The organism is Duganella alba (assembly GCF_009674495.1).
Lineage (GTDB): Bacteria > Pseudomonadota > Gammaproteobacteria > Burkholderiales > Burkholderiaceae_D > Rugamonas > Rugamonas alba.
The window spans coordinates 171069-228739 of record NZ_WKJN01000005.1 but is presented as its reverse complement, the minus strand read 5'-3'; the positions used below and the strand labels follow the sequence as shown (position 1 = coordinate 228739).

The 57671-nt window shown below is 61.5% G+C and carries 51 protein-coding genes, 1 tRNA gene and 2 pseudogenes (2 of these 54 cut by a window edge); 22 read left to right on the top strand and 32 right to left on the bottom strand.

Annotation, left to right across the window (positions count from 1 at the left end; translation table 11 throughout):
* A protein-coding gene (locus GJ695_RS07160) for a LysR substrate-binding domain-containing protein (protein WP_154363295.1) crosses the window boundary here: on the bottom strand, positions 1-386 show its beginning. The gene continues 502 nt to the left of window position 1, outside the view; the window shows 386 of its 888 coding nt (coding positions 1-386); its start codon is at positions 384-386; its stop codon lies off the left edge, out of view.
* 77 nt (positions 387-463) lie between these two features.
* Between GJ695_RS07160 and GJ695_RS07155 the strand changes: the two genes are divergently transcribed.
* A complete protein-coding gene (locus tag GJ695_RS07155) occupies positions 464-865 on the top strand; it encodes a CidA/LrgA family protein (RefSeq protein ID WP_154363293.1) in 402 nt (133 codons plus the stop codon).
* Complete coding sequence (locus GJ695_RS07150; protein WP_154360397.1) at positions 862-1545, top strand: LrgB family protein; 684 nt, start codon at positions 862-864, stop codon at positions 1543-1545. The genes GJ695_RS07155 and GJ695_RS07150 overlap by 4 nt, the downstream gene beginning before the upstream one ends.
* On the opposite strand, the gene axe2C is transcribed toward GJ695_RS07150, so the two are convergent.
* The 3 genes from axe2C to GJ695_RS07135 all read right to left on the bottom strand — a co-directional run bounded on the left by axe2C (position 1532) and on the right by GJ695_RS07135 (position 5248).
* Entirely contained in the window at positions 1532-2575 is a 1044-nt protein-coding gene (gene axe2C / locus GJ695_RS07145) for a bifunctional acetylxylan esterase/glucomannan deacetylase AxeC2 (protein ID WP_229260361.1), read from the bottom strand. The genes GJ695_RS07150 and axe2C overlap by 14 nt on opposite strands.
* An 88-nt stretch (positions 2576-2663) precedes the next feature.
* Entirely contained in the window at positions 2664-3986 is a 1323-nt protein-coding gene (locus tag GJ695_RS07140) for a glycoside hydrolase 5 family protein (RefSeq protein WP_371866506.1), read from the bottom strand.
* Positions 3983-5248: a sugar MFS transporter gene (locus GJ695_RS07135; RefSeq protein WP_154363288.1), complete on the bottom strand. Its 1266-nt coding sequence runs from the start codon at positions 5246-5248 to the stop codon at positions 3983-3985. The genes GJ695_RS07140 and GJ695_RS07135 overlap by 4 nt, the downstream gene beginning before the upstream one ends.
* A gap of 264 nt (positions 5249-5512) precedes the next feature.
* Here GJ695_RS07135 and GJ695_RS07130 point away from each other — a divergent pair, with 264 nt between their 5' ends.
* The 13 genes and pseudogenes from GJ695_RS07130 (at position 5513) to GJ695_RS07075 (ending at position 21482) form a co-directional block, all read left to right on the top strand.
* Positions 5513-6541 (top strand): LacI family DNA-binding transcriptional regulator, encoded by a 1029-nt coding sequence (locus tag GJ695_RS07130; protein ID WP_154360400.1) that lies wholly within the window; start codon positions 5513-5515, stop codon positions 6539-6541.
* A 2-nt stretch (positions 6542-6543) separates the two neighbouring features.
* On the top strand, positions 6544-7755 hold the full coding sequence (locus GJ695_RS07125; protein ID WP_154363415.1) for an AGE family epimerase/isomerase: 1212 nt from the start codon (positions 6544-6546) through the stop codon (positions 7753-7755).
* 1 nt (position 7756) lies between these two features.
* Positions 7757-8656, top strand: coding sequence for a carbohydrate kinase family protein (locus GJ695_RS07120; protein WP_154363286.1), 900 nt, complete (start codon positions 7757-7759; stop codon positions 8654-8656).
* A gap of 158 nt (positions 8657-8814) precedes the next feature.
* The gene (locus GJ695_RS07115) at positions 8815-10920 is read left to right on the top strand and encodes a TonB-dependent siderophore receptor (protein WP_154363284.1); all 2106 of its coding nucleotides are present in this window, start codon (positions 8815-8817) and stop codon (positions 10918-10920) included.
* A gap of 3 nt (positions 10921-10923) precedes the next feature.
* On the top strand, positions 10924-12375 hold the full coding sequence (locus GJ695_RS07110) for a histidine-type phosphatase (protein WP_154363282.1): 1452 nt from the start codon (positions 10924-10926) through the stop codon (positions 12373-12375).
* Between the two features lie 132 nt (positions 12376-12507).
* A complete protein-coding gene (fdnG, locus tag GJ695_RS07105) occupies positions 12508-15579 on the top strand; it encodes a formate dehydrogenase-N subunit alpha (RefSeq protein ID WP_154363280.1) in 3072 nt (1023 codons plus the stop codon).
* Positions 15580-15598: 19 nt separating this feature from the next.
* A complete protein-coding gene (gene fdxH, locus GJ695_RS07100; RefSeq protein WP_154363278.1) occupies positions 15599-16513 on the top strand; it encodes a formate dehydrogenase subunit beta in 915 nt (304 codons plus the stop codon).
* A complete protein-coding gene (locus GJ695_RS07095; protein WP_154363276.1) occupies positions 16510-17163 on the top strand; it encodes a formate dehydrogenase subunit gamma in 654 nt (217 codons plus the stop codon). The genes fdxH and GJ695_RS07095 overlap by 4 nt, the downstream gene beginning before the upstream one ends.
* A 90-nt stretch (positions 17164-17253) precedes the next feature.
* Positions 17254-18255 (top strand): formate dehydrogenase accessory protein FdhE, encoded by a 1002-nt coding sequence (gene fdhE / locus GJ695_RS07090; protein ID WP_154363274.1) that lies wholly within the window; start codon positions 17254-17256, stop codon positions 18253-18255.
* The gene (gene selA / locus GJ695_RS07085) at positions 18252-19694 is read left to right on the top strand and encodes an L-seryl-tRNA(Sec) selenium transferase (RefSeq protein ID WP_154363272.1); all 1443 of its coding nucleotides are present in this window, start codon (positions 18252-18254) and stop codon (positions 19692-19694) included. Before fdhE ends, selA begins: the two co-directional genes overlap by 4 nt.
* Positions 19691-20638, top strand: a pseudogene (gene selB / locus GJ695_RS30625) (selenocysteine-specific translation elongation factor); the annotation flags it as partial. The gene selA and the pseudogene selB, both read left to right, overlap by 4 nt.
* A gap of 11 nt (positions 20639-20649) precedes the next feature.
* Positions 20650-21366: a SelB domain-containing protein gene (locus tag GJ695_RS30620; RefSeq protein WP_371866504.1), complete on the top strand. Its 717-nt coding sequence runs from the start codon at positions 20650-20652 to the stop codon at positions 21364-21366.
* A 20-nt stretch (positions 21367-21386) separates the two neighbouring features.
* A tRNA-Sec gene (locus GJ695_RS07075) sits at positions 21387-21482 on the top strand.
* Here the strand turns inward: GJ695_RS07075 and GJ695_RS07070 are convergent.
* Positions 21467-22180, bottom strand: coding sequence for an alpha/beta fold hydrolase (locus GJ695_RS07070; protein WP_154363270.1), 714 nt, complete (start codon positions 22178-22180; stop codon positions 21467-21469). The two genes, GJ695_RS07075 and GJ695_RS07070, sit on opposite strands and share 16 nt — an antisense overlap.
* A gap of 172 nt (positions 22181-22352) precedes the next feature.
* Here GJ695_RS07070 and GJ695_RS30460 point away from each other — a divergent pair, with 172 nt between their 5' ends.
* Together GJ695_RS30460 and GJ695_RS07060 are read left to right on the top strand one after the other, a co-directional pair.
* Positions 22353-24008, top strand: coding sequence for a methyl-accepting chemotaxis protein (locus GJ695_RS30460; protein WP_154363268.1), 1656 nt, complete (start codon positions 22353-22355; stop codon positions 24006-24008).
* Between the two features lie 116 nt (positions 24009-24124).
* Positions 24125-25522 (top strand): c-type cytochrome, encoded by a 1398-nt coding sequence (locus tag GJ695_RS07060; protein ID WP_229260360.1) that lies wholly within the window; start codon positions 24125-24127, stop codon positions 25520-25522.
* On the opposite strand, the gene GJ695_RS30010 is transcribed toward GJ695_RS07060, so the two are convergent.
* The 7 genes and pseudogenes from GJ695_RS30010 to rpsO form a co-directional block, all read right to left on the bottom strand.
* A complete protein-coding gene (locus tag GJ695_RS30010) occupies positions 25507-25650 on the bottom strand; it encodes a DUF29 family protein (RefSeq protein WP_229260358.1) in 144 nt (47 codons plus the stop codon). The two genes, GJ695_RS07060 and GJ695_RS30010, sit on opposite strands and share 16 nt — an antisense overlap.
* A gap of 64 nt (positions 25651-25714) precedes the next feature.
* Positions 25715-25765: pseudogene (locus tag GJ695_RS30615) on the bottom strand (hypothetical protein); the annotation flags it as partial.
* 537 nt (positions 25766-26302) lie between these two features.
* Complete coding sequence (locus GJ695_RS07050; protein WP_154363266.1) at positions 26303-26731, bottom strand: T6SS immunity protein Tdi1 domain-containing protein; 429 nt, start codon at positions 26729-26731, stop codon at positions 26303-26305.
* Between the two features lie 271 nt (positions 26732-27002).
* On the bottom strand, positions 27003-27407 hold the full coding sequence (gene vapC, locus GJ695_RS07045) for a type II toxin-antitoxin system VapC family toxin (RefSeq protein ID WP_154363264.1): 405 nt from the start codon (positions 27405-27407) through the stop codon (positions 27003-27005).
* Positions 27404-27598 (bottom strand): type II toxin-antitoxin system VapB family antitoxin, encoded by a 195-nt coding sequence (locus GJ695_RS07040; protein WP_154363262.1) that lies wholly within the window; start codon positions 27596-27598, stop codon positions 27404-27406. The genes vapC and GJ695_RS07040 overlap by 4 nt, the downstream gene beginning before the upstream one ends.
* 155 nt (positions 27599-27753) lie before the next feature.
* Positions 27754-29883 carry a polyribonucleotide nucleotidyltransferase gene (gene pnp, locus GJ695_RS07035; protein WP_154363260.1) on the bottom strand — a complete coding sequence of 710 codons (2130 nt, stop codon included), beginning with the start codon at positions 29881-29883 and terminating at the stop codon, positions 27754-27756.
* A 186-nt stretch (positions 29884-30069) separates the two neighbouring features.
* Positions 30070-30339: a 30S ribosomal protein S15 gene (gene rpsO, locus GJ695_RS07030; protein ID WP_008450438.1), complete on the bottom strand. Its 270-nt coding sequence runs from the start codon at positions 30337-30339 to the stop codon at positions 30070-30072.
* A gap of 146 nt (positions 30340-30485) precedes the next feature.
* Here rpsO and bamE point away from each other — a divergent pair, with 146 nt between their 5' ends.
* The 3 genes from bamE to GJ695_RS07015 all read left to right on the top strand — a co-directional run bounded on the left by bamE (position 30486) and on the right by GJ695_RS07015 (position 32981).
* Positions 30486-30971, top strand: coding sequence for an outer membrane protein assembly factor BamE domain-containing protein (gene bamE, locus GJ695_RS07025; protein ID WP_154363258.1), 486 nt, complete (start codon positions 30486-30488; stop codon positions 30969-30971).
* Between the two features lie 101 nt (positions 30972-31072).
* Positions 31073-31885, top strand: coding sequence for a hypothetical protein (locus GJ695_RS07020; RefSeq protein WP_154363255.1), 813 nt, complete (start codon positions 31073-31075; stop codon positions 31883-31885).
* A 49-nt stretch (positions 31886-31934) separates the two neighbouring features.
* Complete coding sequence (locus tag GJ695_RS07015) at positions 31935-32981, top strand: TonB family protein (RefSeq protein WP_166455062.1); 1047 nt, start codon at positions 31935-31937, stop codon at positions 32979-32981.
* On the opposite strand, the gene GJ695_RS07010 is transcribed toward GJ695_RS07015, so the two are convergent.
* The 12 genes from GJ695_RS07010 to GJ695_RS06955 form a co-directional block, all read right to left on the bottom strand.
* A complete protein-coding gene (locus GJ695_RS07010; protein ID WP_154363250.1) occupies positions 32982-33665 on the bottom strand; it encodes an ArsR/SmtB family transcription factor in 684 nt (227 codons plus the stop codon).
* A gap of 76 nt (positions 33666-33741) precedes the next feature.
* Positions 33742-34047 carry an NIPSNAP family protein gene (locus GJ695_RS07005; RefSeq protein ID WP_154363247.1) on the bottom strand — a complete coding sequence of 102 codons (306 nt, stop codon included), beginning with the start codon at positions 34045-34047 and terminating at the stop codon, positions 33742-33744.
* Positions 34048-34116: 69 nt separating this feature from the next.
* On the bottom strand, positions 34117-35040 hold the full coding sequence (locus GJ695_RS07000) for a sugar kinase (RefSeq protein WP_154363245.1): 924 nt from the start codon (positions 35038-35040) through the stop codon (positions 34117-34119).
* A complete protein-coding gene (locus tag GJ695_RS06995; protein WP_154363243.1) occupies positions 35037-36584 on the bottom strand; it encodes a 2-isopropylmalate synthase in 1548 nt (515 codons plus the stop codon). The genes GJ695_RS07000 and GJ695_RS06995 overlap by 4 nt, the downstream gene beginning before the upstream one ends.
* A gap of 67 nt (positions 36585-36651) precedes the next feature.
* Positions 36652-37524, bottom strand: a complete 873-nt coding sequence (pssA, locus tag GJ695_RS06990) for a CDP-diacylglycerol--serine O-phosphatidyltransferase (protein WP_154363241.1) — start codon at positions 37522-37524, stop codon at positions 36652-36654.
* 104 nt (positions 37525-37628) lie between these two features.
* On the bottom strand, positions 37629-38393 hold the full coding sequence (locus GJ695_RS06985; RefSeq protein WP_154363239.1) for an SIMPL domain-containing protein: 765 nt from the start codon (positions 38391-38393) through the stop codon (positions 37629-37631).
* Positions 38394-38449: 56 nt separating this feature from the next.
* A complete protein-coding gene (locus GJ695_RS06980; protein ID WP_154363237.1) occupies positions 38450-39208 on the bottom strand; it encodes an SIMPL domain-containing protein in 759 nt (252 codons plus the stop codon).
* Positions 39209-39303: 95 nt separating this feature from the next.
* Complete coding sequence (locus tag GJ695_RS06975) at positions 39304-41733, bottom strand: GH92 family glycosyl hydrolase (protein WP_154363236.1); 2430 nt, start codon at positions 41731-41733, stop codon at positions 39304-39306.
* 17 nt (positions 41734-41750) lie between these two features.
* Positions 41751-44420 (bottom strand): beta-mannosidase, encoded by a 2670-nt coding sequence (locus GJ695_RS06970; protein ID WP_229260357.1) that lies wholly within the window; start codon positions 44418-44420, stop codon positions 41751-41753.
* Positions 44384-45904 carry a tryptophan halogenase family protein gene (locus GJ695_RS06965; RefSeq protein ID WP_154363234.1) on the bottom strand — a complete coding sequence of 507 codons (1521 nt, stop codon included), beginning with the start codon at positions 45902-45904 and terminating at the stop codon, positions 44384-44386. The genes GJ695_RS06970 and GJ695_RS06965 overlap by 37 nt, the downstream gene beginning before the upstream one ends.
* A gap of 90 nt (positions 45905-45994) precedes the next feature.
* Positions 45995-49087, bottom strand: coding sequence for a TonB-dependent receptor (locus GJ695_RS06960; protein ID WP_229260356.1), 3093 nt, complete (start codon positions 49085-49087; stop codon positions 45995-45997).
* Positions 49088-49343: 256 nt separating this feature from the next.
* Positions 49344-50063 carry a carbohydrate-binding family 9-like protein gene (locus GJ695_RS06955; protein WP_208023372.1) on the bottom strand — a complete coding sequence of 240 codons (720 nt, stop codon included), beginning with the start codon at positions 50061-50063 and terminating at the stop codon, positions 49344-49346.
* 270 nt (positions 50064-50333) lie between these two features.
* On the opposite strand from GJ695_RS06955, the gene GJ695_RS06950 reads away from it, so the two are divergent.
* The gene (locus GJ695_RS06950; RefSeq protein ID WP_154363231.1) at positions 50334-50609 is read left to right on the top strand and encodes a BrnT family toxin; all 276 of its coding nucleotides are present in this window, start codon (positions 50334-50336) and stop codon (positions 50607-50609) included.
* The gene (locus GJ695_RS06945) at positions 50566-50856 is read left to right on the top strand and encodes a hypothetical protein (protein WP_154363229.1); all 291 of its coding nucleotides are present in this window, start codon (positions 50566-50568) and stop codon (positions 50854-50856) included. Before GJ695_RS06950 ends, GJ695_RS06945 begins: the two co-directional genes overlap by 44 nt.
* A 128-nt stretch (positions 50857-50984) precedes the next feature.
* On the opposite strand, the gene GJ695_RS06940 is transcribed toward GJ695_RS06945, so the two are convergent.
* The 8 genes from GJ695_RS06940 to GJ695_RS06905 form a co-directional block, all read right to left on the bottom strand.
* Positions 50985-53201: a tetratricopeptide repeat protein gene (locus GJ695_RS06940; protein ID WP_154363227.1), complete on the bottom strand. Its 2217-nt coding sequence runs from the start codon at positions 53199-53201 to the stop codon at positions 50985-50987.
* A gap of 277 nt (positions 53202-53478) precedes the next feature.
* Positions 53479-53886, bottom strand: coding sequence for a hypothetical protein (locus GJ695_RS06935; RefSeq protein WP_154363225.1), 408 nt, complete (start codon positions 53884-53886; stop codon positions 53479-53481).
* Positions 53887-53950: 64 nt separating this feature from the next.
* Positions 53951-54481 (bottom strand): hypothetical protein, encoded by a 531-nt coding sequence (locus GJ695_RS06930; RefSeq protein ID WP_154363223.1) that lies wholly within the window; start codon positions 54479-54481, stop codon positions 53951-53953.
* A gap of 64 nt (positions 54482-54545) precedes the next feature.
* Positions 54546-54965: a hypothetical protein gene (locus tag GJ695_RS06925; protein WP_154363221.1), complete on the bottom strand. Its 420-nt coding sequence runs from the start codon at positions 54963-54965 to the stop codon at positions 54546-54548.
* A gap of 201 nt (positions 54966-55166) precedes the next feature.
* Positions 55167-55886 (bottom strand): ankyrin repeat domain-containing protein, encoded by a 720-nt coding sequence (locus tag GJ695_RS06920; RefSeq protein ID WP_229260355.1) that lies wholly within the window; start codon positions 55884-55886, stop codon positions 55167-55169.
* A gap of 133 nt (positions 55887-56019) precedes the next feature.
* Positions 56020-57036 (bottom strand): ketol-acid reductoisomerase, encoded by a 1017-nt coding sequence (ilvC, locus tag GJ695_RS06915; RefSeq protein ID WP_154363219.1) that lies wholly within the window; start codon positions 57034-57036, stop codon positions 56020-56022.
* Positions 57037-57086: 50 nt separating this feature from the next.
* Entirely contained in the window at positions 57087-57578 is a 492-nt protein-coding gene (ilvN, locus tag GJ695_RS06910; RefSeq protein ID WP_110849007.1) for an acetolactate synthase small subunit, read from the bottom strand.
* A gap of 1 nt (position 57579) precedes the next feature.
* Positions 57580-57671, bottom strand: partial view of an acetolactate synthase 3 catalytic subunit gene (locus tag GJ695_RS06905; RefSeq protein WP_154363217.1) — the 3' portion only. It continues 1639 nt past the right edge of the window; 92 of the gene's 1731 nt are visible here — the last part of the coding sequence; the start codon falls outside the window, past its right edge; it ends in the stop codon at positions 57580-57582.

Below are 57671 nucleotides of genomic sequence, written 5' to 3'. Positions count from 1 at the left end.
TGCGAGCCGCCCTCGAACAGCTTGAGCTCGATCTGCGGATGGCGCTTGTGGTAGGCCGCCAGCAACGGCGCCAGCGGCGCGTGCGATTGCTGGGTGACGCCGAGGCGCAGGTCGCCGCGCCGCAGCTGCTGCAGGTCTTCCAGCTCGACGCCCATCTCCTCATGCATGGCCAGCAGCGCGCGGCCGCGTTGCAGCACCACGTTGCCGGCGTCGGTCAGCGTGAAGCGCTTGCCGACGCGCTCCAGCAGCGTCAGGTCCAGCGACAGCTCCAGCTGCTGGATCATCTTGCTGACGGTCGGCTGCGTCACGTGCAATTGCTCGGCCGCGCGGCTGAAGCTCTGCTGGTCGACCACGGCGACGAAATAGCGCAGTGCGCGGATATCCATTAACTATTCCAATCCAGAATGATTTTAATAATTTTAATTCATTTTATCTTTTATGCGTCGCGACCTAAAATGGCAACATGAAACGAATTGTCTACACACTGGCGCAGGTTCTGGGGCTGATCGCGGCGTGGTACGCCGCCGACCGCTTTTCAGCCTGGGTTGGTCTGCCCTTCTCCGGCGGCGTGGTCGGCCTGATCATCATGGTCGTGCTGCTGCAAAGCGGCGTGCTGCGTCCTGCCGCCATCGAGCATGGCGCGGACTGGCTGCTGTCGAACATGCTGCTGTTTTTTATTCCGCTGGTGGTGTCGGTAGTGCAGTTCACCGGGTTGCTGGAACAGGATGGCCTGCGTCTGTTCGCCGCCATCGGCATCGGCTTTATCTGCGTGATGCTGGCCACCGCCTTCACGGTGGAATGGGTGTGCCGCTTTGAACGCGGCCGCAAGCTGCGCCGCTTGCGCGACGCCCGGGCGGCAGCATGAAACCGCTGCTGTTCCTGCTGCTGACGCTAGTCCTGTTCTACGCCAACGTGGCCTTGCACAAGCGCTATCCGCGCATCTGGCTGACGCCGGCCATCGCCACGTCGGCGGTGCTGATCGCGGTGGTGCAGCTGTCGTCCACGCCCTTCCCTGTCTACTTTGGCGACACGCGCTGGCTGTCGTGGCTGCTCGGCCCGGCGACGGTGGCGTTTGCGCTGCCGATCTACCAGTACCGGGAGCTGGTGAAGGAACACTGGCTGGCGCTGTCGCTGGGCAGCGTGGCCGGCATCGTCGCCTCGCTGGGCAGCACGCTGCTGCTGGACCGCCTGCTTGGCCTGCACGGCAGCATGGCACAAAGCCTGCTGGCACGCTCCGTGTCGACGCCGTTTGCGCTGGAAGCCACGCGCCACCTGGGCGGTTCGGCGCAGTTGACCGGCGTGTTTGTGATCATCACCGGCCTGTTCGGCATCCTGCTGGGACAAGTGCTGCTGGCGCGCCTGCCGCTGCGCATGCGTATCGCGCGCGGTGCGCCGTATGGCGCGGCGGCCCACGGCTTCGGCTTGAGCAAGGCGCGCTCCATCGGCCCGCAGGAAGGCGCAGTCGCCAGCCTGACCATGATCTTCAGCGGTGTGCTGATGGTGCTGCTGGCGCCTTTGTTAGGCCACATCCTTACCAGCGCATGACCGCGCGCACCTGCGGCAGCAGGTCGTTGACGATGCTGATGTTCTGTTCCCTGGTCGGATGGCCGTCGGTGGCGTCGCCGGGATAGCCGGTGGACGCGATGGCGTGCACGCGCTGGTCGTCTACGCGGCGCACCGTCTCGGCGATATAGCTGCGTAGCGCCACCTGCTTTTCATCGCGCAGGATGCCGCCTTCGGTCAGCATGATCTGTGCTTGCGGATGGTCTTTCAGCAGCGTGCGCACCAGCGACACATAAGCCTGCACGTACTGCTCGCGCTCCGGTATGCCAAGCGTCATGTCGTTGGTGCCGATGGCGACCAGGATCGCGTCCGGACGATACTCGCGCTGGTCCCATTTCACGGCGTCGCTCAGCGTGGGAATGGTCATGCCGTAGAACTCGGCCAGATTCAGTTCATTCGTTTTGCCGTCGTATGTGCGAATCAGGCCACGGCCGCCGTAGCACACCAGCTGCACCTGCGAGTTGAGCTGCTGCGCCATCAGCATGCCGTAGGAGGCGCGCGGATCACTCCATGCCGGCGTGCTCTTCTCGCCGGCCACGCGGTCTATCGACGCGCCGCAGGTGACGGAATCGCCCAGCAACAGCAGCTTGCGGGCCGGCAGTTGCGGCGCCGCGCTCCATTTACCATCGGTATCGAAGGCCAGCAGCGTGGCGATGCCTTGCCAGGTTTCGGTGCGGTTGACGATTTGCGCCGTGTGTTTGCCCGGCGCCAGTCCTTGCGCCAGCACCAGCGTTTGCGCGCCTTTGTCGAGATGCAGTTTGCGCGCGGCGCCGTCCACGATCACGTCCAGGTAGTTTTGTTCGCCGCTGGCCTGCACGCTGGCGCTCAACCACGTGCCCTCGAAGTTCAGGAAGAAGCTCACGCCGGGATAGCTGAATCGCACGCCGCCGTCCGGCCGCACTTCCATCCGCCCCATGCGCGCCACATGCGGATCGGCGGCGGCAATCTGCGGGGTAGCAGCCCGCCCCTCGAACTTCTGCGCACGAACGTTGACGCCCAAGACCAGCAGCAACAGCAGTAAAACACTCTTCCACCACGAACGAAAGGGTCTGACCCCGCACGGGGTCAGACCCTGGCCGCAGCGATGTGCGGGTTTCACATCACCGCCTGATCGCATGCAAACGATCCGCATACTCCTTAATCAGCAGCAGCGAAGTCACATCGGAATCGAACACCGAATACAGCCCCTGCTCTTCCTGCGGCGGATCACCGACGAAGTCATTCCCCGGCTTCCACCAATAATCCGCATTGGCCGCGCGCCCCGCGCCGCCCCACGCCCAGAAATTAAAGCCCGCAATCGGATCACCCTTCTCCGCGCGGGTGGCAATGATCTCAAACACCTCCCGATAAAAGCGGTCGCGAATCCTGGTCGTAGCCTTGATGCTGAACGACGGCCCATCCCGATCCAATCCAAACTCTTCCAGCACAATCGGCTTGCCCAGCTTCGCAGCCAGCTCGATATGCGAATTCAGATAATCGCGGCTCTTGGCAATGGCGTTATCCCAGGTGCCGACAGGATTATTGGAATCAAACCAGCTCCAGTTCTTCGGCCATAAATGATAGGTCAGATAATCGATATTCCTGGTGCGATGCGCATCGAGATACAGCTGCGCATCCTGCGCCGAACCAGCCAGGCCTTCGCTGCCGCTGCTGACCAGATGATTCTTGTCCAGACTATGAATGTAGCCCGCCACCTCATCAACCCACTTGACGTAGACAGCCTTCTCTTCCGCCGTCGCCTTGCCGTTGCCCGGACGCGGCTCGTTGGCCAGCTGCCACGACAGGATGTGCGTATCCTCGGTATACGGCTTGCCGGTGATGGTGTTGACGCGCTTGACGATCTTCGCAATGACATTGCGATACTCCACCTGTGCGGCGGCGTTGCGGTAAAAACCCGCCGTCTTCCGCATATAGGTGTCGTAGTCCCTGGTCACGTTCGGGTCCAGCGCCGGCGTGCCTTCGAACCAGTTCAGATACTGCGTCATGCCGCCCGACCACTGCCAGAAGTTGTTCAGGTAAAGCACCACGGTCATATCGCGCTTGGCCACTTCCGCCATCAGGAAATCCAGCCCGGCCAGCAGATTTTCATCGTACTGCCCTGGCGCGCTGGTGGTGGCCGGACTGACGGCGCTCTTCATCTCCGTCTTTTCGGACACCGCCAGCACGCGCAGGTTGTTGATGCCGATGGCCTTCATGTTATCCAGCTCTTTCAGCAAGCGTGCGCGCTCGCCCACGCCGCTGGCCGCGCCCAGGTAGCCGCCGTACCAGAAATTGGCGCCGGCGATGTAGTAAGCCTGTCCCTTGCGCGCAAAGTGCGTCTTCTTGACGGTGACGAAATCGCCGCTGGCGGCGGGCGCCGCCCCCACCATGCCGCAGGTGCCGATCATCAGCGCGGCGGCGCAGAATTTGTAGAGCTGTTTCACGCCGCACTCCTGTACATACCTGCGTATTTGACGCCGAAGTAGAGGATAAAGGTGTAGCAGGCCGCCGGCACGAAGAACGACCATTGCAGACCGATGGTATCCGCCAGCAGGCCTTGCGCGAACGGCACCAGCGCGCCGCCCACGATCGCCATGCACAGGATGCCGGAACCCTGGCCGGTCTGCTTGCCCAGCTTGTGCAGCGCCATGCTGAAGATGGTCGGGAACATGATGGAGTTGAACAGGCCCACGGCAATGATCGACCACATGGCCAGCTGGCCGCTGCCGAAGATCGCCAGCAGGATCAGGATGATGGAAGCGGACGAGTTGAACGCCAGCGCCTTGCCAGGGCTGACGTAGCGCATGACCACAAAGCCGATGAAGCGGCCGACCATGGCGCCGCCCCAGTAGTAGCTGACATAGTGCGCGGCCGAACTGGCCGGCAGGCTGGCGACATTGGCCTCGCCCAGGAAGTTGATCAGGAAGCTGCCGATGCTGACCTCACCGCCCACGTAGAGGAAGATGCCGATGGCGCCCAGCAGCAGATGGCGATGCGCCAGCACGCTGGTTTCGACCGACGACACCACGCCGTCGTCCTCGGTGTGGCTGATTTTCGGCAGGCGCACAATGGCGAACAGCACGGCCAGCGCCAGCAGCGCGGCGGCCAGGGCCAGGTATGGCCCCTGCACCGCAGCGGCCTCCTCGGCCTTGCTGCGCACCAGGCCGGCGATGGCAGGCGCGCCTTCGGACAGGATCAGGAAACCGCCCAGCGCCGGCGCAATCGTCGTACCCAGCGAGTTGAAAGCCTGCGTCAGCGTCAAACGGCTGGACGCGGTGGCCGGCGCGCCGAGCACGGTCACATACGGATTGGCCGCCACCTGCAGGATGGTGATGCCGCTGGCCAGCACGAAGAACGCCAGCAGGAACAGCGCATAGCCGCTGGTCGACGCCGGGAAGAACAGCGCGCAGCCGGCGGCGGCCAGCACCAGGCCACTCACCGCGCCGCGCTGGTAGCCGATGCGGCGGATCAGCATCCCGGCCGGCAGCGACACGATGAAGTAGGCGCCGAAGAAGCAGAACTGCACCAGCATCGCCTGCACATAATTGAGCGTATAAATCGATTTAAGATGCGGAATCAGCACGTCGTTTAGCGACGTCAGCAATCCCCACATGAAGAACAACAGGGTGATGATGATCAGCGGGACGGTATTGCCGCTTGCGGTATGGTCGTGCGGGCGCAAAGTTGCGGGTGCAACGTGTTCCATCGATGTCTCCTCGTATGGTTTTTATCTTAATAATTCTGCATGCCGGCTGCGACAGGGTCAAACAACAAGCGTTTTTTGGGCCTAGTTTAGCAATCTTCACTAAACAAGCAGGAAGCGGCGCGACACGGCGCTGGCGGCCGCCAGATCGCCCCGGCCCTGCGTGTTTAGTAAATTACGCTAAACTCCAAGCGAAATTTGATGTGTCGTTTGACCGTCAATAGACGCTTATGCAAGACTTCATTCACACCGGAGGAGACACCAATAATGGGCACCAACATCACGATCAGGGATATCGCCCGGGTCGCTGGCGTATCGGCGGGAACGATTTCACGCGCACTGAAAAATGAACCCGGCCTGACCGAAGCAACCCGCCAGATGGTGCTGGAAACGGCACGCGGTCTGGGTTACGATTTTTGCAAGCTGCGTCAAAAGCGGCTGCGCCGCCTGACCTTCCTGCTGCATCGCCAGCACAATACCGCATCCAGCAGCCCGTTCTACTCGCCGGTGCTGCACGGCGCGGAGGAGGCCTGCCGCAAGCAGGGCATTGTGCTGTCGTTCATGGCGGTGGGACCGGCCGACGGCCTGATCGACCAGATCCGCATGCACGCGCCGGACGGCATTGTCTGCGCCGGCTTCTTCGAACCTGAAACCCTGAGCGCCCTGCGCTCGACCGGCAAGCAGTTGGTGCTGATCGACATGAAGCTGCGCGGCTACAGCTCCGTCAATCCGGACAATATGATGGGCGGCTACATGGCCACCAAACATCTGATCGACACCGGCCGCACCCGGGTGGGCTTCATCTCCGGCCCGCTGGCCCACTACTCCATCCGTGAACGTGCGCGCGGCTACCGCCAGGCGCTGTTCGAGGAAGGCATCCTGGCCGATCCCCGGCTGGAGGCCGGCCTGCCGGACGGCGTCGACCTGGAAACCGGCGCATGGGAAGCGATGGAGCAGCTGCTGGACCTGCCGCATCCACCGGACGCGGTGTTCTGCTACAACGACAGCGCGGCACTGGTGGCCATGCGCTGCTGCATCGCCAGGGGATTGAAAGTCCCGCACGACATCGCGATCGTCGGCTTCGACGACATCTCGACCGCCGTGCTGGGACACCGTCCGCTGACGACGCTGCGCATCGATAAAAAGGCATTGGGCGCGCTGGGCGTGGATATGCTGCTCAACGGCCCGCACGACGAGCCGGTGGAGAAGGTCTCCCCGGTCGAATTAATCATACGCGCCAGCACCGTGACGGACGGCTGGCGACCGAAAAACCTGGTAACTTTCAAACGGACCTGATGATGGCCCCTGATTTCCGATCCCGCACCACCCTGCTGAACCACATCCGCCATACCAAGCAGTTTTACGACAAGCGCTGCGTCGACCCAAGCGGCGGCCTGTATCACTTCTACAAGGACGACGGCACGGTCTACGATGCGCACACCCGCCATCTGGTCAGCAGCACGCGCTTTGTCTTCAACTATGCGATGGCATGGCGCCAGTTCGGCGACGTGGAAGACCGCCAGCGCCTGCGCCACGCGCTGTCCTTCCTGCGCGACGTCCACCGCGATCCGCACACCAACGGCTACGCGTGGGAACTGGAGTGGAAAGACGGCGTGCGCCGTGTGCTCGACGGCACCAACCACTGCTACGGCCTGGCCTTCGTGCTGCTGGCCTACAGCCATGCGCTGATGGCCGGCGAAACGCAGGCCGCCGAATGGATCGGCGAGACCTTCGCGCTGATGGAGAAACGCTTCTGGGAACCGCAGCACGGCCTGTACGCCGACGAAGCCAGCGCCGACTGGTCGCGCGTGGACAGCTATCGCGGCCAGAACGCCAATATGCACGCCTGCGAAGCGCTGATCGCCGCCTTTGAAGCGACCGGCGAGCGCGCCTACCTGCTGCGCGCCGAAACGCTGGCGCACAACATCACCATCCGCCAGGCCGCGCTGGCCGACAATATGGTGTGGGAACACTATCACGATGACTGGTCGGTGGATTCGGAGTACAACCGCAACGACAAGACCAACATCTTCCGTCCGTGGGGCTACCAGCCAGGCCACCTGACCGAATGGGCCAAGCTGCTGCTGCTGCTGGAGCGCCATGGCGCGCAGCTGTCGCTCAATCCGCGCTGGCTGCTGCCGCGCGCGGTGGAGCTGTTTGACGCGGCGCTGTCCAAGGCCTGGGACCATGAGCACGGCGGCATCTACTACGGTTTCGCGCCGGACGGCAGCATCTGCGACGACCTCAAATACTTCTGGGTACAGGCCGAGAGCCTGGCCACCGCCGCGCTGCTGGCGGCGCGCACCGGCGAGGCGCGCTACTGGACCTGGTACGACAAGATCTGGACGTACAGCTGGGAGCATTTCGTCGATCATCAGTACGGCGCGTGGTATCGCATCCTCGGCGCGGACAACAGCAAGCTGACCGACGAGAAAAGCCCGGCCGGCAAGGTGGACTACCACACCATGGGCGCGTGCTACGAAGTGCTTAACGTATTGAAGAAGGACTGAGATGTTTCCTTTATTTGTAGCGGCGGGCGAAGCGCTCACCGATATGGTGGTGCAGGACGGCGCGCAGGAACATTGGCTGAGCAAGGTGGGCGGCTCGACGTGGAACGTGGCGCGGGCGATGGCCAGGCTGGATGTGCCGACCGCGTTTGCCGGTGCCATCAGCCGCGATGTGTTTGGCGAAGCGCTGTGGCAGGCGAGTGAGGTGGCGCGGCTGGATCTGCGCTTCCTGCAGCGCTACGATAACTCGCCGCTGCTGGCGATCGTGCACCGCACCGATCCGCCGGCGTATTTCTTCGTTGGCGATAACAGCGCGGATTTGCAGTTCGATGCGGCGCAGCTGCCGGAGGGGTGGCGTAAGCAGTGCAAGTGGGTGCACTTCGGCGGCATCAGCCTGGCGCGCGAGCCGCTTGCGGGCAAGCTGGTGGCGTTGGCCGAGCAGCTCAAGCAGGAAGGCGTGCGGATCAGCTACGATCCCAACTACCGCTTGCTGATGGATGAACGTTATGACGCCACGTTGCGCCGCATGACGGCGCTGGCCGATGTGGTGAAGGTGTCGGAAGAGGATCTGGAAGGTCTGTTCCGGACCAAGGATATCGAAAGCGCTTTCGCCACGCTGCGCAGCTGGAATCCGGCGGCGACGTATTTGTACACCAAGGGCGGAGCCGGTGCGTCGCTGCATATTGGCGACGCATCGTGGTCGCTGGCGGCGCCGAAGATCGAAGTGATCGACACTGTGGGCGCGGGCGACGCCAGCATCGCCGCGCTGGCGTGGAGCATGATGCATCGCGCCGATGCGGCGCCGTTGCAGCACCTGCAGTTCTCGGTGGCCGCTGGCGCGGCGGCTTGTCTCGGGGTGGGAGCGTCCCCGCCATCGTTGGCGGATATCGAAGCGCTTTTGTAGTGTAATTTGCGGCACCCGCGAAACCCGCACTTCGCTGCGGCCAGGGTCGGACCCCGTACGGGGTCCGACCCTTTCGTTTTGGGGGCCAAGTCATACGCACGTAATATGGGGCCGATAGGATGGCGGGCTTTATACCCCGCTAACTACTTCAGGTTCTCATGTCCTCGAAAAATCCTTTCGCTCCATCCCGTCTCCAACTGGCCCTGGCCGCCGCCGGCCTGTGCGCCTTCCACATTTCCGCCATGGCGGAAGACATCGGTGGCGCGCTGTCCACGGTTGAAGTCAAGGCCACGGTCGAAAAGAAAAAGCTCGGCGACAGCGTCAGCAGCGGCGCCCTGGGCCGCAAGTCGGAACTCGATACGCCCTTCTCCACCAAGGCCGTCTCCAGCGACGAAATCGAAGACCGCCTGGCCACCAGCATTTCTGAAGTCCTGAAGTACGACGCATCCGTCACCGCCATCTCGCCACCGATCTCCACCCACCCTGCCACCATCCAGATGCGCGGCCTGCGCCTCGATGACCTGAACGGCTACAAGGTCAACGGCCTGGCCAACATCAACCGCGGCACCGAGATGCCGCTGGAGATGTTCGAAAGCGTGGAAGCCATGAAAGGCCTGACCGGCTATATGTACGGCTTCGGTTCGCCGGGCGGCATCGTCAACTACGTCACCAAGCGCCCGACCACCGACAAGAGCTTCAGCGCGGCGATGGGCTACCAGGAAGGCGGCGCGATCAAGGAACACATCGACATGGGCGGCCGTCTCGGCGAGGAAGGCGACTTCGGCTACCGTCTGAACCTGCTGCACGAAGACGGCGACCTGAAACAGGAAAGCGGCTCGATCAAGCGTAACGCCGCCGGCCTGAATCTGGAATGGCGCGTGACCAAGGATCTGGCGCTGACCTATGACGCGATCTACCAACGCCGCCGCAGCGTCGGCGGCACCGACATCATCCTCACGCCGAGCTTCAAGATTCCCGCGCCGCTGGATGGCGACACCAAGCTGAATAGCATCGGCGCCGGCAGCGATGTGGAATACACGCTGGCGACCACCGGCGTTGAGTACCGCCTGGCCAACGACTGGGTGGCCAACGCTTCCTACCGCACCTCGGATTCCACCCGCGTGTACAAGAAGGACCAGTACTACCTGACCAGCAACGCCGGCGACTACCGCGACCGCATCACCTCCGAGCTGCACGGCTACCACTTCGACCAGGTGCAGGCCACCGTCAACGGCAAGTTCGACATCGCCGGCCTGGGCAACGAAGTGATCATCGGCGTGATGTCGCAGAACCTGGTGTCGACGTCGTCGGTCGTCACGCCGAAGACCTACGTCGGCACCGGCAATCTGTCCGCACCAAGCATCATCAGCGCGGCCAGTGTCAACTACAGCGGCGGCACCTACCGCGACGAAACCACACGCCAGGAAGCGGTCTTCGTCAGCGACACGCTGAAACTCAACGACGCCTGGTCGGTGCTGGCCGGCGCGCGCTACACGCAGTTCACCGACAACGCCTACTCGACCAAGGGCGTGGTGACCGCCAGCTATCCGGCCGAGAAAACCACACCGACCGTGGCGCTGATGTTCAAGCCGGCCGCCGACACCACGCTGTACGCCAGCTACGTCGAGGCGCTGGAGCAGGCGGCGTCCGCACCGACCACCACCGTCAACGCCAACCAGACCTTCGCTCCGATCAAGAGCAAGCAGTCGGAAGTCGGCGTGAAGACGGAGCGTAGCTGGTGGAACGCCACCGCCGCCCTGTTCCACATCGAGCGCGGCGCGCAATACACCAATGTCGCCAACGTGTATGTGTCGGACGGCCAGAGCAAATACCAGGGCGTCGAGTTCAACACCGTGGTGCAGGCGGCGAGAAATGTATCGATCGAAGGCGGCATCATGCTGCTGGACGCGACGCTGGAAGACGCGGCGCCTGGCTACAACGGCAAGCGCGCCGTCGGTGCGCCGCGCCGCCAGGCTTCGGTGCAGGCGACCTGGCGCGAAGTGCTGCCAGGCCTGGCGCTGCACGTCGGTTCGCAGTATCTGGGCGAACTGCCGATGGATGCGGCCAATGTGAACACGCTGCCGGCCTACACGCTGTTTGACGCCGGCTTCAACTATCGTCACCGCTACTTCGGCAAGATGATCAGCGTGCGCGCGAATATCTCGAACCTCGCCAATCGCAAATACTGGACCTACTATCAGGAGAACTACCTGAACATCGGCGCGCCGCGTACCGCCAGCGCGAATGTTCGCGTAGACTTCTAAGGTATGAAACCACTCCGTCTTGCGGCTGGCGCCGCGCTGTTCCTGCTGTTGTCGCATGCTTATGGCGAGCAGTTTTATTCGACCAAAACGCCGTATGCGCCGCAGCAGGCCAGCGCCAGCTACGAGGCGGCGCCTGCCGGCTTCAAGGCCGTCTACACGCAGATGCTGGCCCGCCATGGCTCGCGTGGACTGAGCAGCTTCAAGACGGATCTGGCGCTGTTCAACCTGTGGCAGCTGGCCGCCAAAGAGGATGCCCTGACGCCGCTGGGCCGCGCGCTGGGCCCGGACATCGAGCAGATGATGCAAGCAAACGCGCTGCTCGGCTACGGCGTCGACGGCATCAGCAAGGCCGGCTACGGCAATGAGACCATGCAGGGCATCACCGAGCACACCGAACTGGCGCAGCGCCTGCGCGCGCGTCTGCCGGAGCTGTTCCGCGCGACGGCGGCGCGACGCATCGTCGTCGTCACCTCGGGCAAGGACCGTGCCGTCGACAGCGGCTACTTTTTCGCGCGCGCGCTGGTGCGGCAGCAACCGGACCTGAAGCCGCTGATCGACGCCGGCATCGACCGCTCCACGCTGTACTTCCACAAACTGAGCGCCAGGCAGGACACGCTGGTCACCGAATCCAGCCTGGCCTACCAGCGCTGGGTGAAAAGCGACGAGCTGAAAGCGCGCGAAGCCGCCATTCACGCGCAGCCGCAACTCAAGACCGCCGCCCACGCCACGCTGGCGCATCTGTTCACGCCAACGTTCATCGCCGCGCTGGATGCGGGCCAGCGCAGCGCCAGCAACGCCGGCGAGCGCAGCTACACCAGCGCCGACGGCAAATTCACCAACACGCTGACCGGTGACGGCGACACCCATATCGCCAGCGTCACCGACGCCGCGCTCGCGCTGTACGACCTGTACTCCGCCGCCGCCGACATGCAGGCCGAACTCAAGGCCGACTTCACGCCGTACATCCTGCCCGGGCAGGCGCGCGTCTACGCCGAGGCGGAGGACGCTGTGGCCTTCTACGAAAAAGGCCCCGGCATCGCTGAAAACGGCGACGTCACCTGGCGCATGGCCACCGCGCTGGTCGACGACTTCTTCCAGGAGGCCGACGCCATCGCGGCCGGCAACCGCGCCCACGCAGCCAAGCTGCGCTTCAGTCACGCCGAAATCGTCATCCCGTTCGCCAGCGCCCTGGCCCTGCCCGGCATGGCCGAACAACTGCCGCGCGCAGCGACCTACAGTTACCAGAATAGCCCATGGCGCGGCAGCCAAGTGGCACCGATGGCCGCCAATATCCAATGGGATCTGTACCAGAACGCCGCCGGCCGCACCCTCGTGCGCATGCTCTACAACGAGCGCGAAGCCGACTTCAAGCCGGCCTGCAACGCCGCCCGCGTCGCGCCGGCCAGCCATTTCTACGACTACCACCTCTTGAAACGTTGCTATAACCAACACTAAAGTTATAAAGCCAGCCATACCAAAAGGCGATTCTGGTCATAAAGCAACAATTAATACAAAACAGCACTCACAGTGCGGTTGGACAAAATGGTAAACTGGGAAGGTCACTAGACAATTAGAGAGGTATTTCCCATGAACCAGATGTCGAGACGCCAGTTCCTTCGGGTCACTGGCGCGACCATCGCGGGTTCGAGCATTGCGCTACTCGGCTTTGCGCCGGCAACGGCCTTGGCCGAAGTCCGGCAGTACAAGCTGGCGCGCAGTACCGAAACCCGCAACACTTGCCCGTACTGCTCCGTCGGTTGCGGCATTTTGATGTACGGTCTGGGCGATGGCGCCAAAAACGCCGCGGCCAGCATCATCCACATTGAAGGCGACGCCGACCACCCGGTCAACCGCGGCACGTTGTGCCCGAAAGGCGCTTCGCTGATCGACTTCATCCACTCGCCGAGCCGCCTGCTGGCGCCGCAGTACCGCGCGCCGGGTGCGAGCGACTGGAGCCCGATCTCGTGGGATGACGCGCTGAACCGCATCGCCAAGCTGATGAAGGACGATCGCGACGCCAATTTCGTCGAGAAAACCGCCGACGGCAAAACCGTCAACCGCTGGACCACGACCGGTTTCCTGGCCGCCTCGGCAGCCAGCAATGAAGTCGGCTATTTAACCCATAAAACGATGCGTGCCACCGGCATGCTCCCATTCGACAACCAAGCACGTGTTTGACACGGTCCAACGGTGGCAGGTCTTGCCTCGACATTTGGACGTGGTGCGATGACGAATCACTGGGTAGACATCAAGAATGCCGATGTTATCCTGGTCATGGGCGGCAACGCAGCAGAAGCACACCCTTGCGGGTTTAAATGGGTCACGGAAGCCAAGGCGCATCGCGGCGCCAAGCTGATCGTGGTCGATCCACGCTTTACCCGAACGGCTTCGGTAGCGGACCATTACGTCGCTACGCGTACCGGCGCGGATATCGTGTTCCTGGGCGGTATCATCAACTACCTGCTCACCAACGACAAGATTCAACACGAGTACGTCCGCAACTACACGGACATGCCGTTCATCGTGCGCGAAGATTTCGCCTTCAACGACGGCCTGTATTCTGGCTGGGACGACGCGGCGAACAAGTACACGGACAAGAGCAGCTGGAACTACGAGATCGGCGAGGACGGCTATGCCAAAATCGATCCGACGCTGGAACACCCGCGCTGCGTGTACCAGCTGATGAAGAAGCACTACGCGCGCTACACGCCGGAAATGGTGGAGAAAGCCTGCGGCGTGCCGCCGGAGAAATTCCATCTGGTGGCAGAAGCCCTGGCCTCGACCGCCGTGCCGGGCCGTGCCGCGACCATCCTGTACGCCCTGGGCTGGACCCAGCACTCGACCGGCGCGGAAACCCTGCGTACCGGCGCCATGGTGCAGCTGTTGCTGGGCAATATGGGGATCGCTGGCGGCGGCATGAACGCGCTGCGCGGCCACTCCAACATCCAGGGTCTGACCGACCTCGGCCTGCTGACCAATATGCTGCCGGGTTATCTGACCCTGCCTAGCGAGGCCGAGCAGGATTGGGATGCCTATGTGGCCAAGCGCGCGCTGAAACCGCTGCGTCCGAACCAGCTGAGCTACTACAGCAACTCGAAGAAATTCCTGGTCTCCTTCATGAAGGCCTGGTGGGGCGACGCCGCCACCGAGGAAAATCACTACGCCTACGACTACCTGCCGAAGCTGGATAAACCTTACGACATGATGCAGGCTTTCGAGCTGATGAATCAGGGTAAGATGACCGGCTACATCTGCCAGGGCTTCAACATCCTGGCTTCCGGCCCGGACAAGCAGAAAATCACCGACTCGCTGTCGAAGCTGAAGTGGCTGGCCATCATGGACCCGCTGCAGACCGAGACGTCCGAGTTCTGGAAACCGCACGGCGACTTCCACAAGGTCGATCCGACGCAGATCCAGACCGAGGTGTTCAGCCTGCCGACCTCCTGCTTCGCGGAAGAACGCGGCTCGCTGGTGTCGTCGTCGCGCGTGCTGCAGTGGCACTGGCAAGGCGCCGAGCCGCCAGGCCAGGCGCGCAGCGACCTCGACATCATGTCCGGCCTGTTCCTGCGCATGAAGAAGGCGTACCAGAAAGACGGCGGCAAGTTCCCGGACCCGATCCTGAACCTGACCTGGAACTATGCCAATCCGAACTCGCCGACGCCGGAAGAGCTGGCGATGGAATTCAACGGCAAAGCGCTGAAGGAAATCACCGATCCGAAAGATCCGACCAAGGTCATCCTGAAGAAGAACGAGCAGCTGGCAGGCTTCGCCCAACTCAAGGACGACGGCAGCACCGCCTGCGGCTGCTGGATCTTCGCCGGTTCCTGGACCGCCGCCGGCAACCAGATGGGCCGCCGCGACAACAGCGACCCGACCGGTATCGGCAACACGCTGAACTGGGCCTGGGCCTGGCCGGCCAACCGCCGTGTGCTGTACAACCGCGCCTCGACCGACATGAAGGGCAAGCCGTGGGATCCAACCCGCAAGCTGATCGCCTGGAATGGCACCTCGTGGGCCGGCGCGGACGTGCCGGACTACAAGGCGGACGAACCGCCGGAAAACGGCATGGGTCCGTTCATCATGCTGGCCGAAGGCGTGGCGCGTTTCTTCTCGCGTGACGCCATGGCCGAAGGTCCGTTCCCGGAACACTACGAGCCGTTCGAGTCGCCGATCGGGCACAACCCGATGCACCCGAACAACCCGAAAGCGTTCAACAACCCGGCCGGCCGCATGTTCCCGAACGACCGCAAAAAGCTGGGCAAGAAGGAACAGTTCCCGCACGCGGCAACCAGCTATCGTCTGACGGAGCACTTCCACTACTGGACCAAGCATGCGCGCCTGAACGCCATCATCCAGCCCGAGCAGTTCGTCGAAATCGGCGAAGCGCTGGGCAAGGAAATCGGCGTGGTGCACGGCGACCGGGTCAAGGTGTCGTCGGGCCGCGGCTACATCATCGCGAAAGCGGTGGTGACCAAGCGTATCAAGGCGTTGATCATTGACGGCAAGACGATGCACCATGTCGGCCTGCCCATCAACTTCGGCTTCAAAGGGCTTACCAAACCAGGCTACCTGGTCAACACGCTGACGCCGACGGTTGGCGACGGCAATTCACAGACACCGGAATCGAAATCGTTCCTGGTGAATGTGGAAAAAGTCTAAGGCCGGGGGGAGAAAACATATGTCATTACAATCACTTGATATCAAGCGCATGTCGGCGACGACGGTGCAGCCACCGGTGGCGCGTACACCGGTGACCGGCACCGTCGCCAAGCTGATCGACGTTTCCAAGTGCATCGGCTGCAAGGCTTGCCAGACCGCGTGCATGGAGTGGAACGATCTGCGCGACGAGGTGGGTGAAACCACCGGCGTCTACGACAACCCGATCGACCTGACGGCGCAATCCTGGACCGTGATGCGGTTCTCGGAATACGAGAACACCAAGGGCGACCTGGAGTGGCTGATCCGCAAGGACGGCTGCATGCACTGCGAAGATCCGGGCTGCCTGAAGGCCTGCCCTTCGCCGGGCGCCATCGTCCAGTACACCAACGGCATTGTGGATTTCCACCAGGAGAACTGCATTGGCTGCGGCTACTGCGTCGCCGGCTGCCCGTTCGACGTGCCGCGCATTTCCAAGCACGACAGCCGCGCCTACAAGTGCACGCTGTGCTCGGACCGCGTGGCCGTCGGCCAGGAACCTGCGTGCGTGAAGACCTGCCCTACCGGCGCCATCAACTTTGGCACCAAGGAGGACATGAAGCACCACGCCGAGGAGCGCATCGAGGATCTGAAATCGCGTGGCTTCGAACACGCCGGCCTGTACGACCCGGCCGGTGTGGGCGGCACGCACGTCATGTACGTGCTGCACCACGCGGACCAGCCGACGCTGTACAACGGCCTGAAAAAAGATCCGAAGATCAGCGCCACCGTCGGCCTGTGGAAAGGCCTGACCAAGCCGCTGGCGCTGGCGGGCATCGCCATCACGGCGCTGGCCGGCTTCTTCCACTACTCGCGCATCGGTCCTAACGAGGTGAGCAAGGAAGAAGAAGCGGAAGCGGTCGAGGAAGCTAAACGTATCAGGGAGGAAGCACCATGAGCCATTCCAACCGCGATAAAGACGGCAATCCGCTGATCCAGCGCTACACGCCCAATGAGCGCAGCAACCACTGGATCACGGCCATCTGCTTCATTCTGCTGGCGGTGTCCGGCCTCGCCATGTTCCATCCGGCGATGGCGTGGATGGCGATGTTCCTCGGCGGCGGTCAATGGACGCGCATCCTCCATCCCTTCATCGGGCTGGTGATGTTCGTCTCGTTTGCGGTGCTGGTGCTGCGTTTCTGGCACCACAACCACATCGACGCGGCCGACAAGCAGTGGATGAAGCAGATCGGCGATGTGCTCAACAACCGCGAAGACAAGCTTCCGAAGATCGGCATGTACAACGCCGGCCAGAAGATGCTGTTCTTCGTGCTGATCGCCTCCATGTGCGGCCTGCTGTTGTCGGGCATCGTGATCTGGCGCGCCTACTTCGCGTTCTACTTCCCGATCGAGATCGTGCGGCTGGCGGCCTTGCTGCACGCCTTCAGCGCCTTCGTGCTGATTTGCTCGATCGTCGTGCACATCTACGCGGCGTTCTGGGTCAAGGGCTCGATCGGCGCCATGATCCGCGGCACGGTCACCTACGGGTGGGCGCGCAAGCACCATCCGCGCTGGTTCGAGGAAGTGGTCCGTAAAAACCGCGATTAATCGCATCCAGCCTGCGATCATCCCGATTTGGGATTAAAATACTCCCTGAGCCGGCAGCCCTTCTGCTGCCGGCAACACGGGAGATTTTTTTTGGTACAACGCTTGCTACAACCTGGCGAAATCGAGTCGCTCGATCACACCGCCATACCGCGCCTGCTGCTCCCGGAAGCACGCAGTCTGTTTTCCGCGCGCGCCGCGCGCCTCCGCCAGTTGGCGGATAATCAAATCAAGGGCATTCCGGTCGGCGAAACGCTGAGCGGCTACCTGAAGATGATGGCCGCCCTGGTCGACGCGCAGGCAGCCGTGGCCACCACCCTGCCCGCCGACACCTACGCCCTGCCCGACGCCGCCGGCATCGAGCTGGCCATCGATCACCACATGCCGCCGCTGCCGGTCAGCGGCCAGCGCCCGGCGTCGTGGCGCCGCGTGTTCGACGCCATCCTCGACCAGCTGGACCCGCTGGCGGCAAGCCAGCCGCAACTCGCCGCCGTGCTGGCGGAATTGCGCGCGCTCGACAGCGCGCAACTGGAAGGCTGCGCCGACGCCGTGCTGGCCGAACTGACGGAAGGCGTGCATCCGCTGCACGCGCCGTTCGTGGCTGCCGCCTTGCAAGTGATGTGGACCAAGCGCGCCAGCCAGCTCGATGCCCAGCGCGTGCAGCCGCTGGTGACCAATACCCTGTGCCCTGTCTGCGGTTCGCATCCGGTGGCCAGCGTGATCCGCATCGGCGGCCAGTCGCAGGGCTATCGCTACCTGCAATGCGCCTGCTGCGCCAGCGAATGGCACATGGTGCGCGTCAAGTGCACCACCTGCGAGAGCACCTCGAAGATCGCCTACCAGAGCATCGAACCGGAAGGCGGCATGCCGGAGCCGAGCGAGCCTGTCAACAAGGCCAACGATCCCAGCAAGGTGGCGCGCGCCGAAACCTGCGACGAATGCCATACCTACCGCAAGATCTTCAACCAGGAGCACGACTACCACGTCGAGCCGCTGGCCGACGATCTGGCCAGCCTGGCGCTGGACCTGCTGGTCGGCGAAGCCGGCTACGCCCGCGCCAGCGGCAATCCCCTGCTGTGGTTTAACGCCGAATGAACGAACCTGTTGTCACCGGCGGCATCCGCCTGCCAGCCGTGCATCTGATCCTGTCGGACGCCGGCTGCGAGGCGCTGATCGCCGAATATGGCCGCGTACAGACGCTCGACGCGGCGCGCGCGCTGCTGGCCGAACTGCGCGCCATGCTGCTGGCCGCCCGCGAAGGCGGCGACCTGGCGGCTGCCGCGCCGGCGCCCGACACCGGCATCCCGTCGCTGCTGGCGATGCTGGCCGCGCGGCTGCGCGAGCAGAACACCTCGCCGCTGCGTCCCGTGTTCAACCTGACCGGCACCGTCCTGCACACCAACCTTGGCCGCGCGCTGCTGCCCGACGCCGCCGTGCAGGCCGTGGTGGACGCGATGCGCTGGCCGATGAACCTCGAATGGGACATCGACACCGGCAAGCGCGGCGACCGCGACAACCTGATCGAAGAGCTGCTGCTGGAACTGACCGGCGCCGAAGCGGCCACCATCGTCAACAACAACGCCGCCGCCGTGCTGCTGATGCTGAATACCGTGGCCCTCGGCAAGGAGGTGATCGTCTCGCGCGGCGAGCTGGTGGAAATCGGCGGCGCCTTCCGCATTCCGGACGTGATGACGCGCGCCGGCGCGGTGCTGCGCGAAGTCGGCGCCACCAACCGCACGCACTTGAAGGACTACGACGAAGCGGCCGGTGCGCAGACGGCGCTGATGATGAAGGTCCACACCAGCAATTACGCCATCACCGGCTTCACCAAGAGCATTGAGCTGGATGAACTGGCGCCGCTGGCCAGGAAGCACAACATCCCGCTGGCGGTGGACCTGGGCAGCGGCACGCTGGTCGACCTGGAGCAGTATGGCCTGCCGCATGAAACCACGGTGCGCGAAACCATCGAGGGCGGCGCCGACCTGGTGACCTTCAGCGGCGACAAGCTGCTGGGCGGTCCGCAGTGCGGCATCATCGTCGGCCGCAAGGACCTGATCGCGCAGATCAAGAAGAATCCGCTGAAGCGCGCGCTGCGCGTCGGCAAACTGACCCTGGCCGCGCTGGAGCCGGTGCTCGCGCTGTACCGCGCGCCGGACCTGCTGCCGGAACGCCTGACCACCCTCAAGCTGCTGACCCGCCCTGCCGCCGACATGCGCGCGCAGGCGCAGGCCATCCTGCCGCAGTTGCAGGCCGCGCTAGGCGCCGGCTACGTGGTCACCGACGAAGCGATGATGAGCCAGATCGGCAGCGGCGCGCTGCCGGTCGACCAGCTGCACAGCCACGGCCTGGTGGTGCGTCCTGCCGCGGCGGGCCGCATCAGCAACGCGCTGGGCGTGCTGGAACAGCGCCTGCGCGCGCTGCCGCTGCCGGTCATCGGCCGCGTGGCGCAGGACGCGCTGTGGCTCGACCTGCGCTGCCTGCAGGACCACCAGCAGCAGCGCTTCATCGACCAACTGCCCCTGCTCGCCGCATGATCGTCGGCACCGCAGGACACATTGACCACGGCAAGACCACGCTGACGCGCGCCCTCACCGGCGTCGACACCGATCGCCTGAAGGAAGAGAAGGCGCGCGGCATCTCGATCGAACTCGGTTACGCCTACGCGCCGCTGGAAGGCGGCGACATCCTCGGCGTGATCGACGTGCCGGGCCACGAGAAATTCATCCGCACCATGGCCGCCGGCGTCACCGGCATCGACGCCGCGCTGCTGGTGATCGCCGCCGACGACGGCATCATGCCGCAGACGCTGGAACACCTGGCGATCCTGCGGCTGCTGGGCGTCAAGCGTGGCGCGGTGGCGCTGACCAAGATCGACCGCGCCGACAGCAACCGGCTGGCGCAGCTGGAGGGCGAGATCAGCGCCCTGCTGTCGACCACCGATTTCGCCGGCGCGCCCATCTTCCGCACCAACGCCACCGAGGAAGGCGACATCGGCGTCAAGGCGCTGCTGCGCCATCTGGCGCAGCTCGCCGCCACGCTGCCGGCCAGCGACGAACGGCGCCTGTTCCGCCTGGGCGTGGACCGCGTGTTCACGCTGTCCGGCCAGGGCACCATCGTCACCGGCACCGCGCTGGCGGGCAGCGTGCGCGTGGGCGACATCCTGCAGATGGCGCCCGGCGGCCAGGAGGCGCGCGTGCGCAGCATCCACGCGCAGAACCGCGCGGCCGACGTGGGCCGCGCCGGACAGCGCCTGGCCCTGAACCTGGGCGGCGTGAGCAAGGACGAAATCGCGCGCGGCACGTGGGTGGTGGCGCCGGCGCTGGCCGCCTGCTCCGAACGCGTGGACGTGCAGCTGACGCTGACGCCGGACTGCGGCCTGACACTCAAGCCATGGTCGCCGGTGCACGTGCACCTGGGCGCGGCGCACCATACGGCCAACGTGGTGATGCTTGACGACGAGGTGCTGGCGCCGGGCCGCTGGGCTTGCGCGTGTCGACGCTGGTGCGGCTGTCGCAGCTGCCGGCCGGGCAGATCGCCGCGCCGCCGGGCACGGTGGAAGTGAGCCTGCAAGGCGGCGACCAGTTGCTGATCGCCGCGACCGAGGTGCAGGCGCTGCAAGCGCGCATTCTGGCCGCGCTGGCAGAGTTCCACGCGCGCGCGCCGGACGACGCGGGGCCGGAGCTGTGGCGCCTGAAGCGCATCGTCTCGCCGGAGATGGAAGACCGCCTGTGGAGCTGTTTGATCGACACGCTGCTTGCCAGCGGCGCGATCAAACAGCGCGGCCGCAGCCTGCACTTGCCGGCGCATAGCGTGGAACTGAGCGCCGGCGAACAGGCGCAGGTGGCGCCGCTGCTGGCGTCCCTGCTGGCCGGCGCCTTCGATCCGCCGTGGGTGCGCGAACTGGCGCGCGAACACGGCATGCCGGAGACCGAGGTGCGGCGCCTGCTGCTCAAGCTGTCCAAGACCGGAGAGCTGAGCCAGGTGGTGAAGGATTTGTTTTATCATCCGCAGCGGCTCGACGAGCTGGCGCGGCTGGTGGCCACGCTGCCCGAAGTGCAGGCGGCGTCGTTCCGCGACGCCACCGGCCTCGGACGCAAGCGGGCCATTCAGGTGCTGGAGTTCTTCGACCGCGTCGGCTATACTCGCCGCATTGGCAATATCCACCTGATACGACCGAACGCCGCCTGGGCCTACAGCGGCGCGTAACCAGAACGACATCAGACCACGGAAGGCACACTCATCCGGTGATGGGGCCGGGCTTCAAACCCGGTGGGGGGCGTCAGCCGCTCCCTCGTAAGTTCGACTCCTACTGCCTTCCGCCAACCACCGTCCGCATCACCATCTCCACCGCCGCATCGAAGTGGGCCGGCGTTTCGGCCAGCAGCGACCACAGGCGGTTGTGCTCGGCGCCGCGCACGATGTGCAGCTGGCGCGCTGCGGCGCGGGTGGCGGCGGCCACCAGGCGTTCGGAGATTTCCAGCGGAATGGTGGCGTCGTGCTCGGCGTGGATCACCAGCAGCCGGCCCTCGAAGCGCGACAGGATCTCCCAGGCATCGCTGTCGGCCCAGCTGCGCTCACGGCGGATGATGGCCGAGAAATCCGGCCCGAACGGCACCTCGTAGGCCGACGGCGTGTAGACGCCCGGCACGATCAGCACCAGCGCGTCGACCCGGTGCTGCGCACTGAGCCGGATGGCGTTGTAGGCGCCCATGCTGGCACCGAACACCACCAGCGGTTCCGCCATGCCGTGCGCGGCCAGCACCGCCTGCGCCTGCCGCGTGCGGCTGGCCACCGACGATTGCGCCAGCGCGCCGCCCGTCTCGCCGTGACCGATGGCGTCGAAACAGACGCTGCCCTGCCCGCGCTGCTGCAATGCACCACGCAGCAGGCGATGGCCGTGGCGCGTGCTGGCGCCGGCGCCGTGCAGGTAGAGGATGCGGTTGCTGTCGCGGCCGACAAAATGGTCGGCCTTCAGCACATGGCCGTCGAACGGCACGTCAAAATCAAGGAGGCTGGTCATGCCCGCAGCCTACCCAAGCGCCGCGGCTTTGTAAATAAAAGTAAGAAATACCCTGTTGCCATGCAGCATTTTTTTATTCAATGATAAAATACCCGCAGGAAATTTAAGTTTCTTTTACATAATAACAATACCTCCAAAACCATTACCACTTCGCACCCTATTCGGAGGCTCTATGAAATTATCTGAAATGAAGGTTGGCAATCGGCTGGCCATCGGCTTTGGCGCTACCCTGATCCTGCTGCTGGCTGTCGCCATCGCCAGCTGGATGAGTATCCGCCAGACCGCCCAGGACACCGACGCCCTGCTCGACAGCCACCTGAAAACCGAACGCCTGGTCAGCGCCTGGAAAGCCATCGTCGAAACCAATGTGCAGCGCGCATTGGCGGCGTCGAAGACCAGCGATCCCGCCACCCAGAAAATGTTTGAGGATGGCATCGCATCCACGTCCAAGATCGCCGTCGGCTACCAGAGCCAGATCGTCGACGCCCTCGACGACGCGAAAGCCAAGGCCCTGTTCGACGCGACGCAGGAAAAGCGCACGGTCTACCAGGCCGTGCGCAAGCAGGCGTTCGCCGAGAAGGCCGCCGGCAACCTGGACCACGCCAACCAGATCGTCGAGAAGGAATTCATTCCCGCCGGCGACGCCTATGTCGCCAGCATGGGCGCCCTGGTCGAGCGCCAGAAGGCGGTGATCGATGAGATCGGCGCCACCATCCACAACCGCAGCGCCGGCTCGGCGTGGATGATCGTGGTGCTGAGCACGATTTCGATCGCCGTGGCGCTGGTGCTGGGCTGGCTGATCAGCCGTTCGCTGCTGAAACAGCTCGGCGGCGAGCCGGGCTACGCGGCCGGCATCACCGACCGCATCGCCGGCGGCGACCTGACCGTGCACGTGGCGCTGGCCGACGGCGACCGCTCCAGCCTGCTGTACAGCATCGCCACCATGCGCGAACGCCTGGCGGCCATCGTCAGCGAAGTACGCGGCAGCACCGATTCGGTCGCCACGGCGGCCGATGAAATCGCCAGCGGCAACCAGGACCTGTCGTCGCGCACCGAGCAGCAGGCCGGTTCGCTGGAAGAGACCGCGTCGTCGATGGAAGAACTGACCGCGACCGTCAAGCAGAACACCGAGTTTGCGCGCCAGGCCAACCAGCTGGCGGCCAGCGCCTCCGGCGTGGCCGTGCGCGGCGGCGAAGTGGTGGGCGGCGTGGTGACCACCATGGAAGAGATCAGCGCCTCGTCGCGCCAGATCGTCGACATCATCGCCGTCATCGACGGCATCGCCTTCCAGACCAATATCCTGGCGCTGAACGCGGCGGTGGAAGCGGCGCGCGCCGGCGAACAGGGCCGCGGCTTCGCGGTGGTGGCGCAGGAAGTGCGCACGCTGGCGCAGCGTTCGGCCAGCGCGGCCAAGGACATCAAGCACCTGATCAACGAGTCGGTGGAAAAGATCGCCAACGGCGGCATGCTGGTCGATGAAGCCGGCAAGACCATGGAAGAGATCGTCCGCAGCATCCGCAATGTCAGCGAGATCATGGAGCAGATCACCGCCGCCAGCAGCGAGCAGGAAGCCGGCATCGAGCAGATCAACCAGGCCATCATGGAGATGGACGGCGTGACGCAGCAAAACGCCGCGCTGGTGGAAGAAGCCGCAGCGGCCGCCGAGGCGCTGCAAGGCCAGTCGACCCATCTGGCCGAGCTGGTCAGCGTGTTCCAGGTGGACGGCGGCATGAAGGCCGCCAGCGTCTCGCCGTTCGACGCGCCACGCGCGCGCCCGGCGCCCGGCCGCGCACCCGCGCTGCAACTGCGCACCCGCGTAGCCGCCTGACGCCATACACGGCGGCGCCCGCCGCCGTTGCCGGGGCCGTGCAGCAGCACCGGCCTCGGCCTTCCCTGTTTTCTGACGGTACAATGGCGCGATCAAACCATCAGGGGACAATCGCGATGTACAAGACCGCTCTGCAAGCCGCCGCCATCGGCATGGCGTGCATTTCCTTCGCCGCGCACGCCGCCACGCCGGTTGCTGCCGCCGAAAAACTCTATCAGGCCAATTGCGCCGTCTGCCACGGCGCCAAGCTGGAAGGCGCGGTCGGGCCGACGCTGGGCGAGCATGCCTGGCTGCACGGCGCACCGACCAGAGCCAATCTCATCAACGTCATCAGCAAGGGCGTGCCGGACAAGAACATGCCGGCGTGGTCGCCGACGCTGAACGCGGCGCAGATCGCCATGCTGGCCGATTACATCGCGGCCAACGCCGACAAGAAGCTGGCGGCACCGGCGGCCATGGCAGCCAGGCCGGCCACCACCGATCTGCTCGGCGGCTTCAAGCTGCCGAAAGGCTTCCGCATCAGCGTGTATGCCGAAGGCGCCGAGACCGCGCGCAGCATGGCAGTGTCGGACAGCGGCATCGTCTATGTCGGTTCGCGCAAGGCCGGCAAGATCTATGCGCTGGTGCCGCGCGCCGGCAAGCAGTCGGCCGAGGTAGTCACCGTGGCCGAAGGGCTGGAAAATCCGATCGGCGTGACGCTGCTCAACGGCGCCCTGTACGTGGGCGAAATCAGCCGCGTGATCCGCTTCGACAATATCGACCAGCGCTATGCGCAGAAGCCATCGTATGCAGTGGTCAAGGTCAGCCTGCCGGCCGACAAATGGCATGGCGAGAAGGTGATGCGGGCCGGGCCGGATGGCAAGCTGTACATTCCGGTCGGCGCGCCCTGCAATATCTGCGACACCGACGACACCCGCAGCGCCAAGATTTACCGCATGAATCCGGACGGCAGCCAGCTGGAGGAAGTGGCGCGCGGCGTGCGCAACACGGTCGGCTTCGACTTCCATCCGTCGACCAAACAGCTGTGGTTCACCGACAATGGCCGCGACGAGCTGGGCGACAACACGCCGTCCTGCGAGCTCAACGTGGTGACCAGGCCGAACCAGCACTTCGGCTTCCCCTACTGCCATGGCGGCGTGGTGCCCGATCCGCAGTTCGGCAAGAACCGCAGCTGCGACGAGTTCGAAGCACCGGTCGCCAAGCTGGGGCCGCACGTGGCGCCGCTGGGCATGACCTTCTACACCGGCAAGCAGTTCCCCGACATCTATCGCAACAACATCTTTGTGGCGGAGCATGGTTCGTGGAATCGCAGCACCAAGAGCGGCTACACTGTGCACCTGATTACGCTGTACGGCAACCAGCTGGTCAGCGACACCGCCTTCATCGACGGCTTCCTGCGTGGCGATGAAGTGGTCGGCCGCCCGGTCGACGTGGTGATGCAGGCCGACGGCTCGCTGCTGGTCTCCGACGACTACGCCGGCCGCATCTTCCGCGTAAGCTACGACGGAAAATAATCGTCAGCCAGCACCTGCTCAAGGCTCCACTCGCAAGCCTTGGGCAGGTCGGTCAAGCCGGCCTGCAGAATCGCGGCGCTGAGCGCGTCGGACCAAACCTCCGCATTCCATTCCGGATCGTCCAGCAAGGGGCGCCAGTTGATGGCGATGGCTGATGTTCATATCCTCGATTTCTTCGGCAATATGCTCGATGTCCAGCAAGGCCCACTGGCCTGAACGCAGCAGCGCGACCTGCTCTTGCACCCAGGCGGCCACATCTTCTTAGTATGCCGTACTCATCGCCAAACTCCGCATCAGGGCGTGTGCTTGTCAGACCGGAGACATCCCAAAAAGTTCAGCGGCAGCTTTCGTCGTCAACGAATAAGATCGAATTCCCGAGGAGACTGGGCCGGCATGGTAAGGCGCACTCCACTATCGAGCAAACGCGCCGCTTCTTCGCCAGCATAAAACGCTTTGATGCGGCAAAACTGGCGCCTGATTTGAGTTTCAAAGCCCGTTGCAGGCTTCGTGACGGAGCAGAATCGGAAGCACTGGCCACAGGACAGTGCTATCCGGGTTAGAGAGCTAATCAATGACCCATCAGCTTTTCTTCGCCACGTACTTGAATCGCTTTTTCATGCCCGCCTCCCAGTTGGCAGACTCAAGCTTAGTACCGTACTGAACTGAGGTAGCAGGTCAGCCGGGTTCCATAGAACGAAATGGCTTGAATAAATATGCCCGGTGCGGGTGTAGGCAAGCTGCCTGCGCGACTCAATCGCGGCAAGAACAGACAGCCGATCGTTAGCAGTCGCAAAGAAGTGGGGCAGACGGCGGTTCGTATGTTTGCCTGGCGAGATCACCTGCCATGCCAATGATTTCGTGAATTGGAGCGCTGGCAAGATTTGGCATGTCATACGCTCCGCCAAGATAACCCGGAACTTTCAGGCAGTACTTTCTCGGAGGCGTGAGCTCGCCCAGATGTTTACGCGCCACCTCTACCAGTTCGCACATATACCAGTCGTGGAGAAACTCCTGGTCCCGTAGCAGCACCTCAAACGAAGCTTTGTCATCCGCAACCACTTCGCACATACCCTCTTCAGGCGTGATCCGCCAGTAACGACCATCCGTCGCACGGACAAGGAGATTGCCGAAGTCATTTTCCGCGACGACTTCTTCAGGATGGATACCGGCCCAACCCCAGGCACGCGAGATTTCAATGATCAAAGGCATATGACTTAACCTTATTTATCAGCGGCATTGGCCAATTTCATTCTTCTTCAAAGACAGCCACTGTGATTCGAAGCAATGTTCATCAAGTTCCGGCATCCACCGAAGTGGATCAGCTTTTAGATCTTCGGACTTACGTCGAAGCTCATAGGTGAATCGCTGCACTTCGCTTAGCTTTTTCCTCGACACGAACATCGAGCTCACCGAAGATCCGTGTAATCACAGGATATTGCATATGGGCAGCATTATCGATAGATAATGTAAATTTTGCACATTAGGAAAGCAATGTTATTGCAGAACAAAGTCCCAAATAATCGACGAAGGGATCGAAATCCTTGTCGCTGTATAACAGCGCGTAGCCATCTTTGATGCAGCGGGTAGCGATGATTGTATCAATCGTTTTGCGTATTGTGACGCCGAATAAACGCAGCGCACGGAAATTCTGTGCTGCCTGTATCGCGATTGCCTGACCGCCGAGGTCCACTACAGTCAGTGAAGTTAGCAGCCTGTGCGCTTGACGAAAGTCGCGGTCTAAACGAAAGCCCTGCAGCACCTCCGTTACAATCAAGTCGCCTGTAGCCAAGGGTTCGTGGCCCAGTACGGCATCGAGCACATCGGTTTGCAGCGTAGAATTGCCCCTGAAGAAATCAATCCAAACGCTGGAGTCCACCAGGATCATCTGTCAGACCGTATGGCATCAAGGTCGCCCTCCCAGGCCAGCTTGCCTCGGAATTGACGTATTTTCTCTTGTTGCTTGAGGCGCACCACCGTGCGCAACCCTAGCTCCACAGCTTCGCTTTCAGATGTTAGTCCAGTCAGCAGCAGCGTTTCTTGCATGAGCTTTTCGTCGATGAAAATATTCGTTTGCATAACGCCTCCTCGATGACGGAACGTCGAGACATGCTAGGCCTGTCAAGCTACCGGCACAACGAAATTTTACGTCACGCTGGATGCAGATCAAACGACGCAAGAAAAAAGCCGCCGGGGCTTGCGCGCCCGGCGGCTTTTCAGATCAGACTAGCTGATTACTGCGCGTTGGCGGCAGCGGCGGCAGCTTCTTCCGCAGCGGCTTTCATCGACAGTTTCAGGCGGCCGCGGTCGTCGGTTTCCAGAACCTTGACGCGCACTGCCTGGCCTTCTTTCAGGTAGTCGGCCACGGCGTTCACACGCTCGTTGGCGATCTGCGAGATGTGCAGCAGCCCGTCTTTACCTGGCATGACCTGAACGATCGCGCCGAAGTCCAGCAGCTTCAGCACCACGCCGTCGTAGGACTTGCCTACTTCGACCGAGGCGGTCAGCTCTTCGATGCGGCGCTTGGCTTCCTGGCCGGCAGCAGCGTCGACGGAAGCGATGGTGACCACGCCTTCGTCGCTGATGTCGATCTGGGTGCCGGTCTCTTCGGTCAGCGCGCGGATGACGGCGCCGCCTTTGCCGATCACGTCACGGATTTTTTCCGGATTGATCTTGATGGTGATCAGGCGTGGCGCGAAGTCCGACAGTTCGGTCTTCACGGTCGGCACGGCCTTTTGCATTTCGCCCAGGATGTGCTCGCGGCCTTCCTTGGCTTGCGCCAGCGCCACTTGCATGATTTCCTTGGTGATGCCCTGGATCTTGATGTCCATCTGCAGCGCGGTGATACCGTTGCGGGTACCAGCGACCTTGAAGTCCATGTCGCCCAGGTGATCTTCATCGCCCAGAATGTCGGACAGCACGGCGAACTTGCCGCCTTCCTTGATCAGGCCCATGGCGATACCGGCCACGTGCTCTTTCATCGGCACGCCGGCATCCATCAGCGCCAGGCAGCCGCCGCAGACCGACGCCATCGACGACGAACCGTTCGATTCGGTGATTTCCGACACCAGACGCACGGCGTAGCTGAACTCTTCCTGCGATGGCAGGGCGGCGATCAGCGCGCGCTTGGCCAGACGGCCGTGGCCGATTTCGCGGCGCTTAGGGGTGCCGACGCGGCCGGTTTCGCCGGTGGCGAACGGTGGCATGTTGTAGTGCAGCATGAACGGGTCGGTGAACTCGCCCATCAGCGCGTCGATCTTCTGTGCATCGCGCGCGGTGCCCAGGGTCGCAACGACCAGTGCCTGGGTTTCGCCGCGGGTGAACAGCGCCGAACCGTGGGTGCGTGGCAGCACCGAGGTACGGATCGAGATCGGACGCACGGTGCGGGTATCGCGGCCGTCGATGCGTGGCTCGCCGTCGAGGATCTGCGAACGCACGACTTTCGATTCCATCTCGAACAGGATGTTACCGACGTCAACGCTGTCCGGTGCGGCAGCGCCGGCAGCGGCGGCTTCGGCGCCCAGGGCGGCCACTACTTCAGCCGACATCGCGCGCAGCTTGTCGGTACGGGCTTGCTTGTCGCGGGTCTGATAGGCGTCGCGGATCTTCGCTTCGGCGAAGTGGGCCACGCGGCCGATCAGCGCTTCGTCCTTGGCTGGGGCGGTCCAGACTTGCTCCGGCTTGCCGCCGTCGCGCACCAGGTCGTGGATCGCGTCGATCACGGCCTTCATCTGGGTGTGGCCGAAGACCACGGCGCCCAGCATGATTTCTTCCGACAGCTGCTGGGCTTCCGATTCCACCATCAGCACGGCGGTTTCGGTACCGGCAACCACCAGATCCATCTGCGAGGTTTTCAGTTGTTCAACGGTAGGATTCAGGATGTACTGGCCGTTGGCGTAACCCACGCGGGCGGCGCCGATCGGACCATTGAACGGCACGCCCGACACGCACAGCGCGGCCGAAGCACCGATCATCGAGGCGATGTCCGGGTCGATTTCTGGGTTGACCGACAGCACGTGGATCACCACTTGCACTTCGTTCAGATAGCCCTCTGGGAACAGTGGGCGGATTGGACGGTCGATCAGGCGGGATGTCAGCGTTTCTTTTTCCGAAGGACGACCTTCACGTTTGAAGAAACCGCCCGGGATTTTACCGGCTGCGTAGGTTTTCTCCAGGTAGTCGACGGTCAACGGGAAGAAGTCCTGGCCTGGTTTCGCGTCTTTACGCGCCACCACGGTAGCCAGGATGACGGTGTCTTCAATCGACACCATCACCGCGCCGGAGGCCTGGCGAGCGATTTCGCCAGTTTCCAGCGTAACGGTGTGTTGACCGTACTGGAAGGTTTTCGTAACTTTGTTAAACATGGGTAATCCCTTTCTATTTGCCGACAGATTTTCAGGGGCTGTCGTTCACCTCACCACAGATGGCCCGAAAGCCACCTTTCCTACAACTCTACGTACTACTTGGCAATTTTTTAACGTCCAGAAAGACAAAATGCCCGCGACAGCAAACTGGCGCAGGCATTTTGATTAGGCCGGACGGCGCAAGAATTACTTACGCAGACCCAGTTTAGCGATCAGATCGCGATAACGGGTAGCGTCTTTGCCCTTCAGGTACGACAGCAGGGATTTACGACGGTTAACCATCATGATCAGACCACGACGCGAGTGGTGATCTTTGCTGTGGGCTTTGAAGTGGCCGTTCAGTTCGTTGATGCGAGCGGTCAGCAGTGCAACTTGCACTTCTGGCGAGCCGGTGTCTTTTTGGCCACGGGCGTTGTCCGCGATGATCGCGGCTTTGTTGATGTTTTCTACGGTCATGATATTTACCTTTAACATGCGGTGCGCGGAGTCGGAACCCTGCCCACCGTGATTACAATAAAGCCTGGTCGGAAAGACCAGACCCGGAAGTATAACGGAAAAAGTCGCGTGTGTATCTGCTTTTGACGCTTTTTCAGGAGGTAAACATGAAAAACGCTATGGTTTTGGCAATTCTGGCGCTGGCTGTTGCGGCCTGTGCCCACTTCGGCGAACCGCCGCCACAGCCCGGCGCGCCGCTGGACGCGGTCAAGGCCCGCCTCGGCCAGCCGACCAATGTCTACGCCGATGGCGGCGACACGCTGCTCGAATACGCCACCGGCCCGATGGGCCAGTACACCTGGATGGCGCGCATCGGCGCCGACGGCAGGCTGGTGTCCTACGAACAGGTGCTGAACGGCGCCAGGTTCGCCACCGTCAAGCCGGGCAAGGATAACAAGGACAGCGTGCTGCGCATCCTCGGCCGTCCCACGCAAGTCACCCATTATGCCAGCGTTGACGGCGACGTCTGGCTGTACCGCTATAAAGAGCAGGATGTGTGGAACTCCATGATGTCGGTGGAATTCAACCGCCAGGGCGTGGTCCAGGCCATGGTCAACGGCCCGGACGAGGAACGTGAAGTACGGCGGCGCTAGGTAGGATCATTCCCACGAGAATGCCGGGCGTGCGCCGACGTGTTTTGCGCCGAGCGGTTGCTATGATTTTCCCATTGACATCGCAACCAACCGGAGACCCCATGTCCTTACGCACGCCCCCTGCCCGCCACGCCATTTACACCGCCACGTTACTGGCGCTGAGCACCGTCAGCGCCATCGCCTGGGCCGATCCGTCGCCGGCGCTGGACCGCGCCAGCCTGTCGGTCGGCGCCTTCTACACCGAACCGAAGATCAACTACGAAGGCGACACCAACTACGGCCGCATCGACACCGGCACCTACAAGACCGACCACGTCACCCTGCCGCGTGTGAAAGCTTCCGTGCTGCTGGGCGATTCGCAGGGCCTGGACTTCGATTACTACCGCTACGACAAAACCTACAGCCCGGACCTGAGCGGCACCACCAATTACAACGGCCTGCCGTTAACCGGCAACGGCCGCCTGGACGCCAAGCTGAAACTGGACCTGGCCAACCTGGCCTATAAATGGTGGATCGGCAGCGGCAACGACGTGTTCGGCATCGGCGCCGGCGCGGCCTACTATCAGGCCAGCCTGAAGGGCACCGCCAGCGGCGTGCTGAACGGCGTGGCCGGCAGCGGCGCGTATGAAGAAAAAGAAAGCGCCTGGGCGCCGTTGCTGGAACTGGGCTGGCGTCATGCGGTGTCGGAAAACGTGCGCATCTACGCGGATGCGTCCGGCATCAAGAAAAACGGCGGCAGCATCCAGGGCCACATCTACGGCGGCGCGATCGGCGTTGAATGGTTCCCGACCAAGGCCGTGGGCGTGGTGGCGGAGTACACCGCCAGCAAGATCAGCCTGAACCGCCAGCGCGACAATACCGACCTGAATGTTCGCTTAAACGGCCCGGCGGCTTACGTCAAAGTCCGCTTCTAAATCGGCAAACATGCTAAATTGGCACATTCCTTCCCGGAGTGTGCCAATCATGAAACTCTACCTCACCGCGCTTGCCGTCGCGGCCGCCCAGCTTTCAGCGCCAGCTCTGGCGCAAACTTCCGCCAGCACCAAGCCCGTTGCCCAATTCAGCACCTGCGTCAAGCCGGAATGGCCGAAGGAAGCGCTGCGGCATGAGGAACAGGGCACGGTTCAGCTGGCGTTCCTGATCGGCACGGATGGATCGGTGCGCGAATCGCGCGTCGAGCGCTCCACCGGCCATCCCTTGCTGGATCAGGCGGCGCAGGACTCACTCGCCCGCTGCAAATTCAAGCCCGGCACCGAGAACGGCCAGCCCGTCGAAACCTGGACCAAAATGCAGTACGTCTGGAAGCTCGACGGTCCTTCGCAAAAACAGATCGACGAAAACCTGGCGCAAGCGCGCGCCGGCGCTGAGCGCAACGAGCCGGAAGCACAATACAAACTCGGGCTGATCTACCTGAACGGCCACGGCGTGCCGCGCGATCAGGAAGTGGCGCGCGGCTGGCTGGAGAAGGCGGCGAACCAGGGATCGGCCGGCGCGCAGGAGACGTTGGGGCTGCTGGCCTCGCCGCGCGTGGGCGATCCCGGCGATCCGGCGTTGGCCGCTGTGTGGTTCCGCAAGGCGGCCGAACAGGGCAAGGCAAACAGTCAGTACTTCCTCGCCTTGCTGCTGCATAAACAGGGCAATAACGACGAAGCCAAGGTGTGGCTGCGCAAGGCGGCCGCGCAGAACCATCCGTCAGCGCAATCGGCGCTGGGCAGCACGCTGCTGGCCAGCGGCCAGGACGACGATCTCAAGGAAGGCATTGGTTTTCTGCAGAAGGCCGCAGCGCAGCAGGAGCGCACCGCGCAGGTGGTGCTGGGCCAATGCTATGAGACCGGCCTTGGCGTTTCGCAGGACTACGCGCAGGCTGCCGCGATGTATCAGCGTGCCGCGCTGGCGCACAACCGCATGGCCGAACTGGCGCTGGCGCGGTTGTACGAGCAGGGACTCGGCGTGACGCAGGATAAGGCCAAGGCGCAGGAACTGCTGCAACAGGCCAAGGCGCCGCAGTAGTCAGCTTTCCAGCCAGGCTGCCAGCGACGTTGCGTCACCGGCGGTGACGCCCAGCGCACGCGTGTCGTCGCTGCGGCGCAGCCAGCCGCGTTCAACGAAATTGTCCAGCAGCGCCACCGCCAGCGGGCCGGCGAAATGGTCGCGGCGTTCGGACCAGTCGACGCAGCCGTAGAGCTGGCGCGGGCTTTCGTGCAGCACGATGCCCAGGTCGCGCACGCGCGCGGCGCCGTCGACCGTCAGCGCGAATTCGTGACCGTCGCCCTCGCCGGCTTGCACCCAGCCGTTGTCGATGAAGCAGCGGCACAGATCCACACCCAGCACGCCGGCCAGATGGCCGTAGCAGCTGCGCGCGTGGCGCAGGCCGCGCATGGCCGGGGCCTTCCAGCGCGTGGTTTCGGGTAGTGCGCCGTCGGCCACGCGCAGCAGGGCTTCCAGTGCATGAGCGACATTGCCGTCGGCGAGCATGTAGTAGCGATGGCGGCCTTGGGCGCGGACGCGGGCCAAGCCTTCCTCCACCAGCAGCTTCAGATGCTGCGACGCTGTCGGCGCCGCCACGCCGGCGTGCTGCGCCAGTTCGGTGGCGGTGTAGAAGCGGCCATCGAGAAGCCGCGACAGCATCAGCGCCCGCGTCGGATCGCCGATGGCCGCCGCCACCCGCGCAAAGCGTGGCTGCACCTGCGTCATGGCGCGGCCGGCGCGTATGCCGCGCCCGATGCGGAAGCCATCGGGGTACTGGGCATTACCTCAAAAATCACCGCGATCATGAAACAGCCTCCGCAAAAGTGCGCTCCTCGCGCAGGATGAACCGCTGCTGCCGGGCGAACGCAAAGTTATCCTTCGCCTCCGCATCCGCGCGCAGGCGGCCGCGATACGATTCATAATCCGCCAGCGAATCGAAGCCCACCAGTCCCCACGCCTCGTAATTGGTGCCCTCATGCGGCAGGAAGTAGCCGATCAGCCGGCCGCCAAGGCGCGGAATGATGCGGCCCCAGTTCTCGGCATATTGGCGGAAAGCGTCACGCTGGAATGGATCGATCTCGTAACGGATGAAGCAAGTGATGGTCATGTAAGCCCCCGGTTGAAAACACCAGAATAGCTTTTCAAAATCCCCAATGCTTCGGCGTGGAGCGAAGTATCAAGCCAGCGCGGCACGCACCTGCGCCGCCGTCGGAATCGGCGCCACCGCGCCATGGCCCAGCGTCGATAGCCCGGCGGCCCCATTCGCATAGCGCACCGCATCGCCCAGCGTATCGCCGGCTGCCAGCCGCGCCAGCAGACTGCCATCGAAGCAATCGCCAGCGCCGGTGGCGTCCACCGCCTGCACCGCGCGCGCGGCCGCCAGTTGCGGCTGCGCGCCCTGCTCCGCATACCATGCGCCGGCCGAACCGGCCTTCAATACCACCGTATGCGCGCCATGCGCACGTGCCCATGCGAAGATCGCCGGCACATCATCGGTGCCCGCCAGCGCCACCGCTTCGTCAAGACTCGGCAGGAACAGATCCGTCATCGCAATCGTGGCGCAGATGGTCGCGCGGGCGCGCGCCAACGGCCACAGTGACAAACGCAGATTCGGATCGAAACTCACCTTGCCGCCAGCCGCGCGCGCGGTCTCGATGGCGGCAAACACCGTGTCGCAGGCGCCGGCCGAAATGGCCTGCGAGATGCCCGAGATGTGCAGCCAGCGCGTGCGCGCCGCCGCGCTCAAGTCCATGGTCTGCGGCTGCATGCGGCTGGCCGCAGAACCGGCGCGCAGATAGCTGAACGCATGCCCTTCCGGCCCGTGATTGACGAAATACAGTCCGGTCGGCGCCTGCGGATCGCGCGCCACCGCGCTGACATCCACGCCTTCCGTCTGCCACAGATCCAGCAGCATGCGGCCAAAATGGTCCTCGCCGACGCGGCTCAGGTAAGCGGTGCGCGCACCCTGGCGGCTGGCCGCGATCACCGCGTTGGACGTGTCGCCGCCAAAGCCCTGGCGGTACAACGGCTCGCTGGACCTGGCCTGGTTGAACTCCACCATCGCCTCGCCCAGCGCCACCACATCAAATTGCTCACTCATAGTTGCGGATTCACTCGCTCTATTTTCGAATGCAGTTTGTTCAGCGCCGACAGATAGGCCTTGGCCGACGCCACGATGATGTCCGGATCAGCGCCAACGCCGTTGACGATGCGGCCTTCCTTCGACAAACGCATCGTCACCTCGCCCTGCGACTGCGTGCCGGTGCTGATGGCGTTCACCGAGAACAGCACCAGCTCCGCGCCGCTGCCTACCTCGCCCTCGATCGCATTGACGGTCGCATCGACCGGACCATCGCCCCGGCCTTCGCTGACATGCTCCTCGCCGTCGATAAGGAACACCACTTTCGCCGACGGCGTCTCGCCGCTGGCCGAGCGCTGTTCCAGCGAGACGAAGCGGTAAAACTCGCTCTCCTGCGATTGCTGCTCATCCGACACCAGCGCCAGGATGTCCTCGTCAAAAATCTCCGACTTGCGGTCGGCCAGCTCCTTGAAGCGCGCGAACGCGGCGTTGACTTCGGTTTCCGATTCCAGATCGATGCCCAGCTCCTGCAGGCGCTGCTTGAACGCGTTGCGGCCGGACAGCTTGCCCAGCACGATCTTGGTCGCGGTCCAGCCCACATCCTCGGCGCGCATGATCTCGTAGGTCTCGCGCGACTTCAGCATGCCGTCCTGGTGGATGCCCGAGGCGTGCGCAAACGCGTTCGCACCCACCACCGCCTTGTTGGGCTGCACCGCAAAGCCGGTAATCTGCGACACCATCTTGGACGCCGCCACGATCTGCGTGGTGTCGATGCCGCATTCCAGGTTGTAGTAGCCGCCGCGCGTGCGCAGCGCCATCACCACCTCTTCCAGCGCGGTGTTGCCGGCCCGTTCGCCGAGGCCATTGATGGTGCACTCGACCTGCCGTGCGCCGCCGATCATCACGCCGGCCAGCGAATTGGCCACCGCCAGTCCCAGGTCGTTATGGCAGTGCACCGACCACACGGCCTTGTCGGAATTGGGAATGCGCTCGCGCAGGCGGCGGATGGTCTCGCCGAAAATCTCCGGCACCGCGTAGCCCACCGTGTCCGGGAAGTTGATGGTGGTGGCGCCTTCGGCGATCACGCCTTCCAGCACGCGGCACAGGAAATCCTCGTCCGAGCGGCTGCCGTCTTCCGGACTGAATTCGATATCGTCGGTGTACTGGCGGGCGAAGCGCACCGCGTTGCAGGCCTGCGTCAGCACCTGCTCCGGCAGCATGCGCAGCTTGGCCTCCATGTGCAGCTTGGAGGTGGCGATGAAGGTGTGGATGCGTTTGCGCTCGGCCGGCGCCAGCGCCTCGGCGGCGCGGGCGATGTCGCGGTCATTGGCGCGCGACAGTGAACAGATGGTCGACTCGCGCACCACCGAGGCAATCGCCTTGATGGATTCGAAATCGCCGGGAGAGGCGGCGGCGAAGCCGGCCTCGATGACGTCGACGCGCAAGCGTTCCAGCTGCTTGGCGATGCGGACCTTTTCGTCCCTGGTCATCGAGGCGCCCGGCGATTGCTCGCCGTCGCGCAGGGTGGTGTCGAAGATGATCAGGCGGTTGGATGAGTTGCTCATGATAGCTCCGTGGCTTGTGCTCAGTTGCTTCGTTGCTGGAATCTCAGTGCCCACCGCACTGCGGTGTCTAGTGCCGTTCGCTCGGGTCGTCGCTTTCCATCTCGGTCTGGATCAGGCTGACCTTCTTGCCCTTGGCCGCGCGCCAGGCCGCGACCACATAACCGGACAAGCCGTAAATCGCAAACAGCGGCCACAAGGTCGCCGCCGGCTTGATGGCGATCAGCGCCAGGCCCAGCGCAATCAGGAACACGCCGATGAACGGCACCGGCTTGCGGAAGTTCACGTCCTTGAAACTGTAGAACGGCACATTGCTGACCATCGTCAGGCCGGCGAAGACGGCAATGCCCCACGATACCCAGCCCATGTCCAGGCCCGACACTTCCAGGTCCAGCATCATCAGGATGAAGCCGGCCACCAGCGCGGCGGCCGACGGCGACGGCATGCCCTGGAAGTAGCGCTTGTCCACCACTTCGATATTGGTGTTGAAACGCGCCAGGCGCAAGGCGGCGCCGGCGCAGTAGACAAACGCCGCGATCCAGCCCAGCTTGCCCAGGCCGCGCAGCGACCATTCGTACATCACCAGCGCCGGCGCGGCGCCGAAGGACACCATGTCCGACAGCGAATCGTACTGCGCGCCGAATTCGCTCTGCGTGTTGGTCAGGCGGGCGACGCGGCCGTCCAGGCCGTCCAGCACCATGGCGATGAAGATCGCCCAGGCGGCATGCTCGAATTTCTGGTTCATCGCCATGACGATGGCGTAGAAACCGCAGAACAGCGCGGCGGTGGTGAAGGCGTTCGGCAGCAGATAAATGCCGCGGTGGCGCGGCCGGTCGAGATCCTCTCCGCGGGCGCGACGCGCAAAACGGCTGAAGCGCGACGTTTTGGGCACCTTGACTTGGGCTGCGCTACCTTTGGCGCGGCGGCGGGGGAAATTGGGCATAGCGGTCCGTTTCTCTCATTATCTGGTTATTGCGCCATCATTATAGAGGAGCCGCCCGTAAAAAAGGGGATGGCGCGCCATCCCCCTATTCTGCCCAATTTTGCCTATTTGAAGCGCACTTTGCCCACCAGGCGCATTTGCAGCGTGGTTTCGCCCGGCTCGAAGCTTGGTTCGACAACCTGTCCCGGCGCTGGAGGGGCCGGCGGCGCGGCGGCGTAGGCCATCGCGCGCGCGCCGGTGACCTCCACGCGGTTGCTGTAGTTGCCGGAGCCTTCGAAATCGACCGTATCGAGCACGGCGTCGCCCACATTGCGGCCCATGGCGCCGGCAATGGCATTGATGCGTTCATTCAGGTTCAGATAGGTGGCGGCAATGCGTTCGTCGTCCATTTTCTTGGTGGTGGCCGGCGACAGGCTGAAATGCAGGTTATTCAGGCTTAACACGCTTTGCGCGGCGGCCACGGTTTTCGGCAGGCTGTCCAGATTGGTGGTGACGAGTTGCACGCTCTGGCCGACGCGCCAGGCGGTGGGCACGCGCGGCTTGCGCGGCTGGCCGGGCACCGGCGCCGGCTCCTCCGGATAGACCGGATAGGTGTAGTAGTTCTGGGTTTTCAGCGTGGCCTTGGGATCGGCCTTTTTCAATACCTCAAGGCCCTGCTTCATCTTGGCATTGACGCGCGAAGCGGCGACGGCCTTGTCCTTGTCGACCTCTTCCACCGACAGCGTGGCGTTGGCCTGGTCGTTCACGTGCGTGACTTCGCCAAAGGCCGGCACCACCACCAGCGTGCCGGCGGTCGGCAGGGTTTGCAGCGGCGCGGCGTGCGCGGCGACCACACACGCCGTCAGGGCGGCGACAACGAGGTATTTCATTGCAGGCTCCAGTTGAGAAAAAAACAAACTTTACCTCAACTGGCGCCGAACACAACTTATTTGAAACGGACCTTGCCGACCAATTGCATCTGCAGGGTGGTCTCGCCCGGCTCGAAGCTTGGCTCGGCCACTTCGGCCGTGTCGGCGGACTTCATGCGCATCATCATCGGCGCCGCCGCAGGGCGGGCTTCGGTGTAGTTGCCCGAGCCTTCGAAATCGACGGTGTCCAGCACCGCGTCACCGACCTTGCGGCCCATGGCGTTGGCGATCGAAGCGATGCGCTCGTTCAGGTTCTTGTAGGTGGCGGCGATGCGCTGGTCATCCAGCTGCTTGGTGGTTTCCGGCTTCAGGCCGAAATTGATGCTGTTCAGCGCCAGGATTTTCTGCGCGGCGGCGACGGTTTTCGGCAGCTTGTCCAGGCTGGAGGTGGTCACTTCCAGATACTGACCCACGCGCCAGGCGGTCGGGACGCGCTGCTTGGCCGGACGGCCGTTCGGCAGCACGACTTCTTCCGGATAGACCGGATAGGTGTAATAACCCTGGGTTTTCAGGCTGGCCTGCGGATCTTCTTTCTTGACGATCTCCAGGCCCTGCTTCATCTTGGTGTTGACGCGCGACGCGGCGGCAGCCTTGTCCTTATCCTGCTCTTCAACGGCCAGCAGCACGACGGCCTGGTCGTTGACGTGTTTGACTTCGCCATATGCGGGCACCACCACCAGCGTGCCGGTGGTGGGCAGTTCATTAGGAGCGGCGTGCGCAGCCAGCGCGATGGAAGTGATTGCAGCGACGGCAGCGAAATTTCTCATGATGCTCATGCGGGCTCCTTAGTTAATGTTACAAGGTTACAACTGCCCGCACTTTACATGAATTTACAAACCGCACCTGTAAGACATGGTGAGAGTTTGTAACATTAGTTTTTCAGCCCTGCCGGCGCCTGCGGCAGGTCGCGGCCACGGGTGCCCCAGCCTGCGGTATCGGCTTGCGGCGTCAGGCGGTAGCCCAGGATGCCGCCGGCTTGCAGTTGCTCCCAGTCCAGCCAGACGCGCGATACCGGCTGGTTGCCCCAGCTGACCGATTTGACGAAGCGGCGCTCGCCCGGCTTGGCGTCCGGTGCTTCGATGCGCAGCAGGCGGCCCTGCGGCAGATCGATCTCGGCACGCGAGAAGCGCGGTGCGTGCAGCAGGAAGCGGCCACTGCCCGGCGCGTCCGGGTACAGGCCCAGCGCGCTGAACAGATACCAGGCCGACATGGTGCCCAGGTCGTCGTTGCCGGTTACGCCGCTCGGACCGTTGCCGAACAGGGTCTCGGCGGCGCGCAGCACGGTGGTGGTTTTCCACGGCTGGCCCATCAGGGTGTAGACCCATGGCGCGTGCAGGTCAGGCTCGTTGTTCGGGTTGTAGCGGAACTGGCTGTAGTAGCTGTACGGACCCACCACCCACGATTTGCGCACCGCTTGCGGATCGGCCACCAGGGCGTCGTAGTCGAAGAACAGGTCCAGGCGTTGCAGCGCCTTGGCTGGTCCGCCCATCGCTTCGGCCAGGCCAGGGATGTCCTGACGCACCAGCCACTGGTATTGCCAGCCGGTGCCTTCGTGGAAGCCGCGCTCGCTGCGTGGATCGTAGCTGCCGTCGACGTCGGTGAACCATTCACCGCCGATCAATCGTGGACGCGGGAAGCCGCTCAAGCCGGTCTCCTTGTCCTGCGCTTTCGGATCCCATACCTTGCGCCAGTTCAGCGCGCGCTGCGACAGCAGTTGCGCATCTTCGGTGTGCCGCAGCGCCTTGGCCATGGTGGCCAGCGCGCCGTCACCGACAGCATATTCCAGCGTCGACGAGGCGCCGTGGTGCGGATCGACGTCCATGCCTTTCGATGGGAAGCTGCGGTCGTATTGCACGAAGCCCTGGCTCAGGTAGTTCAGGTTGCCGGCGCGGCCTTGCGCGCGGATGTTATGCGGCGGCACGCCGAAGGCGTTTTCGCGCAACGCGGTGTAAGCCTCAGCTTCGCGGCCCTTCAATGCGCCATAGCGCCACAGGTCGACCAGGAACGGCGTGACCGGATCGCCGGTCATGATGTTGGTCTCGAAGTTGGCATAGCCCCAGCGTGGCAGCCAGCCGCCCTGCTCGCGGATCTTCAGCACCGAGTTGCCGATGTCACGCGCGCGTTCGGGACGCAGCAGCGCCAGCAGCTGGTTCTGCGCGCGGTAGGTGTCCCACAGCGAGAAGAACTCGTAGTAAGTCCAGTCCTTGGCGGTGTGGACGGCGTTGTCGTAACCGCGATAGCGGCCGTCGGCATCGTTGCCGGTCAGCGGCTGCAGCAGCGCGTGGTACAGCGCGGTGTAGAACACGGTGCGGTCGTCGTTACTGCCGCCCTGGATGCGCACGCTGTTCAGTTCACGCTGCCAGACCGATTGCGCCTGCGTGCGCATGGCGTCAAAGCCCATCGGACGGCCGTTGGCCATGCCTTCGGCTTTCAGGTTGGCGCGCGCGCCTTCGATGTCGACGTGCGAGATGGCGCTGACGGCGGTTACCGCCTTGCCGGACTTGAGGTCGAAGGTCAGCCAGACGCCGTGCGGACGGGCTTCGCCCTGCTGGCTCGGGCCTTTGGCGCCCGCCCAGCCGCCGCGATCATCCCAGATGCCGTGCGTGGTGAATGGCTGGTCGAAGGTGATGCGGAACCATGTGGTGTACTGGGCGCCGCCGCAGAAGCTCTTGGTGGTGATCTGGCCTTCGACGCTGCGGTCGTCCACCACGGTCACTTCGCTGCCGATCACGGAATGGCGTTCGTTGGCCTGGCCCAGATTCAGCAGCACGTTGCCGCTGGTGGCGTTGGCGGCAAAGGTGTAGCGCTCGGCGGCGGCGCGGGTCAGCGCGGTGGCCTCGGCGGTGATGCCGCCGTAGCTGGTCAGCTGCACCTTGTAGTAGCCGGCCTGGCCGACTTCGCCGTCGTGGCTATACTCGGCGGCGTATTTTTTGTAATCGAAGCTGCCTGGCTTGGCGGTATCGAAATCGCCGCCCGGTCCGATCTTGCCGGTGACCGGCAGCACTTGCAGCTGACCGCCCTGCTCCCAGCAGCCGGCGCCGGACAGGTAGGAGTGGCCGAAGCCGCGAATATGGCTGTCGCTATAGCGCCAGCCGGCGTAGTGCTCGCCGGTCGGGCCGACCTGGATCATGCCGAATGGGGCGGAGGCGCCGGGGAAGGTGTTGCCTTCATCCTGGGTGCCGATGAAGGTATTGACCGGTGTCGTGTTGGCTGGCACTGGCGTGGCCGCGACGGCGGGCAGCGTCAGCGCGGCCAGCAGCGTGCAGGCTGCCACACGAGACGGGATGGGGAATACGGACATGAAGCTATCTCCTTTTTTTAGTGGTCGTCGGCCAGTGAACGCACGCGCAATACCTTGCGCAGCGTCGCCAGGCTGGCCTTGGATGAAACATGCAGCGACACGCTTTCACCCGGCAGCAGTGTCAATGCATTGTCAGAAACATCGGCGTCGGCGTCGCCGAAATCGATCCATACGGCGCGCGCGAATTTTGAGGCGCTCAGGTCGAGCGTGTAGCCCTTGCCGTCGGCGCGCAGTTGCGCGCGCAGGCCGGCGTCCGGCCAGTGCATCTCCTTGGCTGGCTTGAAATATACCGTGCCGCGCGATGCCGGTTCGCCTTCGGCTTGCAGGTCGAACACGGCGACGGTGGATGCCGGATCGGCGTCGCCCAGCAAGGCAGCGTCGGTGTAATCGGCCAGCCGGGTTGACGACAGCGACGCCAGCTCGACCTGCTTACGTTCGTCGCGCAGCAGCTTGCCGTCGAGGCTCAGCAAGCGCAGGCGCAGTTCGCCGCGCACGGCGTGCGTGCGGTCGTTGAGCAGGTTGAGCGAGGTATTGCCTTGCGGTGTGCGCAACGCGGCCACCGCCACCGGCGCGTAGAAGCGGCGTGCATGGAATTGCAAGGCTTTCCAGCGGCCGAACCAGTCCACGCTGGACCAGGAGGCGCCCGGCCACACATCGTTCAGCTGCCAGTACAGCGAACCCATGGTGAACGGCCGGCTGGCGCGATGGTGTAGCGCCGCCAGTTCGATGCCCTCGGCCTGCGCGGCCTGGCTCAGGTAGACGAAGGAAGCGAAGTCCCTGGTTTCGCCGAACTCGTAATCCACGTATTTCATCAGCCGTTCGTTACCTTTACCGGCCAGGAATTTCTGGTGCGCCTCGATCACCGGCGTGGCGATACCCTGCTCGCCGCGCTTGGCGAAGGCATCGATGGTGCGTTGCACGGGCCAGGCCTGCAAGCCGTATTCGGACATGAAGCGCGGCGTGATCTCCAGGTACTTGGACGGCGGATGCGCAGGATTGCCCCACACTTCCCAGTAATGCATGTCGCCGCTGGCCGGCGTGTTGGCGACTTCGGCCAGATCGTCGCTCGGCGAGCTGGCCCAGTAGGCGATGCCGCCGCCCTCTTCCGCCACCACCTTGCGCAGGTCGACGCCGAACAGCTGGACGTAGCCTTTCCAGACCTTGTCGCCGAAGGCCGGATAGGCCTTGGTCAGCTCCTGGCCCGGTCCCCAGTATTTCCAGGCGATTTCCTCCTCGTTATTGCCGCACCAGAGCGCCAGGCTTGGGTGATTGCGCAGGCGGCGCACATTGTCGCGCGCTTCGGCGACCACGTTGGCGCGGAAGGCGTCGTCATACGCCGGCGGCATGCCGCCGCCGAACATGAAGTCCTGCCAGACCAGCAGGCCCAGTTCGTCGGCCAGGTCGAAGAAATCGTCGCTCTCGTAATAGCCGCCGCCCCAGCTGCGCAGGAAGTTCATATTGGCGTCACGCGCCGATTGCAGCACGCGGCGCAGCTGCGCCTTGGTCACGCGCGGCTGGAACATATCGAAGGGAATAGTGTTGGCGCCCTTGGCGAACACCGGAATGCCATTCACCGCGAAATAAAAGCTGCGGCCCTTGTCGTCCGGTTCGCGGCGCAGTTCGATACTGCGCAGGCCGGTACGCGCGCTGGCCTTGGCTTCGCCGAGTTCCAGCTCGTAGCGGTACAGCGGCTGCGCGCCGTAGCCGTTCGGGAACCAGCGTTGCGGATGGTCGATGTGCAGCGGCAGTTCGATGCGGTTGTCGCCGGCATGCAAGGCGGTCCGCTGTTGTGCGGCCAGCGTGCGCTTGCCGTCCGGCGCCGTCTGCCACAGGCGCAGATCGAATTCACCGTCACGCACCACGTCGGCCGAGACGATGGCGGCGATGTCGGCGCGCGCTTCATCCACGTGGTCCTGGCGCAGTTGCAGGTTATCGATGCGCAGCGCGGCCCAGCTTTGCAGCACGACCGGTTTCCAGATGCCGGCGGTGACGTAGCGCGGTCCCCAGTCCCAGCCGTAGTGGTAACCGGGCTTGCGGGCGAAGTTGCCGGTCATCGCATCCTTCGGCTCATCGCCGTAGGGCGACGGATAGTTGCCAGCCAGCTTGAGCGGCATGGCCTGTACCTGCGGCAGCAGCTTGGCGATCGGGGAGCGCAGCACGATGCGCAGCTCATTGCCCTTGGCGCGCAGCTTGCCCTGCACCGGCACACGCCAGGTGCGGAAGGCGTTGTCGGCGGCCAGCAGCTGGCTGCCGTTGAGCCACACTTCCGCAAAGGTATCCAGGCCGTCGAACACCAGATCGCTGCGGGCGTTTTTCAGCGCCGTGGCCGGTGCGTCGAAGCGCGTGCGGTATTCCCAGTCGGCCAGGCCTATCCATTGCAGGCCGGCTTCGGCCGCACCGACGTAAGGATCGGGTATCAGCTTGTTGGCGAACAGGTCGGTATGCACGGTGCCCGGCACCTTCGCCGCGCGCCACGAGGCGGCCTGCGGATGCGCGGCCAGTTGCGTATTGCCGGGCAGCAGGCGGAAGGTCCAGCCCTGGTCGATAACCAGCTGGTCCGGCGCCGCAGCGGCTGTGCCAACGGCGATGGCCAGGCACAGGCCGAGCATCAGCCGCAACCACTTCGGGGCGCGTGTCAGCAAAGGCGTGCTCATGGCGCCGGCGCCTTCCAGTAGCGGTTGATCCATTCCTGATGCGTCGGCATGGCGGCGACGGCGTGGGCCAGCATGCGCTCCATGCCCTCGACCTGCTCGATGATTTTGGCCTCGGGCATTTCATCGACGATGGGATGGTAGCTTTGCGGCACAATGCCCTGCCCCAGCATCACCTGCACCCAGCTGGGCAGCGCAAAGAAATCGTCACCGTTGCGGAAGTAGCGGCCATCGGCGCGGAACAGGTCGACCGCTTCGCGCAGGCTGTCCGGAATCGACATGGTGCGGCAGTAGTCCCAGAACGGCGTGTCGTTGCGTTCGGTCGCGTTGTAATGCAGGATCAGGAAATCGCGCACGCGCTCGTATTCGAAGGCGGACTCCTGGTTGTAGCGCTCCATCAGCAGCGGATTGAAATCGCGCTGCGGGAACATGCTCAACAGGCGCGTGATGCCCGATTGCGCCAGGTAGATGCTGGTCGATTCCAGCGGTTCCAGGAAGCCGCTGGCCAGGCCCAGCGCCACCACGTTCTTGTTCCAGAACTTGCGGCGCATGCCGGTTGTAAAGCGCAACTGGCGCGGTTCGCCCAGCGCCTCGCTGTCGAGATTGGCCAGCAATGTCGCGGCGGCTTCATCGTCGCTGATGTATTTGCTGGAATAGACATAGCCATTGCCGATGCGGTGTTGCAGCGGGATGCGCCACTGCCAGCCCGCCTTCTGCGCGCTGGCGCGGGTGTACGGCGTGATCGGATCGACGCTGGCGCTCGGCACCGCCAGCGCGCTGTCGCACGGCAGCCAGTGCGACCAGTCGACATAGCCGGTCTTCAGCGTCTGTTCGATCAGCAGGCCGCGGAAGCCGGAGCAATCGATGAACAGTTCGCCGTCCACCACCTGGCCGCTTTCCAGCGTCAGCGATTCGATATGGCCGTCCTCGGCGCGCTGCTGGACGCCGACGATCTTGCCTTCGATGCGCTGCACGCCGCGCTGCTCGGCCAGCTCGCGCAGATAGCGCGCATACAAGGTGGCGTCGAAATGGTAGGCGTAGGCGATGTCGGCCAATGGCGTACCCGGCGCGGCATTATGGTCGCGCGGCGCGAACTTGCCCTGCGGCGCCATCACCGTCTGCGGCGTGTAGGCGCCGATCGGCGCGGCGCGGCCGGACTGGAACAGCTTAAGCCAGAACTGGTGGAACGGCAGCGGCCCCATCGCGCGACCGATGGCGCCGAAGCCGTGGATATAACTGTCGCCGATGCGGCCCCAGTCGTTGAATTGAATGCCGAGCTTGATCGTGCCCTGCGTGCGCTTGACGAATTCGGCCTCGTCGATGCCCAGCCATTGGCCGTTGAACAGGCGGATGTGCGGCACGCTGGCCTCGCCGACGCCGACGATGCCGATCTCTTCGGATTCGATCAGGCGGATGCTGGCGCCCTTGCCCAGATAGGTGGCAAGCGCCGTGGCGGCCATCCAGCCGGCGCTGCCGCCGCCGACGATGGTAATGCTGTTGATGCGGTTGTTCGTAGTCATACGGGCGCCCAAAGAAGACGGCTTTGCCGGGAGGGAGGCAAAGCCGTTAAAGACACTTCCCCATCCGGCGGGACGGGGAAGGATCGGAGCTTAGAACTTGTAGTTCGCGCCAAAGTACGCGATGCGGCCGGCGTAGCTGTTGGAATAGAAGCGGTTCTTGGTGTCGTTGCCCAGATGCGAGCTCGACTCTTCCTTGGTCACATTCAGCACCGAAGCGGTGAAGCTCAGTTGCTTGGTGTAGTTGTAGGCCACGTTCAGGTCGACCTGGCTGTACGGATCGCGGTAGATGTTCAGACCGTTGATCAGGCCGTCCACCACCACACCGCGACGGTTGTACGAAGCGCGCGCCAGGAAGGTGTCGGTTTCGTAGAACACGGTCACGTTGCCCTGGTTCTTGGCGCTGCCGACCAGCGGCGACTTGCCGAGTTCGGTGCCATCGCCCAGCGTGATCGCGGCCTGGTTGGTCTTGTTGTAGGTGTAGTTGACCTGGAAGCCGACCCCCATGTCCAGCGTGTGCTGTGCATACAGTTCGATACCCTGCGACACGCCGTTACGGCCGCCGGCGGTGGTCGAGTAGTTCTGCACCGTCACGGTCTGGCCGCCAACCGTCTGCGGCACATTCAGCACCACCGGCACCGAGAAGTTGCTGACGTTTTTGCGGAACAGGCCGGCGCCCAGCACCGAGCCGCGGTGGAAGTACCACTCCAGGCCCAGGTCGAACTGGTTGGCCTTGTACGGTTCCAGTTCCTTGTTGCTGCCCGAACCGTACCAGCCCTGCTGGTCGCCGCCACCGATCAGACGGCGGTCGTTGACGTATTCCTGGCTGTATTGCTGCAGGCCGCCTGGGTAGGCGATGTCGTTGTAGCTAGGACGCGCCACCACCTTGGACGCCGCGGCGCGCAGCAGCAGCGTGTCGGTCAGGTCGTAGGCCAGATTGATGCTCGGCAGGACGTCGTTGTAGGTACGGTCCAGCGAGCTGACGGCGTAGGACTTGGTGTGCGCGATGCTGTCCGGCAGCGTGGTGAAACCGCTGATGCAACCGGAGCCGGAAGGCGCGCCGATCGCTGGCGCGCCACCCGCCTGGCAAGGCGCCGGATTGCCGTCGGCGCCATCGAAGAAGTAGTCGTTGTAGTTATCGACCTGGTCCGTGGAATCCGCATGCTGCTTGGTGCGCACCACGCGCAGACCAACGTTGCCGCGCAGACGATCCGCCTTGATGTTGGCCTGAATGTAAGCCGAAGCGATTTTCTCCTTGACGTTGTAGACGAAGTTGTCTTCGTTACGCGTCTGCATGGCGCCGTAGGTCTGGTTCAGGTACGACACGTAGGCCGGGAAGTTAATCGCCGGGAAGGCGCTGGCGTTGATGCCGCCGGCCAGGTTGCCCAGCGACTGGCTGTACAGGAACTGCGGCTGGAACTTGTTGGCGGTCGGATCGCAACCGGCCTGGTAGCGGTTGTCGTAGTTGGACGGATCGGTGCCCTTGCACGCCCAGTAGTTGTTGCCGGTGCTGCGGTGGGTGCCGCCGTCACGGTATTTGCCGCCGAACATGATGGAATCAAGCCAGCCCTTGTCGGTGTGCCAGGTGGCGTCCGCCTGGGCGTATTTCTGCTCGGTGCTGTTGCGGGTCCACGACGACTGGGTCGAGCCGAGGTCGATCTCGCCGATGCCTTTTTGCAGGTTGGACATCAGTTCCGGCGAGAAGGTCATGGTCGGCGTGCCGTTCAGGCTCCACGCGCTGGCGTAGTTGCCCAGGGTCCAGCTGCCGTCGGCATTTTGCACGCGCGGCTTGATCGGCATGGTGAATTGCAGTTCCGGACCGCCGGCGGCCCAGGTGCGGCCGGCCTTGAAGGTGGCGTCCACCGACTGGCCGCGCCATTCGGCTTCGATGTCGGCGGTCTGCGACAGCGCTTTCTCGCGGTTGTAGCTGCCGGTGATCTGCGGCGTCGGGATGGTGCAATCGTCCGGACCCCAGCCGCCTGGTTTCTGGCCGCCTGCGGCCGCCCCGGCTTCGCTGCAGTAGTAGGTCTTGCCGGCGTGGGCGCTGTATTGCGCGCCGGTGACGATGGTGCCGCTCTTGTCGAAGGTCAGGCCATCGAGCATGCGGCCGCCGGCCCAGTTGCCGTCGCCGTTGTAGCGCGCCAGATTCCACTCGGGGATCTTCAGCGTGTTGGTCTGCGAGTCCTGCGACAGGTCGAAGCGGAAGTAGTTACCCGTCAGCGTCAAGTTGCGCACCGGCTTGAATTGCAGCGTCACCTGGCCGCCCTTGCGCTCGCGTTCCTCGGTCTTGACGTCGAAGTTGACCGAGGTCGGCATCATGAAGTTGGTGTAGTACTTGCCGCTCTGGTCGTAGAAGCCCGACTCGCCCCACCAGTAGCTGTTCATCTTGGATGGCTTGCCGTTGACGTCGGTGGCCGGATGCGCGGTGTTGTCGTCGCTGTACCACTTCCAGTCTTCGGTGCTGGCGCCCATGGTGCGCGTGGTGCGCTTCTGCTGCGTGTAGCCGACCAGCACGCCGAAGCGGTTCTGCTCGTCGTGCCAGGCGTACTGGCCGGAGAACTGGCCATCGGTTTTCTTGGTGGTGTCGGCCCAGGTGCCTTCGGCCGACACGAAGCCGCTGCCGGACTTGACGTCCAGCGGACGACGGGTGTGCAGGATCACGGTGCCGCCGATGCCGCCTTCGTCGATGCGCGCTTCCGGCGTCTTGAACAGCTCGGCGCTGCCCAGCATATTGGACGGCATCAGCGTGTAGTTGAACGAGCGCGTCGGGTCGCCGTTGGACTCGGCGGTGGCGATGTAGTTGCCGTTCAGTTCGGTCAGCGTCAGTTCCGACGACAGGCCGCGCACGCTGACGTTCTTGCCCTCGCCGCCGCTGCGGTCGATGATCACGCCCGGCACGCGCTGCAGTGCGTCGGCCACGTTCTTGTCGGGGAATTTGCCGATGTCTTCGGCGGTGACCACTTCGACGATCGAATTGGCGTCGCGCTTCTGGTCGAGGCTTTTCTCGATCGCGTAGCGGTAGCCGGTGACGACGACGACCTTGTCAGCGTCGGCCTTCGGGTCCGGCGTGGCTGGCGCGGTGGTCTGGGCCTGCGCGCTCAGCGTCAGCAGCGCGGCGCCCACCGCCATGGCGATCGGCGTGGCGCGGCAGCGTAAATGCCGGGAAGTGTGGTGGAAAGCGGTCATGTGGTCATCTCCTTGGTTATGCCCGATTTTGGGCTTGTTATAAGTGGGTGGCTGCCGGGTGTTTTACTAAACGCCGGAGATCGCCTGCATGTCGTTGGACATCGCATTCACCCGTTGAAATTTATACAAAGGAACTTCATACGGCTCAACCAGTTTCCAAACATGGCGCGAAGTTTAGTTTGATTTACTAAACTGGCATGAGGCCGTTTTACGACACTTGCCTTGCGTGCGGCGCGAAGCGCTAAACACGAATCGGCTAATTTTTCTGCGTTGTGGTCTGCTCCAGAAAGTGCAGGAAGCCCCACCGTTCCGGCACATGCATATCGATCACGCCTTGCGGCGACCAGACCCAGTTGTCTTCATTGGGTTGGCCGGAGGTCCACTCCACGCGGCTGAAATTGATACGCCAGGTGGTGCCGTCGCGCGGCTTCGGCACCGCCTGCCGCGAGGCGAACGCGCTCAGCGGATAGGCGATTTCCACGGTCCAGCCGCGGTCCTTGTCGGTCGATTTGTTCAGCGTGCCCTGCACGGCGATGGCGGACTTCAGGCCCTGGATGTCCCAGCTGTTGTCGGGCTGGCCGTCCTGGTTGTAGGGCTTGGGCAAAAACAGATCCCAGCCGGTGTTCAGCGCGTTGATCTCGAATTCGTAATAGCTGTCGGTGTCCGGCAAGGGCCTGATGAAGACTTCGAAGTCGTTGTCCTTGAAGATCACGGAGTCATGCTGCGTCAGCGTGGCCTTGACGTCCGGCTCTTCCAGTTCGGCGGCGATGTAGAGGTACTGGTCGTCCCACAGCATCTTGACGCGCGTGCGGTACTTGGGACGCGGCTTGCTGTCGCCTTCGATATCCACGAAGTCAGCGGTCCACGGCGCGTTGCGCCAGGCCGCGTCATCGGGCTTGCCGTCGATGTGGATCGGCGCGGAGGCGCGCAGGCAAGGATAGGACAGCGGCGCCGACACACCTGCCGTGGCAGACATGACCACCCCCAGTCCGGCGCCCAACAGCACAGCCCACCCCGTCTTTGTCATCCAAACGCTCCTTGCATATAACTAATGACGTTATAGCAAGAAGCAGAGCGCGTACTCAACAAACTTTCAATTTTTGGCTGAATTTAGTGATTTTTACTAAACATTGGTGTCGTGAACTAAAAAAATCTGCATAAGAGTCGCCCTGATGTGCATCAATATCTCTCACCTCGATACAGGGCTAACATTGCAGTTGGCCGTTAACCAACCTAAAATTCGATCATGTGGATCACATACGATCCCGTCAAACGCGACCAGACGCTAGCCTCACGCGGCTTGGATTTCGCAGATGCCTCAATCATTCGTGGCGGCCGGCACTTCATCACTTCGGACACAAGAAAGACATACGGCGAAGAGCGCTTTATCTGCTATGGCATGCTGCACGGACGTATGGTCGTCATCTGTTACACGCCACGCGGCACAGGCTGCCACGTCTTCAGCATGAGGAAAGCCAATGAACGCGAACAGAAACGTTTTGCCGCACTCTTACGGCAGTGACTTTGCACTCGTCGATGCGCATGAAATTCAGCCCGAGGAATATGAGGAAATTCCAGAAATGGCCGATGATGCGATTACGTCGGGCACATTGAAGGCAGGAGGACGACCGATCTACTCTTACCAAAATGAACTTGTCACACTCCACCTTCCTGCGAATATTTTCGAGCGCTGGTTAGCCACAGGCCCTGGATGGGAGCAACGCATGACCGCGCGACTGAGCACGCTTAAGCCGTCGCACGAATCATAAGATGAATCCGCCACCGTACCGGTTACATAGTCGCATCGCTAGAACCACAAACCAGCAAGCAGATCTTACTTCGAACCAGCGATCTTACTTCACGGGCGGCTTTCGCCCCCAAAGCGGAAGCACGCAGATTACCGATACGGCACTTTTGACTTCCTGACGGTTACTTTATCCGCAATGCCGAGCCTTGAAAGACGATACCGGATGTTCCAGATGGAAGCAGCCGGCGTAGGGACTTTCGGCCCTAAAACAATTTCAGAGTCTTTTAATTTAAACAAAAATGGAGCTGTCTCACAATATAAATGACCAGGCGCTCTTTCATCCATTTTTATTCTGGAATTTCCAATATTCATCACACTCAAAGCCCTAGCTTCTTTTTCAGTCGAATATTGTTCATCTTTAAACAAATATAATATTTCCAACAAAATCGCAGTTGTGCAATATGCAATTTGATTCCAATTTTCAATGGAAACTTTATTTTTTAATTCAAATATACTTTCTAATGATTCACCTAAACTATCGAGAGTGTGAGCCACATCTTCGTCAGAATATTTTATCCAATATAACGAAGGAACTCCTATAGAATCGTTGAAATCCAATTCAGATCTTGTTTCGCTAGAAAAAAACTCGCGTGAGGTTCGTCGATCTCTAATGGTAACGGGGTCACCACTCGTATTATTCGGCTGCGTTGGCATTATTAAACAATACCCATGCCCATCTTTTCCATACGCTCGCCAGAGGTCAAGTCGATCTGATTCTTTTGTTAATGAAACAGTAAATACAGATGGTAGTAGTTGAGTGGTGGGATGGTTTTTTTCAAATGATCGAAAATAGTATTCATCAAATAACTCTGAAAGTTTAACGCTGGCTTCAGCAGCTTTTGGGTATTTTTTTGCACTTTCCAATGCATTAAATTCAAGCAATCTTCTTCCTTCAGAAGGATCGTTCATATAGTCTACATGATATTGACGAAGACAAGCAGTTTTTGAATTCTCTGCATCTAGCGACAAAATACTTTCAATTGCCTGCCATGTGGTAAAGTGTGCAAGTTTGGCTGGATGTTCGACTATATGTCTTTTACGTTGCTGAAAAAATTTTTCCTCCAAACCCTCAAGCACCGCTTCAATTTCATCAACCACGTACTTTTCCACGCCTTGATTAGAAATTGATTTAACTATATCTGCGATCATTGGATTAGACACAAATAACGCAGATTTTTTATGCCCGAGTGCAACCGCCCTCAAAAATAATTTATTAGCAGATTTGAAATCTTTACTTCCAAATTCCCCAATCCTGTACATTAGACCAAGATTAAACATTGCAACAGGATGGTCGAGAGAAACCGCTCTCTCATAATATTTTTTTGCTGAATCCTTATCCACCGAACCAAATTTTCCATTTTTGTAATTATAGGCTAACTGAAATATCGCATTGGAATTATCTAAGGCGGCTGCGTCCTCAAAACATCTCTTTGCGCTTTGGAAATCTGGTTCACCAAAAGCGCCTTCAGAATAAAAACCGCCAAGAGTACACATAGATGAACTGTGACCTAATGCGGCTGCTGACTCTAATAGTTCTTTTGCTTTCGCAATATTTGGATCGCCGCATTGTCCCTGTTTATACATAAGTGCCAAAGACCACATCGAGTCAGCATCACCTAGTGCGGTAGCACGCTCCAATAACAATTTTGCTTGAGTAAAGTCTTCCCTCCCAAATAAGCCATTTTTATGGCCTATAGCCAAATTAAAAATGGAATTGATGTGACCTTGAGATGCAGCTTTTTCATATAACTCTCTGGCTTTTTCACTATCACGCTCACATCCTAGACCATCTCTATACATTTCCGCCAACACTGTAAGAGAATCTGCGTCACCCGAAGCTGCAGCAAGTTCTAGTAAATCCTTGGCCTTGACTAAATTTGGCTCACCAAATTTCCCATATTTATATAGAAGTGCTAAGTTGAACATCGAATCAACGTCACCTAAAGCAATCGCTTTTTCGTATAGAATTTTTGCCTTTTCATAGTCAAGATCGACTAATTCTCCATCGTCATATAATAGTGCGGTCTTGAAAATACAATAAATATCGCCGGATTCAACAGCTTTTTCTAATAATGCCGTAGCCCTTAAAAAATCACGAGTGCCAAAGTCTCCAGCAAGATACATTACTGCTAGATCAAATCTCGATTTTTCATCACCCAACGAAATCGCTTGCTGAAGAAAATTTCTAGCTTGAGCTGCATTTGAATCCCCGAATTCTCCTTTTCGGTATCCAAGGGCAAGACTACGCATTGCATTGACATCTCCCTTTGATGCTGACTCTTCTAATTGCTTTTTTAATTCATTCACGGAAAAATACCTCAAATTGAATAGCTTAATGAATTGAAAACTAAAATCGGATAAAAGTTAGTATTACCAAAAATCCGGCCTCTCCTCCTGAACGTTATTCACTTAAAATCCCAATATAAAACAGAGCTCATGAGGTAACCTAATACAGCGACGAAGAACCAAAGGTAATTTCGTCAACCCTCGACTACAATACAACTAGCGACAGTCCTTGCAATCGTGCGACTGCTCATGGACGGACTCAGCCTTAGAATTTCTTTTTAAGGTACTCTCAGTGCTACTAAAACAAGGCCACGCAACTCCTCACCTGTGCCAAATCAAAGGATGCCTGGAGGTTACTCCATTCACCATTTAGCGGTAACCACCAATCAAGTCGCCCCACATAGTCAGAATAGTGCTCATTATCCGGTTTAAGGTCTAAATAGTTGTCCCATCGATCGCCAGCAGCAGTTGAAATTGAGGTCACCACATAATTTGGTTCGTCATCGATAGGGATATCGCTGCCATAGTTAGATATCCAGCCTCTTAATTCATTGGGACCGTGAGCCCATGAGGGTCCAGGATGCTCTGCAACGTAGCGAAGCATTTCGTGTGCGGCCTTATAGTCTTTGGCAACTAACTTTTCAGTCCACTTATGAGCAAACTTGATAACTTCTGATTCTATCGGCGGAAATGAAATTGAAAACATGCTCGCTCACATAAATCTTTATGCCAGTCAAACGGCAGCTATTGGCCGCCTTCAGTCAGATAAGTCAACGTGCATGATCAGCGGAGGCAGGGATTGCCTTGAAGATATTATTGATCTTCGCAACTGGATCATTAAATCCTCGATAAGCATTTGAAAATTTAATTTCTTTTACATAGTTACCAGCCCGCAGTTTAAGCGAAAAATAACAAGCTTTAATCAAACGGGAATTTAGCTCGGAGATGAAAATTTTTTCCGAGTACTCTGTGGCCGAATATTCTAGAATTTTCTCAGGCAATATGGCGAAACCGCTCCCAAGCATACTATCTACGATTTGACCATACTGGTGAGGCGAGATATAAGATTTTTGAGTTTCTTGCCCTGTAATTGTAAGTTCCGCCACGCCATTTCCAACAATATGGTAAAGGCGAGATGGCATCTCTTCGGTAGCCATTTGTTTATCACAAGTCATTTGCAAATCTATTTCAGATTCTTTGACATTGACAATAATTTCTTTATTGATTAACTGAGTTTTATCAGCGGCAGACGCTAGTGAGGCCGAAAAAAGACAAGTTAGGAAAATTATTGAAGTACGCATAAAACCTTGTAGCTTTTAGATAAATAAATTCTAGCAGGCAATGTCCGGTATTGGCCGGACCCGGTCAATCAAATTTATTCACGATGCGTTCAAGCCCCTCATTAACCTCTATCACGGCCTCGACCAGGTCGCTCAAGTCCTCTATGGAGAGTGGCAAGACAGACTGTTTGCCATCAGGATATCCTGCCACGTGAGCTATATGCGGCTCATGGAGTAGGAATGCCCATCGCCCATGTGCAAACCTATTTCGGGCCTCACGAATTACGTCAGCCTTGCTATACCAATCGAAGCATCGCTGATAGTGAACTTCATCCTTATGCATGCCCATAACCTGTGCATGAACGAAATTTTCCAATTTTTCCTGGAAGGGCATTTTCTCAACTACACCAGACAGATTAGCATTTAGGTCGAAAAACGTGTTCGCAAGGCTTAGCGCCAATTTGAATTCGATTGCCGAGAACACGACAAAAAACTTCCCAGGCATCTATAGGTATGCTCTTCGGCTATCTGCATAGCATTCGCTACAACGGGTGCTGAAACCAATTCGATCCCTTCGTCAGTGTTCGTTCTTGGCTGAATTCAGCAAAACCCGCTCCCCGCAGCTTGGTCTTCTTCAGCAATTCCTTAGCAAGCGTAACGGGAACAGCCGCTGTGGCGCTTAGAGCATTCGGAAGCTGGCTGTCGCTTACTTTACCACCCCTGCTTTCTGCATAAGTTTGGTTACCTGGGTATTTAAATCCGCAGCGCCGATGTCTTGAACAGTTTTTTGCAGATCGGTGCTCGCTTTTACCTTGGCTTTTGTTGCGGCGGATTGGTTTTCACAGGCGGTGAGCCACACCGTTTTGGCTTGGGCCATGTCGTGTGTTGCGCCGGCCGCCTCAAGAAGCTCGCGTGCTTTTTTATACGGCGGGACGGAGTTGGAGGTGTAATACGGTTGGGTCACGAACATGGGTATGAACTTGAACGGGTTGTCCAATACGGCAGGGTTACAGGTCCACAACGTCTGTTTCATCGAAAAGACTGCGGCTATCCACGGCGTGAGGCCCATCTCATCGGCATCGTTGATGTGGGCCTTGACCAGCCTGGAGGTCAGCAGCGCGGAGACGACGTTGGGATAGCCCATGTATGCCGCGGTCATGAGCGGTGATTGCTGGCCTTTTTCTTCTTCGAGCAGTCCGGCGGTGGCGCCGCTGGCGATGTATTGGCGGATGTCATCGGCAGCCTTTGCTTCTGCCGCCATCATGTCTTCCACACCGCCGCTCGTTTCGCCCATCACATAGATACGATCGACCAGCGCTTTGATTACCACGTCTGGCCTGCCCGGAAGATCTTCAGCTTTTGCGGAGCAAATGAAAATGAGAAAAGCCGACGCGCCGGCCAGCGCAGCTTGAGTAAAACTCTTCATGGATTCTTTCGCCAATTCAGTAATGCCATCAAGAATAGCATGTTGAAAATGACAAAAATGCGCGAAGTCTCACATGGCGTATGGGCGTAAAAAAGCCGGCATCAAGCCGGCTTTTTGTTGGAGAAGAAGCTGCTTAGTTCTTCGACTGGTCGACCATTTTGTTTTTGGCGATCCAAGGCATCATGGCGCGCAGTTTGGCGCCGACTTCTTCGATCTGGTGCTCGGCGGTCAGGCGACGACGCGAGATCAGGGTTGGTGCGCCGGCTTTGTTTTCCAAGATGAAGGACTTGGCGTATTCGCCGGTCTGGATGTCTTTCAGGCACTGGCGCATCGCGTCCTTGGTCGCCGCGGTCACGACTTTAGGACCGGTCACGTACTCGCCGTATTCGGCGTTGTTCGAGATCGAGTAGTTCATGTTGGCGATGCCGCCTTCGTAGATCAGGTCGACGATCAGTTTCAGTTCGTGCAGGCACTCGAAGTACGCCATTTCCGGCGCGTAGCCCGCTTCGGTCAGGGTTTCGAAGCCGGCTTTGATCAGCTCGACCGCGCCGCCGCACAGCACCGCTTGCTCGCCGAACAGGTCGGTCTCGGTTTCTTCGCGGAAGTTGGTTTCGATGATGCCGGCCTTGCCGCCGCCGTTGGCCGATGCGTACGACAGGGCGATGTCACGGGCCACGCCGGACTTGTCCTGGTACACGGCGATCAGGTGTGGCACGCCGCCGCCCTGGGTGTAGGTGGCGCGCACGGTGTGGCCTGGGGCTTTCGGCGCGACCATGATGACGTCCAGATCGGCGCGTGGCACAACCTGGCCGTAGTGCACGTTGAAGCCGTGGGCGAAGGCCAGTACCGCGCCTTGCTTGGCGTTCGGTGCGACGTTTTCGTTGTAGACCTGGGCGATGTTCTCGTCCGGCAGCAGGATCATGATGACGTCGGCGGCTTTGACGGCTTCGTTCACTTCGGCGACTTTCAGGCCGGCTTTCTCAACCTTGGTCCACGACGCGCCGCCCTTGCGCAGGCCGACCGTCACATTGACGCCGGAGTCGCTCAGGTTTTGTGCGTGGGCGTGGCCCTGCGAGCCGTAGCCGATGATGGCGACGTTCTTGCCTTTGATCAGGGAGAGGTCAGCGTCTTTGTCGTAGAAAACTTTCATGATTATTCCTAAATAAATTCGTTATAAATTGTTTGTTATGGGTGAAGGTCTCAGACCTTCAGGATGCGTTCGCCGCGTCCGATGCCGGAACCGCCGGTACGGACCGTTTCGAGGATCGAGGCACGGTCGATCGAGTCGATGAACGCGTCGAGCTTGCTCTTGGCGCCGGTCAGTTCGATCGTGTAGCTCTTTTCGGTGACGTCGATGATGCGGCCGCGGAAGATGTCCGCCGTGCGCTTCATCTCTTCCCGCTCCTTGCCCACCGCGCGCACTTTGATCAGCATCAGCTCGCGTTCGATGTGATGGCCTTCGGTCAGGTCCACCACCTTCACCACTTCGATCAGGCGGTTCAGGTGCTTGGTGATCTGCTCGATGATGTCATCCGAACCGGAGGTGACGATGGTCATCCGCGACAGCGTCGGGTCTTCGGTCGGCGCCACGGTCAGCGTTTCGATGTTGTAGCCGCGTGCCGAGAACAGGCCCACCACACGGGACAGCGCGCCGGCTTCGTTTTCCAGCAATACAGAGATAATGTGTCGCATGTTAGAGATCCTCCGAACCCAGCAGCATTTCGGAGAGGCCTTTGCCCGCCTTCACCATCGGCCACACGTTTTCCGATTGATCGGTAATGAAGT

Excerpts from the sequence above, each read along its gene's own strand:
- GJ695_RS07155 (WP_154363293.1), top strand. The coding sequence starts at position 464 with ATGAAACGAATTGTCTACACACTGGCGCAGGTTCTGGGGCTGATCGCG.
- GJ695_RS07150 (WP_154360397.1), top strand. The coding sequence starts at position 862 with ATGAAACCGCTGCTGTTCCTGCTGCTGACGCTAGTCCTGTTCTACGCC.
- GJ695_RS07135 (WP_154363288.1), bottom strand. The coding sequence starts at position 5,248 with ATGGAACACGTTGCACCCGCAACTTTGCGCCCGCACGACCATACCGCA.
- GJ695_RS07130 (WP_154360400.1), top strand. The coding sequence starts at position 5,513 with ATGGGCACCAACATCACGATCAGGGATATCGCCCGGGTCGCTGGCGTA.
- GJ695_RS07125 (WP_154363415.1), top strand. The coding sequence starts at position 6,544 with ATGGCCCCTGATTTCCGATCCCGCACCACCCTGCTGAACCACATCCGC.
- GJ695_RS07120 (WP_154363286.1), top strand. The coding sequence starts at position 7,757 with ATGTTTCCTTTATTTGTAGCGGCGGGCGAAGCGCTCACCGATATGGTG.
- GJ695_RS07115 (WP_154363284.1), top strand. The coding sequence starts at position 8,815 with ATGTCCTCGAAAAATCCTTTCGCTCCATCCCGTCTCCAACTGGCCCTG.
- GJ695_RS07110 (WP_154363282.1), top strand. The coding sequence starts at position 10,924 with ATGAAACCACTCCGTCTTGCGGCTGGCGCCGCGCTGTTCCTGCTGTTG.
- fdxH (WP_154363278.1), top strand. The coding sequence starts at position 15,599 with ATGTCATTACAATCACTTGATATCAAGCGCATGTCGGCGACGACGGTG.
- GJ695_RS07095 (WP_154363276.1), top strand. The coding sequence starts at position 16,510 with ATGAGCCATTCCAACCGCGATAAAGACGGCAATCCGCTGATCCAGCGC.
- selA (WP_154363272.1), top strand. The coding sequence starts at position 18,252 with ATGAACGAACCTGTTGTCACCGGCGGCATCCGCCTGCCAGCCGTGCAT.
- GJ695_RS07070 (WP_154363270.1), bottom strand. The coding sequence starts at position 22,180 with ATGACCAGCCTCCTTGATTTTGACGTGCCGTTCGACGGCCATGTGCTG.
- GJ695_RS30460 (WP_154363268.1), top strand. The coding sequence starts at position 22,353 with ATGAAATTATCTGAAATGAAGGTTGGCAATCGGCTGGCCATCGGCTTT.
- GJ695_RS07060 (WP_229260360.1), top strand. The coding sequence starts at position 24,125 with ATGTACAAGACCGCTCTGCAAGCCGCCGCCATCGGCATGGCGTGCATT.
- GJ695_RS07050 (WP_154363266.1), bottom strand. The coding sequence starts at position 26,731 with ATGCCTTTGATCATTGAAATCTCGCGTGCCTGGGGTTGGGCCGGTATC.
- vapC (WP_154363264.1), bottom strand. The coding sequence starts at position 27,407 with ATGATCCTGGTGGACTCCAGCGTTTGGATTGATTTCTTCAGGGGCAAT.
- GJ695_RS07040 (WP_154363262.1), bottom strand. The coding sequence starts at position 27,598 with ATGCAAACGAATATTTTCATCGACGAAAAGCTCATGCAAGAAACGCTG.
- pnp (WP_154363260.1), bottom strand. The coding sequence starts at position 29,883 with ATGTTTAACAAAGTTACGAAAACCTTCCAGTACGGTCAACACACCGTT.
- rpsO (WP_008450438.1), bottom strand. The coding sequence starts at position 30,339 with ATGACCGTAGAAAACATCAACAAAGCCGCGATCATCGCGGACAACGCC.
- bamE (WP_154363258.1), top strand. The coding sequence starts at position 30,486 with ATGAAAAACGCTATGGTTTTGGCAATTCTGGCGCTGGCTGTTGCGGCC.
- GJ695_RS07020 (WP_154363255.1), top strand. The coding sequence starts at position 31,073 with ATGTCCTTACGCACGCCCCCTGCCCGCCACGCCATTTACACCGCCACG.
- GJ695_RS07015 (WP_166455062.1), top strand. The coding sequence starts at position 31,935 with ATGAAACTCTACCTCACCGCGCTTGCCGTCGCGGCCGCCCAGCTTTCA.
- GJ695_RS07010 (WP_154363250.1), bottom strand. The coding sequence starts at position 33,665 with ATGACGCAGGTGCAGCCACGCTTTGCGCGGGTGGCGGCGGCCATCGGC.
- GJ695_RS07005 (WP_154363247.1), bottom strand. The coding sequence starts at position 34,047 with ATGACCATCACTTGCTTCATCCGTTACGAGATCGATCCATTCCAGCGT.
- GJ695_RS07000 (WP_154363245.1), bottom strand. The coding sequence starts at position 35,040 with ATGAGTGAGCAATTTGATGTGGTGGCGCTGGGCGAGGCGATGGTGGAG.
- GJ695_RS06995 (WP_154363243.1), bottom strand. The coding sequence starts at position 36,584 with ATGAGCAACTCATCCAACCGCCTGATCATCTTCGACACCACCCTGCGC.
- pssA (WP_154363241.1), bottom strand. The coding sequence starts at position 37,524 with ATGCCCAATTTCCCCCGCCGCCGCGCCAAAGGTAGCGCAGCCCAAGTC.
- GJ695_RS06985 (WP_154363239.1), bottom strand. The coding sequence starts at position 38,393 with ATGAAATACCTCGTTGTCGCCGCCCTGACGGCGTGTGTGGTCGCCGCG.
- GJ695_RS06980 (WP_154363237.1), bottom strand. The coding sequence starts at position 39,208 with ATGAGCATCATGAGAAATTTCGCTGCCGTCGCTGCAATCACTTCCATC.
- GJ695_RS06975 (WP_154363236.1), bottom strand. The coding sequence starts at position 41,733 with ATGTCCGTATTCCCCATCCCGTCTCGTGTGGCAGCCTGCACGCTGCTG.
- GJ695_RS06970 (WP_229260357.1), bottom strand. The coding sequence starts at position 44,420 with ATGGATCAACCGCTACTGGAAGGCGCCGGCGCCATGAGCACGCCTTTG.
- GJ695_RS06965 (WP_154363234.1), bottom strand. The coding sequence starts at position 45,904 with ATGACTACGAACAACCGCATCAACAGCATTACCATCGTCGGCGGCGGC.
- GJ695_RS06960 (WP_229260356.1), bottom strand. The coding sequence starts at position 49,087 with ATGACCGCTTTCCACCACACTTCCCGGCATTTACGCTGCCGCGCCACG.
- GJ695_RS06955 (WP_208023372.1), bottom strand. The coding sequence starts at position 50,063 with ATGTCTGCCACGGCAGGTGTGTCGGCGCCGCTGTCCTATCCTTGCCTG.
- GJ695_RS06950 (WP_154363231.1), top strand. The coding sequence starts at position 50,334 with ATGTGGATCACATACGATCCCGTCAAACGCGACCAGACGCTAGCCTCA.
- GJ695_RS06945 (WP_154363229.1), top strand. The coding sequence starts at position 50,566 with ATGAACGCGAACAGAAACGTTTTGCCGCACTCTTACGGCAGTGACTTT.
- GJ695_RS06935 (WP_154363225.1), bottom strand. The coding sequence starts at position 53,886 with ATGTTTTCAATTTCATTTCCGCCGATAGAATCAGAAGTTATCAAGTTT.
- GJ695_RS06930 (WP_154363223.1), bottom strand. The coding sequence starts at position 54,481 with ATGCGTACTTCAATAATTTTCCTAACTTGTCTTTTTTCGGCCTCACTA.
- GJ695_RS06925 (WP_154363221.1), bottom strand. The coding sequence starts at position 54,965 with ATGCCTGGGAAGTTTTTTGTCGTGTTCTCGGCAATCGAATTCAAATTG.
- GJ695_RS06920 (WP_229260355.1), bottom strand. The coding sequence starts at position 55,886 with ATGAAGAGTTTTACTCAAGCTGCGCTGGCCGGCGCGTCGGCTTTTCTC.
- ilvC (WP_154363219.1), bottom strand. The coding sequence starts at position 57,036 with ATGAAAGTTTTCTACGACAAAGACGCTGACCTCTCCCTGATCAAAGGC.
- ilvN (WP_110849007.1), bottom strand. The coding sequence starts at position 57,578 with ATGCGACACATTATCTCTGTATTGCTGGAAAACGAAGCCGGCGCGCTG.